The sequence below is a fragment of the Pseudomonas sp. E141 genome (genome assembly GCF_052659885.1).
The window spans coordinates 115344-173014 of record NZ_CP084024.1 but is presented as its reverse complement, the minus strand read 5'-3'; the positions used below and the strand labels follow the sequence as shown (position 1 = coordinate 173014).

47 protein-coding genes and 1 pseudogene (2 of these 48 cut by a window edge) are annotated in these 57671 nt (G+C 61.6%); 28 read left to right on the top strand and 20 right to left on the bottom strand.

Annotation, left to right across the window (positions count from 1 at the left end):
• The 13 genes from GKKCFE_RS00745 to GKKCFE_RS00685 form a co-directional block, all read left to right on the top strand.
• A protein-coding gene (locus GKKCFE_RS00745) for an HAL/PAL/TAL family ammonia-lyase (protein ID WP_445577375.1) crosses the window boundary here: on the top strand, nt 1–90 show its 3' portion. The gene continues 1455 nt to the left of window position 1, outside the view; 90 of the gene's 1545 nt are visible here — the last part of the coding sequence; its start codon lies off the left edge, out of view; its stop codon occupies nt 88–90.
• Nucleotides 83–508, top strand: coding sequence for an acyl-CoA thioesterase (locus GKKCFE_RS00740; protein WP_188252181.1), 426 nt, complete (start codon nt 83–85; stop codon nt 506–508). Before GKKCFE_RS00745 ends, GKKCFE_RS00740 begins: the two co-directional genes overlap by 8 nt.
• Complete coding sequence (locus GKKCFE_RS00735; RefSeq protein ID WP_139048617.1) at nt 505–1098, top strand: outer membrane lipoprotein carrier protein LolA; 594 nt, start codon at nt 505–507, stop codon at nt 1096–1098. The genes GKKCFE_RS00740 and GKKCFE_RS00735 overlap by 4 nt, the downstream gene beginning before the upstream one ends.
• Nucleotides 1082–3421, top strand: coding sequence for an MMPL family transporter (locus GKKCFE_RS00730; RefSeq protein ID WP_188252180.1), 2340 nt, complete (start codon nt 1082–1084; stop codon nt 3419–3421). Before GKKCFE_RS00735 ends, GKKCFE_RS00730 begins: the two co-directional genes overlap by 17 nt.
• A complete protein-coding gene (locus GKKCFE_RS00725; protein WP_445577374.1) occupies nt 3418–4575 on the top strand; it encodes a sodium:proton antiporter in 1158 nt (385 codons plus the stop codon). The genes GKKCFE_RS00730 and GKKCFE_RS00725 overlap by 4 nt, the downstream gene beginning before the upstream one ends.
• Entirely contained in the window at nt 4562–5809 is a 1248-nt protein-coding gene (locus GKKCFE_RS00720) for an NAD(P)/FAD-dependent oxidoreductase (RefSeq protein WP_188252178.1), read from the top strand. The genes GKKCFE_RS00725 and GKKCFE_RS00720 overlap by 14 nt, the downstream gene beginning before the upstream one ends.
• A gap of 10 nt (nt 5810–5819) precedes the next feature.
• Nucleotides 5820–6548, top strand: a complete 729-nt coding sequence (locus GKKCFE_RS00715) for a class I SAM-dependent methyltransferase (RefSeq protein ID WP_445577373.1) — start codon at nt 5820–5822, stop codon at nt 6546–6548.
• Entirely contained in the window at nt 6545–7027 is a 483-nt protein-coding gene (locus tag GKKCFE_RS00710) for a DUF3261 domain-containing protein (protein WP_445577372.1), read from the top strand. Before GKKCFE_RS00715 ends, GKKCFE_RS00710 begins: the two co-directional genes overlap by 4 nt.
• Nucleotides 7024–8220, top strand: a complete 1197-nt coding sequence (locus tag GKKCFE_RS00705; RefSeq protein WP_445577371.1) for a beta-ketoacyl-[acyl-carrier-protein] synthase family protein — start codon at nt 7024–7026, stop codon at nt 8218–8220. The genes GKKCFE_RS00710 and GKKCFE_RS00705 overlap by 4 nt, the downstream gene beginning before the upstream one ends.
• Nucleotides 8217–8684, top strand: a complete 468-nt coding sequence (locus GKKCFE_RS00700) for a hotdog family protein (RefSeq protein ID WP_047225951.1) — start codon at nt 8217–8219, stop codon at nt 8682–8684. Before GKKCFE_RS00705 ends, GKKCFE_RS00700 begins: the two co-directional genes overlap by 4 nt.
• Nucleotides 8681–9409, top strand: coding sequence for a 3-ketoacyl-ACP reductase FabG2 (locus GKKCFE_RS00695; RefSeq protein WP_092452529.1), 729 nt, complete (start codon nt 8681–8683; stop codon nt 9407–9409). Before GKKCFE_RS00700 ends, GKKCFE_RS00695 begins: the two co-directional genes overlap by 4 nt.
• Nucleotides 9409–10635, top strand: a complete 1227-nt coding sequence (locus GKKCFE_RS00690) for a beta-ketoacyl-ACP synthase (protein ID WP_047225953.1) — start codon at nt 9409–9411, stop codon at nt 10633–10635. Before GKKCFE_RS00695 ends, GKKCFE_RS00690 begins: the two co-directional genes overlap by 1 nt.
• A 239-nt stretch (nt 10636–10874) precedes the next feature.
• The gene (locus GKKCFE_RS00685) at nt 10875–14927 is read left to right on the top strand and encodes a dermonecrotic toxin domain-containing protein (protein WP_445577370.1); all 4053 of its coding nucleotides are present in this window, start codon (nt 10875–10877) and stop codon (nt 14925–14927) included.
• Between the two features lie 123 nt (nt 14928–15050).
• Here GKKCFE_RS00685 and GKKCFE_RS00680 read toward each other — a convergent pair whose 3' ends face one another.
• A complete protein-coding gene (locus tag GKKCFE_RS00680) occupies nt 15051–15494 on the bottom strand; it encodes a DUF2846 domain-containing protein (protein WP_047225955.1) in 444 nt (147 codons plus the stop codon).
• Between the two features lie 59 nt (nt 15495–15553).
• The gene (locus tag GKKCFE_RS00675) at nt 15554–16465 is read right to left on the bottom strand and encodes a LysR family transcriptional regulator (protein ID WP_274090500.1); all 912 of its coding nucleotides are present in this window, start codon (nt 16463–16465) and stop codon (nt 15554–15556) included.
• A gap of 140 nt (nt 16466–16605) precedes the next feature.
• On the opposite strand from GKKCFE_RS00675, the gene GKKCFE_RS00670 reads away from it, so the two are divergent.
• A complete protein-coding gene (locus GKKCFE_RS00670) occupies nt 16606–17859 on the top strand; it encodes an MFS transporter (RefSeq protein ID WP_316913210.1) in 1254 nt (417 codons plus the stop codon).
• A gap of 35 nt (nt 17860–17894) precedes the next feature.
• Here GKKCFE_RS00670 and gspM read toward each other — a convergent pair whose 3' ends face one another.
• The 12 genes from gspM to GKKCFE_RS00610 all read right to left on the bottom strand — a co-directional run bounded on the left by gspM (nt 17895) and on the right by GKKCFE_RS00610 (nt 34198).
• Nucleotides 17895–18251, bottom strand: coding sequence for a type II secretion system protein GspM (gene gspM / locus GKKCFE_RS00665; protein ID WP_305467163.1), 357 nt, complete (start codon nt 18249–18251; stop codon nt 17895–17897).
• 177 nt (nt 18252–18428) lie between these two features.
• The gene (gene hemE, locus GKKCFE_RS00660) at nt 18429–19496 is read right to left on the bottom strand and encodes a uroporphyrinogen decarboxylase (protein WP_047225959.1); all 1068 of its coding nucleotides are present in this window, start codon (nt 19494–19496) and stop codon (nt 18429–18431) included.
• A 240-nt stretch (nt 19497–19736) separates the two neighbouring features.
• A complete protein-coding gene (locus tag GKKCFE_RS00655; RefSeq protein WP_047225960.1) occupies nt 19737–21155 on the bottom strand; it encodes an FAD-dependent oxidoreductase in 1419 nt (472 codons plus the stop codon).
• Nucleotides 21156–21188: 33 nt separating this feature from the next.
• A complete protein-coding gene (gltB, locus tag GKKCFE_RS00650) occupies nt 21189–25637 on the bottom strand; it encodes a glutamate synthase large subunit (protein ID WP_445577369.1) in 4449 nt (1482 codons plus the stop codon).
• Between the two features lie 349 nt (nt 25638–25986).
• Nucleotides 25987–27555, bottom strand: a complete 1569-nt coding sequence (locus tag GKKCFE_RS00645) for an AAA family ATPase (RefSeq protein WP_445577368.1) — start codon at nt 27553–27555, stop codon at nt 25987–25989.
• Nucleotides 27556–27565: 10 nt separating this feature from the next.
• Entirely contained in the window at nt 27566–28666 is a 1101-nt protein-coding gene (gene aroB, locus GKKCFE_RS00640) for a 3-dehydroquinate synthase (protein ID WP_047225963.1), read from the bottom strand.
• 147 nt (nt 28667–28813) lie between these two features.
• On the bottom strand, nt 28814–29332 hold the full coding sequence (gene aroK / locus GKKCFE_RS00635) for a shikimate kinase AroK (RefSeq protein WP_003196983.1): 519 nt from the start codon (nt 29330–29332) through the stop codon (nt 28814–28816).
• A 4-nt stretch (nt 29333–29336) separates the two neighbouring features.
• A complete protein-coding gene (gene pilQ / locus GKKCFE_RS00630; protein ID WP_188252169.1) occupies nt 29337–31409 on the bottom strand; it encodes a type IV pilus secretin PilQ in 2073 nt (690 codons plus the stop codon).
• Nucleotides 31406–31951: a pilus assembly protein PilP gene (locus GKKCFE_RS00625; protein ID WP_139048630.1), complete on the bottom strand. Its 546-nt coding sequence runs from the start codon at nt 31949–31951 to the stop codon at nt 31406–31408. The genes pilQ and GKKCFE_RS00625 overlap by 4 nt, the downstream gene beginning before the upstream one ends.
• Nucleotides 31948–32571 (bottom strand): type 4a pilus biogenesis protein PilO, encoded by a 624-nt coding sequence (pilO, locus tag GKKCFE_RS00620; RefSeq protein WP_047225966.1) that lies wholly within the window; start codon nt 32569–32571, stop codon nt 31948–31950. Before pilO ends, GKKCFE_RS00625 begins: the two co-directional genes overlap by 4 nt.
• On the bottom strand, nt 32568–33134 hold the full coding sequence (locus tag GKKCFE_RS00615) for a PilN domain-containing protein (protein ID WP_047225967.1): 567 nt from the start codon (nt 33132–33134) through the stop codon (nt 32568–32570). Before GKKCFE_RS00615 ends, pilO begins: the two co-directional genes overlap by 4 nt.
• The gene (locus tag GKKCFE_RS00610) at nt 33134–34198 is read right to left on the bottom strand and encodes a pilus assembly protein PilM (RefSeq protein ID WP_047225968.1); all 1065 of its coding nucleotides are present in this window, start codon (nt 34196–34198) and stop codon (nt 33134–33136) included. Before GKKCFE_RS00610 ends, GKKCFE_RS00615 begins: the two co-directional genes overlap by 1 nt.
• Before the next feature lie 207 nt (nt 34199–34405).
• Between GKKCFE_RS00610 and GKKCFE_RS00605 the strand changes: the two genes are divergently transcribed.
• Nucleotides 34406–36850, top strand: coding sequence for a penicillin-binding protein 1A (locus tag GKKCFE_RS00605; protein ID WP_171061287.1), 2445 nt, complete (start codon nt 34406–34408; stop codon nt 36848–36850).
• Nucleotides 36851–37107: 257 nt separating this feature from the next.
• On the opposite strand, the gene GKKCFE_RS00600 is transcribed toward GKKCFE_RS00605, so the two are convergent.
• From GKKCFE_RS00600 to rpmE, 3 genes are all read right to left on the bottom strand, one after another.
• Entirely contained in the window at nt 37108–38376 is a 1269-nt protein-coding gene (locus GKKCFE_RS00600; protein ID WP_047225970.1) for a malic enzyme-like NAD(P)-binding protein, read from the bottom strand.
• A gap of 182 nt (nt 38377–38558) precedes the next feature.
• Nucleotides 38559–39344 carry a thermonuclease family protein gene (locus GKKCFE_RS00595; protein ID WP_445577367.1) on the bottom strand — a complete coding sequence of 262 codons (786 nt, stop codon included), beginning with the start codon at nt 39342–39344 and terminating at the stop codon, nt 38559–38561.
• Nucleotides 39345–39385: 41 nt separating this feature from the next.
• Nucleotides 39386–39607, bottom strand: coding sequence for a 50S ribosomal protein L31 (rpmE, locus tag GKKCFE_RS00590; protein ID WP_047225972.1), 222 nt, complete (start codon nt 39605–39607; stop codon nt 39386–39388).
• Between the two features lie 292 nt (nt 39608–39899).
• On the opposite strand from rpmE, the gene GKKCFE_RS00585 reads away from it, so the two are divergent.
• The 10 genes from GKKCFE_RS00585 (at nt 39900) to GKKCFE_RS00540 (ending at nt 53060) form a co-directional block, all read left to right on the top strand.
• The gene (locus GKKCFE_RS00585; protein ID WP_047225973.1) at nt 39900–42119 is read left to right on the top strand and encodes a primosomal protein N'; all 2220 of its coding nucleotides are present in this window, start codon (nt 39900–39902) and stop codon (nt 42117–42119) included.
• A 210-nt stretch (nt 42120–42329) separates the two neighbouring features.
• Nucleotides 42330–44066 (top strand): arginine--tRNA ligase, encoded by a 1737-nt coding sequence (gene argS / locus GKKCFE_RS00580; protein ID WP_445577366.1) that lies wholly within the window; start codon nt 42330–42332, stop codon nt 44064–44066.
• A 1-nt stretch (nt 44067) separates the two neighbouring features.
• Nucleotides 44068–44763: an SPOR domain-containing protein gene (locus GKKCFE_RS00575; protein WP_047225975.1), complete on the top strand. Its 696-nt coding sequence runs from the start codon at nt 44068–44070 to the stop codon at nt 44761–44763.
• Nucleotides 44764–45048: 285 nt separating this feature from the next.
• Nucleotides 45049–45579 (top strand): ATP-dependent protease subunit HslV, encoded by a 531-nt coding sequence (gene hslV / locus GKKCFE_RS00570; RefSeq protein WP_003186641.1) that lies wholly within the window; start codon nt 45049–45051, stop codon nt 45577–45579.
• 49 nt (nt 45580–45628) lie between these two features.
• Nucleotides 45629–46966: an ATP-dependent protease ATPase subunit HslU gene (gene hslU, locus GKKCFE_RS00565; RefSeq protein ID WP_047225976.1), complete on the top strand. Its 1338-nt coding sequence runs from the start codon at nt 45629–45631 to the stop codon at nt 46964–46966.
• A gap of 169 nt (nt 46967–47135) precedes the next feature.
• On the top strand, nt 47136–47513 hold the full coding sequence (locus GKKCFE_RS00560; protein WP_445577365.1) for a gamma-butyrobetaine hydroxylase-like domain-containing protein: 378 nt from the start codon (nt 47136–47138) through the stop codon (nt 47511–47513).
• Nucleotides 47514–47788: 275 nt separating this feature from the next.
• Entirely contained in the window at nt 47789–49468 is a 1680-nt protein-coding gene (gene phaC / locus GKKCFE_RS00555) for a class II poly(R)-hydroxyalkanoic acid synthase (RefSeq protein WP_047225978.1), read from the top strand.
• Nucleotides 49469–49726: 258 nt separating this feature from the next.
• Nucleotides 49727–50584 (top strand): poly(3-hydroxyalkanoate) depolymerase, encoded by an 858-nt coding sequence (gene phaZ, locus GKKCFE_RS00550; protein ID WP_047225979.1) that lies wholly within the window; start codon nt 49727–49729, stop codon nt 50582–50584.
• Between the two features lie 112 nt (nt 50585–50696).
• Entirely contained in the window at nt 50697–52379 is a 1683-nt protein-coding gene (gene phaC, locus GKKCFE_RS00545; protein ID WP_316912493.1) for a class II poly(R)-hydroxyalkanoic acid synthase, read from the top strand.
• A gap of 60 nt (nt 52380–52439) precedes the next feature.
• Nucleotides 52440–53060: a TetR/AcrR family transcriptional regulator gene (locus GKKCFE_RS00540; protein WP_047225981.1), complete on the top strand. Its 621-nt coding sequence runs from the start codon at nt 52440–52442 to the stop codon at nt 53058–53060.
• Nucleotides 53061–53309: 249 nt separating this feature from the next.
• Here GKKCFE_RS00540 and GKKCFE_RS00535 read toward each other — a convergent pair whose 3' ends face one another.
• From GKKCFE_RS00535 to GKKCFE_RS00525, 3 genes are all read right to left on the bottom strand, one after another.
• Nucleotides 53310–54182 (bottom strand): phasin family protein, encoded by an 873-nt coding sequence (locus tag GKKCFE_RS00535; RefSeq protein WP_445578077.1) that lies wholly within the window; start codon nt 54180–54182, stop codon nt 53310–53312.
• A 10-nt stretch (nt 54183–54192) separates the two neighbouring features.
• Nucleotides 54193–54615 (bottom strand): phasin family protein, encoded by a 423-nt coding sequence (locus GKKCFE_RS00530; protein WP_047225983.1) that lies wholly within the window; start codon nt 54613–54615, stop codon nt 54193–54195.
• Nucleotides 54616–54867: 252 nt separating this feature from the next.
• A complete protein-coding gene (locus tag GKKCFE_RS00525) occupies nt 54868–55143 on the bottom strand; it encodes a polyhydroxyalkanoic acid system family protein (protein ID WP_274090493.1) in 276 nt (91 codons plus the stop codon).
• Between the two features lie 155 nt (nt 55144–55298).
• Between GKKCFE_RS00525 and ubiE the strand changes: the two genes are divergently transcribed.
• From ubiE to ubiB, 3 genes and pseudogenes are all read left to right on the top strand, one after another.
• On the top strand, nt 55299–56069 hold the full coding sequence (ubiE, locus tag GKKCFE_RS00520) for a bifunctional demethylmenaquinone methyltransferase/2-methoxy-6-polyprenyl-1,4-benzoquinol methylase UbiE (RefSeq protein ID WP_047225985.1): 771 nt from the start codon (nt 55299–55301) through the stop codon (nt 56067–56069).
• Nucleotides 56069–56693, top strand: a pseudogene (locus GKKCFE_RS00515) (ubiquinone biosynthesis accessory factor UbiJ). The gene ubiE and the pseudogene GKKCFE_RS00515 overlap by 1 nt, the downstream one beginning before the upstream one ends.
• A protein-coding gene (gene ubiB, locus GKKCFE_RS00510; RefSeq protein ID WP_047225986.1) for a ubiquinone biosynthesis regulatory protein kinase UbiB crosses the window boundary here: on the top strand, nt 56690–57671 show its 5' portion. Its footprint extends 623 nt past the window's final position; the window shows 982 of its 1605 coding nt (coding positions 1–982); its start codon is at nt 56690–56692; the stop codon falls past the right edge of the window. The pseudogene GKKCFE_RS00515 and the gene ubiB overlap by 4 nt, the downstream one beginning before the upstream one ends.

Sequence of the window (57671 nt, the reverse complement as noted above, 5' to 3'; positions counted from 1 at the left end):
CCGCCGGTCATCGAGGATCGCGCCCTGGAAGGCGAATTGCGCCTGTGCCTGCAACGCATCGCCGAACAACACTGGAGGCTGCATGCGTAGCCAAGGGGTGTTGCACGTCGAAACGCAGATCGTGGTGCCGTTTTTCGATGTCGATTCGATGAACGTGGTCTGGCACGGTCATTACGTCAAGTACCTGGAAGTGGCCCGCTGCGCCTTGCTCGACCTGATCGGCCACAACTACAACGACATGCTCGCATCCGGCTATGCGTGGCCGGTGATCGACCTGCAACTGCGCTACGTGCGCAGCGCCGTGTTCGGTCAGACCCTGACCGTGCGCGCCAGCCTGGTGGAATGGGAGAGCCGCCTGAAGATCAATTACCTGATCAGCGACGCAGCCACGGGTGAGCGCCTGACCCGCGCCAGCTCGGTGCAAGTGGCGGTGGACGTCGCGAGTCGCGAAATGCTGTTGGCCTCGCCGCGGGTCTTTGTCCAAGCCGTTGAAAGGAAATTACCGTGAAGCGCCTGTTCATCTGGCTGCTGCTGTGGGGCCTGGCGCCCTTTGCCCAGGCGTTCGACTTGCAACAGTTGAGCGAACAACTGGCGCGCCCGGACGTGATCCACGGCCAGTTCATCCAGGAAAAACACCTGCGCGCCCTACCCCAGCCGCTCACCAGCAAGGGCCGTTTCGTATTGGCAAAAAACCATGGCCTGCTGTGGCTGCTGCAAACCCCGCTGCAGCAGGATTACCGCATCACCCCCCAGGGAATCGCCCGGCGCGATGGCGACACCTGGCAGACACTGCCGAACAAGAGTGCCGGCGCCGAGCAGAATCGGTTGTTCCTTGCGGTGTTACAGGGCGACAGCAGCGGCCTGCAACGAGACTTCGACCTCAGTCTGTCGGGCCAACCGCAGCAGTGGAAGCTCACCTTGACCCCGCGCTCGGTGCTGCTCAAACAAATCTTCAACCAGATCAACATCGATGGCGGCGAACTGGTGCAGCGTATCGAACTGCTGGAAACCCAGGGTGACCGTACCGTGCTGCGCATGCAGGACAGCACCAGCGCGAAAGCCTTGAGCGAAGCGGAGCAACATGACTTTGCCGAGTGAACACAAGCTGCCGCGACTGTTCCTGATTCTGCTGTTGGCGGTGCTGGCGCTGGCCGGTTGGCAGTGGCGCAATGGCGCGCCGCTGTCGGCCAACCTCATGGAGCTGGTGCCCGGTACCGCTCCTGATGCGCTTGAACTCATCGCCGAACAACGCATGCAAGAACCCCTCAACCGCGAGGTGCTGCTACTGGTCGGGCACACCGAGCGCCAACAGGCGATCGCCCTGGCGCAAACCCTTGGCGAGCAATGGCAGGCCAGCGGTTTGTTCGACAAGGTCCAGTGGACGTTGCAGACCGATCTGCCGGCATTGCGCATGCAATTGCTCAAGGGGCGACTGGCGATGCTCTCGGCCGCGGATCGGCAACAACTGATCGATCAGCCCCAGGCTTTCATTCAGCAACGGGTGCAGGCGCTCTTCGATCCGTTCAGCGGCTTCAGCCTGGTGCCGAGCCAGGACGACTGGCTGGGCCTGACCGGGCGCATCCAGAACAGCCAGCCCCAACGCGGTGCGATACAGCTGGATGTGGGCAGCGGCGCGCTGATCGCTGAAGCCGACGGCAAACACTGGGTGCTGTTGCGCGCCCGCACCCATGGCAACGCCTTCGACATGGACCTGCCGCTGCAAGTGGCCGATCTGCTGCAACGCAGCCGTGATCAGGCGGGCCAGACCCAAGGGCAATTGCTGGCGGCCAGCGGCCTGCTGTACGCCGCCAGTGGCCAACAACAGGCTTCGCGGGAAATCACCTGGGTGGGCGGCGGGGCGACAATCGGCATTTTGCTGTTGCTGTTGCTGGCCTTCCGACGCTTGCGAGCGTGGCTGGCATTCGTACCGGTACTGGTGGGTATCCTGTTCGGCGCGGTGGCCTGCGTGGCGCTGTTCGGTCGCATGCATGTCATGACCCTGGTGCTGGGTTCCAGCCTGATCGGTGTGGCGGTGGATTACCCGCTGCACTACCTGTCCAAAAGCTGGAGCCTCAAACCGTGGCGCAGTTGGTCGGCCCTACGCCTGACCCTGCCGGGACTGAGCCTGAGCCTGGCGACCACCTGCATCGGCTACCTGGCCCTGGCCTGGACGCCGTTCCCGGCCCTGACCCAGATCGCGATCTTTTCCGCCGCCGGTTTGATCGGTGCTTACCTGACAGCGGTTTGCCTCTTGCCGGCACTGCTCAAGGGCGTGGACTTACACCCGGCCCAGTGGCCGCTGCGGCTGTGCGAACACCTGCTCAGGGCGCGCGAAGCGCTGCTGGCGCGGGTGCGAACACCGGTCTTGTTGGGGCTCTTGCTGATCTTCTGCGCCGGCGGCCTCTGGCAACTGACCACGAAAAACGACATTCGCCAATGGATCGGCACGCCTGAGCAGTTGACCGACGAAGCCCAGGCCATCGCCCGTATCACCGGCTTCCAACCCACCAGCCAGTTCTTCCTGATCCGCGCCGATAACCAGTCACACCTGCTGGAACGTCAAACGGTGCTCAACGAGCGGCTGGAGCAGTTGATTGGCCTGGAGAAGCTTGAGGGCTACCTGTCGCTGAACCAACTGGTCAGCCCGCCCGCCGAACAGCAGAAAGTGCGTGACGCCCTGGCCCGGTTGCCGGCGTTCTGGCAACCGCTGCTGGACCTGGGAGTGCCGGTCGCCGCACTGCAAGCCGAACTGACGCAATTGCAGGCCTTGCCGGTGACCGACATCGATACCGCACTGGCCGGCCCCCTGGCCGAACCGTACCGCACACTCTGGCTCGGCCCGACGGCGGAGGGCGTGGCGGCGGTGGTCAGCCTGCAAGGCTTGAATGATGCAGCGCTGCTCAGGGTGCAGACGCTGGATCTGCCCGGCGTACAACTGGTCGATCGTCTGGGGGACCTGAACCGGGTCTTTGCCGCCACGCAAGTCAGCGCCGCCGAATTGAAACTGGCCTCCTGCGTGCTCATCTTGCTGTTATTGACCTGGCCGTTCGGTGTCGGCGGCGCCCTTCGCGTCGTCGCCCTGCCGTTGTTGGCGGCGCTGTGCAGCCTGGCGAGCCTCGGCTGGCTGGGCCAGCCACTGACCCTGTTCGGTCTGTTCGGTCTGTTGCTGGTCACCGCCATCGGTGTCGATTACGCGATCCTGATGCGCGAACAGATAGGCGGCGCCGCGGTGAGCCTGCTGGGCACCCTGCTGGCGGCAGTCACCACCTGGTTGTCGTTCGGCCTGTTGGCAGTTTCCAGCACGCCGGCGGTGAGCAACTTCGGCCTGGCGGTCAGCCTGGGGCTGGCCTTCAGTTTCATGCTAGCGCCGTGGGCCGGGCATCAGGCCCACGCGGCAGCGGTTACGGAGCCGGCCCAGTGATCATCCTGATGTTCTGGCTTATGGCCCTGGGGCTGTTCGCGGTGGCGACAGTCATCGGCCGTCGCGTCGGGCTGATCCCGATTGTCAGCCAATTGCTGTTGGCGACGCTTGGCCTGCCGTTGCTGATGTACTTCTGGATCGAACCAGGCTGGCAGCTCAACGGCGCGCAACTGGTGGCGCCGGTGTGGCTGAGCAATCTCTACAGCCTCGCCTTCGCCCTGTTGCTGGGGCACATCCTCAGCGACGTGATCGACCTGCGGCTGGACCGCCAGAGCGCGAAAGTCGCCCTGCCCAGCTTCGGCGTTCCATTCGCCTGCGGTTTGGCGACCGCGCTCTGGCTGCTGCCGCCCCAGCCCTGGATCAGTTCCCTGGCGGTGGGGCTGCTGTTTGCGATCACCGCCATTCCGGTGCTGTACCTGTACCTGCGTCACATCGACTACCCGCCCGCCGCCACACGGCGCCTGGTGCAAACCGCGATTCTGATCGACTTGATCTGCTGGAGCCTGTTCGCCCTGGCCCAAGGCAGCCTGCACCTGGCCAGCCTGTTGCTGCCGTTGGCCGGTGCCTGTGTGCCGCTGCTGTTGCGACTGCTTGGCCTGCGCCAGCCGCTGCTGCACAGCGGGATCTTTTTCGCCTTGCTGGTGGTGGCCGAACACTACCGGCTCAACGCGCTGATTGTCGGCATCGGCTATCTGCTGTGCATGGCCGCGCTCAAGGTGCCGCTGGTGTTACCGCTCAACACGAACTGGATGCAAGGTTTGCAGACCTACCTGGCGATCCCGCTGATCCTCACCTTCGGCATCGTGCAGATCAACGTCCACAGCGCCCTGAGTCGCCTCGACTGGCTCCAGATCGGCGCATTGCTGCTGTTACCCATCGCCAGCAAACTGCTGGGCAACTGGCTGGGATTGGGCTGGGCCGGGGCCTCGTTCCCTGGCGCCAGTCGCTGGCGCGAAAGTGTCTTGCTGAACATTCGCGGCTTGAGTGAAATCGTGTTCCTCAACCTGCTGCTACAACAACAGCTCATCAGCCCGGCGGTGTACTTTGCGCTGATGCTGATGGGCCTGATCGCGACATTGCTGCCGGCCCTGGCCGGCTTCCACCGTATTCCCTCGATTGCCGTCCCGGCCAGGAGCTCCAGTGCCAACAGTTGAAATGGAACGTCGACAGGTCGTCGTCATCGGCGCAGGTCCCTCTGGCGCTATCGCCGCCGCGCTGCTCAAGCGCAAGGGCCACGATGTGCTAGTCATCGAGCGCCAGCATTTCCCACGGTTTTCCATCGGCGAAAGCCTGTTGTCCCATTGCCTGGACTTCGTCGAAGAGGCCGGCATGCTCGAGGCGGTGAATGCCGCCGGGTTTCAGCGCAAGAATGGCGCGGCGTTCGCCTGGGGCGAGCGCTACAGCGCCTTCGATTTCGGCGATACCTTCAGCAAAGGCAAGCCCACCACCTTCCAGGTGCAGCGCGCCGACTTCGACAAGCTGCTGGCCGATCAGGCGGCGTTGCAAGGTGTCGAGATCCGTTATGGACAGGCCATCACCGGCGCCGACTTCTCACTTGCCAAACCACAACTGGGCGTCCAGCGTGAAGACGGCAGCGCGTACCTCGTCGAAGCCGATTTCGTCCTCGACGCCAGCGGCTATGGCCGGGTCTTGCCACGCCTGCTGGACCTTGAGGCACCCTCGAACTTTCCGCTGCGCCAGGCGGTGTTCACCCACATCGAAGACTGCATCGATGCCCCGACCTTCGACCGCGAAAAAATCCTTATCACCACGCACCCGACCCAACGCGATGTGTGGTTCTGGACCATCCCGTTCAGCGACGGGCGCTGTTCAGTCGGCGTGGTCGCGGCGGCGGAGCATTTCGCCGGTCGCACTGACGATCTTGACGCTTGCCTGCGCGGCTTCATCGACGAAACACCAAGCCTGGCCGGTGTACTCAGCAACGCGATATGGGACACCCCGGCGCGAACCATCGGCGGCTACTCGGCCAATGTCAAAACGCTGCATGGCCCAGGCTTCGCCCTGCTGGGCAACGCCGCGGAGTTCCTCGACCCGGTGTTCTCTTCCGGCGTGACCATCGCCATGCGCTCGGCCAGCATGGCCGCTGGGGTGCTGCATCGGCAGTTGCAAGGAGAAAGCGTGGACTGGCAAAGCGAATTCGCCGAGCCACTCAAACGTGGCGTCGACACCTTCCGCTGCTACGTCGAGGGCTGGTACGCCGGCACCTTCCAGGACGTGATTTTCTACACCGACGGCTCGCCAGACATTCGCCGCATGATCAGCGCGATCCTGGCCGGTTACGCCTGGGATGAGCGCAATCCGTTCGTCAGCGAACCCAAGCGGCGCCTGCGCATGCTGTCGCAAATCTGTGCGAGCCCGGCACCATGAGAAAGCAGCCATGAGCTACCTGAGCGACAACTACGTCGAAGAGACTCGCTTCGGCTTCTGGTTCCTGCGCAGCCACACCTGGCAGCACCATGTCTTGCGGGTGGCGATCAATGACCTGCGCAACCTTTTCAGCGGCCCGTTGCCGGTGGCTCCGGTGCTGCTCGATGCCGGTTGCGGCCAGGGCAAGTCGTTCCAATACTTGCGCCAGGTGTTCGCGCCACAACGCCTGATCGGCGTCGACGCCGACCCTCACAGCCTGGACCTGAGTCTTGCGGAAGCTGCACGCCATGGCATGGCCGTGGAACTGGTCGGCAGCGATTGCGCGACGTTGACGGTGCCTGATGACAGCGTCGACCTGCTGTTCTGCCATCAAACCTTTCATCACCTGGTGGAGCAGGAAAAAGCCCTCGCCGAGTTCTATCGCGTGCTCAAGCCCGGCGGCTATCTGATGTTCGCGGAGTCCACGGCGGCCTACATCGATACCTGGGTGATCCGCTGGCTGTTCCGTCATCCCATGCACGTGCAAAAAAGTGCCGCGCAGTACCTGGAGATGATCCGCGATCAGGGTTTCCAGTTCGAAGCCGCCAACGTCTCGTATCCCTATCTGTGGTGGAGCCGCGCCAGGGATTTCGGCCTTCTCGAACGCTTCGGCCTGCGCCGCCCGCGGCCCTTTGGCGAGCGGGAGGAAACCCTGATCAATGTAGTGGCCCGTAAACCCGTAGAAGGGACTGTCGAATGATTCGTGCGCTGCTTTTTGGCTGCTTGCTGTTGCTCGGTGCCTGCGCCAGTCAGGCGCCGTTGCCGGAACGCACACCAACCCTGGCACTGCCGCTGCAGTTGCATATCGAGCGGCAACTGGCCGGACAGCGCCAGGATTGGCTGCTGGTGATCCAGCGCGAAGGCGCCGGTATCCGCTGGTCGATGATGGACCCGCTGGGCATTCCACTGGCCCGCCAACGCCTGGTGGACGGCCAGTGGCAAGCCGACGGACTGCTGCCACCCAATGCCGAAGCCCGTGAGCTTTTCGCCGCGCTGTTGTTTGCCCTGACGCCTGAAACCGAGCTGCCGGGCAACTACCCCACCGCCCGGCAAGAGGTTCGGCAACGAACCCTGGGCCAACGCTGGCAAGTGCGCTACAAGCAACCGCTGGATTTTGAACTGGGCCTGCACGAAGGCCCGCACTACCGCATCATGCCGTTGACCGAGAGTACCCCATGACCGCTTATTTGAATGCCCTGGGGGTAATTTGCGCCCTGGGCCGGGGTAAAGATGAAGTGGCGCGCAACCTGTTTGCCGGCGACTGCGGCGGCGTGCGCGTGCAGGATGGCTGGGTGGCCGAACGTAAATTGCCGGTGGCCTCGGTGCCCGGTGAACTCGCTTGCATACCGCAATCCTTGATCGCGCACCGCAGCCGCAACAATCAGTTGCTGCTCGAAGCGGGGCTGCAGATTCGCGATGAGATCGATCAGGCCATCCAGACCTACGGTCGCGCTCGCATCGGTGTCGTGCTGGGCACCAGTACCTCGGGCATCGAAGAAGCCAGTCAGGGCATTGCCCATTACCTGCGTGAGCAGCACTTCCCCGACGGCTACGACTACCAGCAACAGGAGCTGAGCGCACCGGCCAACTTCCTTTGCGACTGGCTGGAGCTGAGCGGCCCGTCCTATGTGATATCCACCGCCTGCACATCCAGCGCCCGGGCCTTGATGAGCGCCCGACGCCTGCTCGACCTGGGCCTGTGCGATGCGGTGCTCTGCGGCGGCGTGGACAGCCTGTGCAAACTGACCCTCAACGGCTTTTCGGCCCTGGAAGCGGTATCGGGGGAGCGCTGTAATCCGTTTTCGGTCAACCGCAGCGGCATCAACATCGGCGAGGCCGCGGTGCTGTTTCTCATGAGCAGGACGCCGGAACATCCGGCACCGATCGCCTTGCTGGGTGACGGCGCCAGCTCCGATGCCCACCATATTTCAGCGCCGGAGCCCAGTGGTCGCGGCGCTCGCCAGGCCATGGAAAAAGCCTTGCGTCGCGCCGGCCTGCAACCCGGCCAGATCGATTACCTGAACCTGCACGGCACCGCCACGCAACACAACGACGCCATGGAAAGCCAGGCAGTGGCCGGGCTGTTTCCAGCGGGCGTGCCCTGTTCGTCGACCAAGCCCATGACCGGCCATACCCTCGGGGCCGCCGGGGCGCTGGAAGCGGCGTTCTGCTGGTTGAGCCTGAGTACGCAAAACACCGCCCAGGCCTTGCCGCCGCATGTCTGGGACGGCCAGGCCGATCCTGCACTGCCGGCATTGAAGTGGGTCACTACCGACACCCGCCTGAACCCGACATCACCGCGCCGCCTGATGAGCAACTCGTTCGCCTTCGGCGGCAACAACGTCAGCCTGATTATCGGAGACGCCCCATGATTGACTGGCCGCTCGCCGAACTGCTGCCCCACGCCGGCGATATGATTCTCATCGACCGCGTCCTGGCGTTCGATGATGAGCAGATCCACACCCTCGCCACCGTCAAGCCCGGCGGGTTGTTCAGCCGCGACGACGGCGGGCTGCCGGCCTGGGTCGGCATTGAATTGATGGCCCAGAGCGTCGCCGCGTTTGCCGGTTGTCATGCACGCCGCCGCGGCGACGCCGTGGAGCTGGGTTTTTTGCTCGGCACCCGCAAGTTCGAATGCAATGTCGAATTTTTCCCGGCCGGGACCGAATTGACCATCCACGGTTTGCGCTCGCTGGAAGACGACAACGGCATGGGCGTGTTCGAATGCCACATCAACGCCCCGGGCATTCATGCCATGGCCCGGTTGAATGTGTTCCGGCCACCTCAGCCAGCCCACTACCTTCATGAACCGTCCGCAACAGGAAATACGCCATGACTGAATCCGTACTGGTCACCGGCTCCAGCCGTGGCATCGGCCGTGCCATCGCCCTGCGCCTGGCCCAGGCCGGGCACGACATCGTGCTGCATTGCCGCAGCGGGCGCGCCGAGGCTGAGGCCGTCCAGGTCGAAATCCAGGCGCTGGGCCGCAATGCCCGGGTGCTGCAATTCGACGTGTCGGACCGCAGCGCGTGCAAAACCATTCTCGAGGCGGATGTTGAAACCCACGGCGCCTATTACGGCGTGGTGCTCAACGCCGGCCTGACCCGCGACGGCGCATTCCCGGCCTTGAGCGAGGACGACTGGGATGTGGTGATGCGGACCAACCTGGACGGTTTCTACAACGTCCTGCACCCGGTGATGATGCCGATGATCCGTCGGCGCGCCGCTGGACGAATTGTTTGCATCACCTCCGTTTCGGGGCTGATCGGCAATCGCGGCCAGGTCAATTACAGCGCGTCGAAAGCCGGCCTGATCGGCGCGGCAAAGGCGTTGGCAATCGAGTTGGGCAAGCGCAAGATCACTGTCAATTGCGTCGCGCCCGGACTGATCGATACCGCCATGCTCGATGAAAACGTGCCCGTGGAAGAACTGATGAAAATGATCCCCGCCCAGCGCATGGGTACCCCGGAAGAAGTCGCGAGCGCGGTGAATTTCCTGATGTCCGCCGAGGCCGGCTACATCACCCGGCAGGTCCTGGCCGTCAACGGAGGCCTGTGCTGATGAAGCGCGTCGTCGTTACCGGCATGGCCGGCATCACCTCTCTGGGCAGCGACTGGGAAACCATCGCCGCCAACTTCGCCGCCAACCGCAGCGGCATACGACGCATGGATGAATGGGACCGCTTCACCGAGCTGAACACACGCCTGGCCGGGCCTGTCGATGATTTCCAGGTTCCGACCCACTGGACGCGCAAGCAACTGCGCAGCATGGGCCGGGTATCGCGCCTGGCCGTCGGCGCCGCCGAACAGGCCCTGGCCGATGCGGGACTGTTGGGCGATGAGTCGATCAAGGACGGGCGCATGGGCGTCTCCTGTGGTTCGTCAACCGGCAGTACCGACGAGATCAAGGCGTTCGGCAACATGCTGCTCAACAGCGTGGCCGAAGGGTTGAACGCCAACTCCTATGTACGGATGATGCCCCACACCACGGCGGCCAATATCAGTATCTTCTTCGGGCTTACCGGACGGCTGATCCCCACCTCCAGCGCCTGCACCAGCGGCAGCCATGGCATCGGCTATGCCTATGAGGCAATCAAGTTCGGTCGCCTACCGCTGATGCTCGCCGGCGGCGCGGAAGAGCTCTGCCCGACCGAAGCGATGGTCTTCGATGCGCTGTACGCCACCAGCCTGAAAAACGACGCCCCGCAGACCAGCCCACGGCCCTATGACAAGGACCGCGATGGCCTGGTGATCGGTGAAGGCGCCGGCATGCTGGTACTCGAAGAACTGGAGCACGCCCTGGCCCGAGGAGCGCGAATCCATGCCGAAATCGTCGGCTTCGGCAGCAACGCCGACGGTCAGCACGCTACCCGTCCCGAACTGAGCACCATGCGCCGGGCCATGGAACTGGCCCTGGAAGATGCGGGCCTGGAACCTGCCGCCATCGGCTACGTCAACGGCCACGGCACCGCCACCGAACAGGGCGACATCGCCGAAACCCTGGCCACCAGCAGCCTGTTTGGCGAGCACATGCCCATCAGTTCGCAGAAAAGCTTTCTCGGTCATACCCTCGGCGCCTGCGGTGCGCTGGAATCGTGGTTCAGCATCGAAATGATGAACCGCGATCTCTACGTGCACACCTTCAACCTCGATGAGGTCGATCCCCAGTGCGGCAAGCTCGACTACCTGTGCAATGAGTTCAGGTCGATGAGCAACGAGTACGTGATGAACAACAACTTCGCTTTTGGTGGGGTCAACACCTCGTTGATTTTCCGCCGCTGGCGCTGAGTTGGATTGATATCCCTGTTGCCCGTGGTCAAGGAATGAGGGGCTGCGGCCAGCACTGATCGGCTTGCACCAGGCAGCCAAACAATCTGTGGGAGCAAAACTTGCCCCCACAGATGCAGTGGCTTCGACCGTTTCTTTCGTACACCGCCTGACACCGCTGCATGCGGTATCTATCTACCACCCTGCCTGCGTTCTTCTCCCATAGGTTGCTCCTTCCGAAAATTTCTCAGGAAGAGAACATGCTGGAAGACAACCCGTTACAGGCCGACAGTGCCACGGCCACAAGCGCTGCGCTGATAAACCGGCTCAATGCCTCGCAGCAGCAGATGATCCACCTGAACGGCGCCGTTCCGCGTGCGTCGAAGGTGACAGCCCAACATATGGAGTACTGGCTGGCGAAAGCCTTTCCCAGCCTGGCGAACACTCTGGTAGCCAAAGACATACTGGTGTGCCGGCGGCAGGACGAGCCGACTTCAAAACGAACGGTGGTGCAGACTGTTCCCCTCGATACGCTTTTCTGGCGCGCGATTGCCGGCGAGATCAACGCGCGCGAGTTCTTCCTCGAATTGGACAACATCGACATCGTCACGGGTAAGGACGATGCCACGCAAATGCCGGCAGTCCTCAATAGGCGTGACGCAAAGGAAGAGATCAGGCGGCGGATAAGCGTCACGCCCGCGTCTCATGCACGACTGCTGGAGCGGGCGCTGGAGCATTTTTGGGATAAACCTGCCGAGTTCAGCCAAGGCCGCAGTGTCAGCGACTGGCTGGCCGATGAGTTCGGCAGGCAACTCAAGGCACAGGCGGATCTCCACCGGCTGGACGCTGTGTTGAGCCTGCCGATGCACAAAGCGGTGGCGGACTTCGCCCTGTCGGCGCCGGACGGCGCGTCCCGTGCCCAGCTGGCGGAGCGTGTCCGGCCCGGGGTCTACGGTTTGAATCTGACCCCCGAAGGGTGGGGGTTCAGCGTACCGATGCCGGGGGCGGTTGCGCTGACGCAGCACGATAATGCCGATCATCCGGGGGGCGCGGTGCTATGCAGCCCGGGTAGCCCACTGGAGGTTTACGCTGACTTGACGGCGTTGAAGGCCAGCCTGGTGGAAGACGGCACTCAGGATACGGTGAGCACGGCGTCAATGGCGCAGAACTTTCTCGCTCGCCTGGTCACTGACCTGCGAGCGGCGCAGAAAACCGCCGTGAGCGAGGTTCTATCCAGCGGCCCGGCAGAGGGAGAAAGTCTCACCACCTGGATGGCCAGGATAGATGCGGCGGCGGACCTCAGGCACAAGCTGGATCTGGCCGGCGCCATGGACGAGCGCGAGTTACGGCTGAACCGGAAAAAACTGCACGACTGGCTGCACCGCGACCCTAACGTTATCGGCAGCGACCGTCTGGCCTGGTGGAAGGCCGTGCAGGACTTGCAGCAAACCCTGACAGATTCGCCACCACCGCCGGACCCGGTCACCCTGGCAACCCCTGACGCCCTTCATGACCGGACTCGCACCCTGCTTGCCAGGTTCATCAAGGAGAAGTACCCACCGGTCGATCCTGACCAGGTCTCTCTGAGTATCCGCAAGCATCTGCTCGATCCGCACGCCCCGACAGGCGAGTCGCCATTCGGCTCCGGGCTCTCGTCGGGCAAGGTGAAGGGCCTATTTGATGACCGCCGCTCCCTGACGCAGTGGGCAATGTCCAACCTGACGCCGGAGGAACGCACGGCCAGCGACACCACGGTGGAAGGTCCGCTGAGTTTTGCGCAGATTGTAGAAGTCATTGAACGGGCAAACATCGGTGCCCGGCTCTCGCCCGCGTTGCAGCTCGCAGCCCGGGAGCAGCAAGCACAGTGGATGTCCCTGAAGGCCAAACAGATGCGGGCGCAGGCGTGGGCCGCCCATATCTCGGGCGACTTTACCCACGACAAGGACAATACCGGGCTGAACCTGGTGCTGGCGGCGCTGGACAGCCCGACGCCGCAGGGGCGCAGCAAGGTCAACGGACATGAGGTGGTGGTCCGCCAGATCCAGTGGGGTGACAGCGTACTCAAGGAGCTGCTGGCCTTTGGGGTGAAGACCCTTGGCAGCCGGCCTTCGTTGACCCTGTACACACCAGAAGCACCGGACGGCAAGCAGTTCAGGGACGTCGATGCCGGAAGCGACCGGGAGCTGGAGGCGGCCCTGGTGCGGACGCTCACCGCCACGCCGGAAATGACCCACTGGCTGATTTCGCACCTGCCGCTGCTCAAGCAAGCCGATCAGCTTGCCAGCCTGGTGCCGTCCGCGGAAAACCTGACCCTCAACGAGAAGATCAAGAAAGTGACGCAACCCACCTTTTCCTGGATCAAGCACAGGGTTCAGGATGACTTCGCATTGAAAGTCTATTCGCCCGTGGTTAAAGGCAACCTTTTCAAAGCGCTGCATGAGACGCAGATCACCCACGCGATCCAGACGGCGGACCTGCTGACCGTGACCAACGCCGAGCGCGACAGCACAGCGGCACAAGATGGGCGCAGGACTGCAGTCATGCTACTGACGGGGGCGATGTCAATGTTCTATGCAGGCCGGCTGGGTGGGGTACTGGGCCGCGCGATTCTGCCCGTGATGACCGGCGGTGCTGCGGTGTCGGCGATAAAGGATGAAGGGGGCAGCTTCAGCCAGTGGACGAGTGATCTTATCAGCGGGCTCGGTGAGGTACTGGCAGAGGGCGGTCAGGACCTGATCATGTCCCGCGCGGCACGGCGCCGGGGTAAGCCTCGCCCGGCGCTCTCAGCCTTGCCCCGCATGCCGGACCCGGAGCTCGAACCGTTTATCCTCAGAGGGTTCGACGGCAAGGGACTGGTGCCCGAGGGGCGCAATCGGTACAGGGACGCCGGTGGGCAGGGTTATCTGAAGCTGGGGAAGGACTACTGCAAAACCGCCATACAAGCAGGCGAACGAATTATCTATGGGCCGAACAACCGTACCGACCAGCGGACGGTAACCTGGGAAAATGGCCGCTGGCAGATCGAAGAGCCAAAACGGCTGCTTGGTGGTGGAGTCATACAAAGCCTGTTCGGTCGGCCCCCGGAAACCCCGCAACAGAAAACCTATAACGCGTTGGTAGAGGGCGTCCTCGTCGACCATCAGTGGCCGTCTCGGGCAGTGGTGAATACGGCAAAAAAAGTCATCTACTCGATGCCCGAGGAACTGGCAGAGCGTATCGTGCGCGAGAGCATGAATGACATCCACGTACGCGACATAGACACTTATCGCTCACGAATAAACTGGATAAACAAAGGACACCAGGACCTCACGCAACATAAAAAGGCCCACGACAGCCTGCTGTATAAATACAACGTATGGCAGGCCGTCGACTACTGCACCAGAGACATCGACTCCCAGGCAAGAGGGATCCAGCTGACGTCCGCTCAAAAGATAAAAGTATTCGACATGACCCTGCCGCTGAAAAGGGAGCTTTTCGACAGCGAAGGCAACTTCAAGATGATGATGTCCTCCTTGCCCGACAATCTCACCGGCGCGTCATTCATTACCATCATCCCTGAACAGGGGAAAAAGAAAGCCGCCATGACTAAAATCCAGGACGATATTCATGACGTGGTCGAGGCAGCGGAAAAGCGCGTCTGGGTCGATCTGGGCGAACGGTACTCAGGGACGGGACCCGAGGTGGAAGCGGCCAGGGAACAATATAAACAGAACCCTGAAAATTTCCGGGCGTATAAAAGTAACAAACTCAGCGCGTTCAGGGACGAGATGAAAAAAAGACACAAGCCCGGCCTCCTGACCGAAATCCGCAACCATAAGATTCCTTATGTCATCGTCAACAAGGGCAAGTCGCAGCGGAAAACGTTATTGGTCACCGGCGAGGACATCACGAACTTCAGTAAAAACCTCTCGAACTACGACACGTTTGATATCGAGGTCGTGACCCAAGTCCCGACGAAGAAAGTCACCGGCAAACCTGCGGCCGCGACCGCCCCCCTCGCTGTTGCGGAAGGCCCGGTTGTCGCAGACAAATTTTCGACAAGCACCAGCCTGCTGGCCGAGTCACAGATGTCATATGACACTTTTACTGAGGCAGCCAAAACGAAAATAACGGAAATCATGGCTGACATTCGTGCAGGCCGGGTCACCACCAAGCGCATCAACCGGTATTACTGGTACGACATGGCGCAACTGTCACCCGGAAGTGGCAGAGGCGCATGGCGCGCTGCCTTTGAACGCAAGGGCGAAACCTGGACCCTCCAGGGGTTTTATGACTATCACGTCAATAGGCCGGCGACGGTTTGGGAGGGTTAAGTAAAAAGTCGTTCATCGCAGACGGTTTTCCCGCTGGGTTTGCACAGACCGATGATGCGGCCATGAACGACGAAGGGCGCCTTTGGGCGCCCTTCAATGAATAGCTCGGTGCAAGCAGTCGAGTTATTGGGCCTGAATCAATTTGCTTTCAGCCACTCCGGCGCGGCCGGTTTTTTCATCGACAACCTGCAGGTTGTTCCGCGCTTTGATGAAGCCCACTTTCACTTCCTGCCAGACGAAATAGTTTTTCCCGGCTTCTGTGCTGAGCTTGAGCTCTGAGTCGTTCTCCGCTGATGACACCAGGGTCTGCTGGCCAGCCGGTACTGACAGCATCAAGTACGACTTAGCGACAGTCTGGCCTACAGCTTTACCGTTGAGCGTCACCGGCATTTTTACGCCAGCGCCCATGCTCTCGTTGCGATAAAGGTAGATGTTGGCTTTGTCGGGGACAGTCTGGAATGTTTTTGCCTGAGCATCCTGAGTGTCATCCGCCATTTTTACCGAAGCGCAGCCCGTGGTCAGCGCGGCGACTGCCAGCAAAGCGGTGAAGGTCAACTGCTTGAACATCCTGTTTCTCCATGGTTTGTGGGTCGAACAACGGGTTATCGGCTGACACATGCAAATATTCAGGCTTCTTCCGGCATAAGTTGTTGTCCCCTATTGGTCAACAACTCCACAAACGCCCTTGCCATCGGCGAGCACTGATCCTTGCGTTGCACCAGCCACACCGCCGACATTGCCGCCGGATCGAGCAGTGGCCGGTAGACCACGCCGTCAATACGCATGCGCTGGTAGGACGCCGGCAGGACCGAGACGCCCAGCCCCGCCGCCACCAGGCCGATGATGGTCATGGCCTCACCGGCCTCCTGGGCGAAGTTCGGGCTGAAGCCGGCGTCGCGGGCCAGGCTCAGGAGCTGTGCATAGAGGCCGCTGCCGTAGCTGCGGGGGAAGAACACGAACGGTTCCTGGGCCAGTGCAGAGAGGAACAGGCCCCCTTCGCTGCCCTGGGCCAGTGGATGCTTGGAACTGAGCACGGCCACCAGCGGCTCGCGGCTCAATTCGATCTCCCGCAGGGAGTCGGGCAGCGGCAAGGGCCGCATGATGCCCACCTCGATTGCCTCGTCCACCAGGGCGTCAGCCACTTGGGTGCTGCTCATTTCCCGAAGGTTCAGGTGTACAGCGGGAAAGCGCTGGCGAAACGTGAAAATCGCCTGGGGGATGGTGGAGTTGAAAGGCGCCGATGATGTGAAGCCGATTTTCAGCTCGCCCAGTTCGCCCAACTCTGCGCGGCGGGCGACATCGGCGGCCTTGTCGACCTGAGCCAGCACCTGTCGGGCCTCTTCGAGAAACAAACGTCCGGCTTCACTCAGTTCGACGCGACGATTGGTGCGATTGAACAGCCGCGCGCCGATCTCTTGCTCCAGTGCCTGGATCTGCTGGCTAAGGGGCGGCTGGGAGATGCCCAGCGCCAGCGCGGCGCGACCAAAATGCAGTTCTTCGGCAACGGCTATGAAGTAACGCAGATGACGCAGTTCCATAAGCAATCCAATAGGTCGTAGAACGTCTTAAACAGGTCGAACAATATATTGGATAGAAACATTAACCGGCTATATGCTTTTTCCATTGCCTGCCTGGCCGTGCTCCTGCGAGGTTCACCGTGAAAACTGCTGTCGCTCCACTGGCCCATGAGATCCCTCCGCCTGCCGATGATGGCGTCACCGGACGCAAAGACATCTACATCGAAAAAGGCACACCGTTGTTCATGCGTACGGTGCTGGCGTTGTTTTGTGGCGGTTTTGCGACCTTCGCCCTGTTGTATTGCGTGCAACCGATGATGCCGCTGCTCTCCGAAGAGTTTTCCATCAATGCCGCCCAGAGCAGTTTGATCCTGTCGGTGGCGACCGGCCTGCTCGCCGTCGGGCTGCTGATCACCGGCCCTATTTCCGATCGCATCGGCCGCAAGTCAGTGATGGTCGCGGCGCTGTTTGCCGCGGCGTTGTGCACCATTGCCAGCGCGATGATGCCGACCTGGCAGGGTGTACTGGTACTGCGCGCCCTGGTGGGGCTGTCGCTGAGCGGCGTGGCGGCGGTCGCGATGACTTACCTGGGTGAAGAAATCCATCCCAAGCACATTGGCCTGGCGATGGGCTTGTACATCGCCGGCAACGCCATCGGAGGCATGAGCGGCCGCTTGATCGCCGGGGTGCTGATTGACTTCGTCAGCTGGCACACCGCGATGCTGGTGGTCGGTGGCCTGGCCTTGATCGCGGCGGCGGTGTTCTGGAGGATTCTTCCCGAGTCACGCAATTTCCGCCCCCGCTCGCTGCATCCGCGCAGCTTGCTGGACGGTTTCACCATGCACTTTCGCGATGCCGGGTTGCCGCTGTTGTTTCTCGAAGCCTTCGTATTGATGGGTGCATTCGTGACGCTGTTCAACTACATCGGCTATCGCCTGCTGGCCGGGCCTTATCACTTGGACCAGGCCTTTGTCGGGTTGCTCTCGGTGGTCTACCTGTCGGGTATCTACAGCTCGGCGAAAGTCGGCGCACTGGCCGACAAACACGGCCGGCGCAAAATGCTCTGGGCGACCATCGCGCTGATGCTGGCCGGTCTTGCGCTGACCATGACCACGCCGCTGTGGCTGGTGATCCTGGGCATGCTGGTGTTCACCTTCGGCTTCTTCGGCGCTCACTCGGTCGCCAGCAGCTGGATCGGCCGCCGCGCAACCAAAGCCAAGGGACAGGCCTCGTCGTTGTACCTGTTCAGCTACTACGCCGGCTCCAGCGTCGCAGGTACGGCTGGCGGGGTAGCCTGGCATCTGGGCGGATGGAACGGTGTCAGCCTGTTCATCGGCGGCTTGCTGGTGGTGGCGTTGCTGGTGGCGGTGAAACTGGCGAAGTTGCCGGTGTTGCCGGGCAACGCTCAGGTTTGAGCGGACACTGTTCAGGCGCTGACCCGCCGCTCAAGTCATTGCCCCAACACCATCCGCGCGTCCAGGACACCGTTGCGCACTTCCAGGCTCAGCACCTGCAAGGAGGCGCCGTCCCGCTCGTGTCGGTCCAGCCAGTCGAGCAGTCGATTGGCATCGCCACTGACGGCAAGCCGTAACGAATCACCGTCGATCTCCAGCTCCGCCAGCTCCAGCCCCGCGGCCGTCGCACTGTCGTTGATCCTGACGGACAAAGAGCTCGTGGCGGTCGTAGCGCCGGTGGGCTCCAGGCGCTGGATCCGGGCAGCGAGTTCGGCCTGCTGCCAATACTGACGCTCGGCCAGGTCGAGCCGATGTCGGGTGGGCTGCCAGATCGAGGTAAATAGAAGGAACAATCCCTGAATCTATTTTTCCGAGTCCAGAAGAAAAACTTCTTACAGGTAAAGTTAGTTACTAAACAAAAGAAAACAGATAAACCGCCAAAGATAGCCAACTTGTTTCATTGAATAATTAACAGGCAAAAAAAAGCCTGCCTGGAACGAATCCCGGCAGGCTGGATGAGCGAGCTACGATCAGTCGTGGTATTGCGCCGACAACTCATGCACCGCGCGCAGGAAAGCACCGGCGTGTTCCGGATCGACTTCCGGCGTAATGCCATGGCCAAGGTTGAACACATGACCGCTGCCCTTGCCATAGCTGGCGAGGATGCGCCCGACTTCGGTGCGGATGGCTTGCGGTTTGGCGTAAAGCACAGTCGGATCCATGTTGCCTTGCAGAGCGACTTTGCTGCCGACACGCTCGCGGGCGTTGCCAATGTCGCAGGTCCAGTCCAGGCCCAGGGCGTCGGCACCGGCATCGGCGATGCTTTCCAGCCACAGGCCGCCGTTCTTGGTGAACAGGATCACCGGTACTTTACGACCTTCATGTTCGCGGATCAGGCCGCTGACGATCTTGCGCATGTAGGCCAGGGAAAACTCCTGGTACGCCGCCGCCGACAGGTTGCCGCCCCAGGTGTCGAAGATCTGCACCGCTTGCGCACCGGCCAGGATCTGCCCGTTGAGGTAGGACGTCACCGACTGCGCCAACTTATCCAGCAGCAGGTGCATGGCTTGCGGGTTGTCGTAGAGCATCGCCTTGGTCTTGCGGAAGTCTTTCGACGAGCCGCCTTCAACCATGTAGGTGGCCAGGGTCCAGGGGCTGCCGGAGAAGCCGATCAGCGGCACGCGACCGTTGAGTTCTCGACGGATGGTGCTGACCGCATCCATGACATAACCCAGGTCCTTCTGCGGATCGGGAATCGGCAGGGCTTCGATGTCGGCCAGGGTGCTGACGACTTTCTTGAAGCGCGGGCCTTCGCCGGTCTCGAAGTACAGACCCTGGCCCATGGCGTCGGGAATGGTGAGAATGTCGGAAAACAGAATCGCCGCGTCCAACTGCGGGTAACGATCCAGCGGCTGCATCGTGACTTCGCAGGCGAACTGGGGATTCATGCACAGGCTCATGAAGTCGCCGGCCTTGGCCCGACTGGCGCGGTATTCCGGCAAGTAGCGACCGGCCTGACGCATCATCCACACGGGGGTGACGTCTACGGGTTGCTTGAGCAGGGCACGGAGGAAACGGTCGTTCTTCAGGGCAGTCATGTCGGCATCCGGAAAAAAAGTGCGGGCATTTTCTCAGAGCGCGACGCAAAAGGCACGGCAAGAGCCGTGCCTTTTATCTATCGGGGCAATTTGTCGCGGTATCAGGCAACACCTAAAACCACTGTGGGAGCGAGCTTGCTCGCGATGAGGGCATCACATTCAACATTTTCGTCGACTGATTCGCCGCTATCGCGAGCAAGCTCGCTCCCACATTTGATCGCATTCCCATTCAGGAAATGATCAGACCCCCAAGTAATCCAGAATCCCTTCCGCCGCATTGCGGCCTTCGAAGATCGCCGTCACCACCAGATCGGAACCCCGAACCATGTCGCCGCCGGCGAAGATCTTCGGGTTGCTGGTCTGGTGCTTGTACTGGCCCTGTTCCGGGGCCACGACGCGGCCCTGGCTGTCGGTCTGGATGCTGAACTGCTCAAACCACGGCGCCGGGCTTGGGCGGAAGCCGAAGGCGATGACCACGGCATCGGCCGGGATGATCTCTTCGGAACCGGGGATCGGCTCAGGGCTGCGGCGGCCACGGGCGTCCGGTTCGCCGAGACGGGTCTCGACCACCTTCACGCCCTCGACCTTGTCTTCACCGACAATGGCGATCGGCTGGCGGTTGTAGAGGAACTTCACGCCCTCTTCCTTGGCGTTCTTCACTTCTTTGCGCGAGCCGGGCATGTTCGCTTCGTCACGACGATAGGCGCAGGTCACCGACTTGGCGCCCTGGCGAATCGAAGTGCGGTTGCAGTCCATCGCCGTGTCACCGCCGCCCAGCACCACGACCTTCTTGCCTTTCATGTCGACGAAATCTTCCGGCGACTTTTCAAAGCCCAGGTTGCGGTTGACGTTGGCGATCAGGAAGTCCAGCGCGTCGTAAACGCCCGGCAGGTCCTCGCCGGCAAAGCCGCCCTTCATGTAGGTGTAGGTGCCCATGCCCATGAATACGGCATCGTACTCTTCGAGCAGTTGCTCCATGGTCACGTCCTTGCCTACTTCGGTGTTCAGGCGAAACTCGATGCCCATGCCGGTGAAGACTTCGCGACGATTGCTCAGCACGGTCTTTTCCAGCTTGAACTCGGGGATGCCGAAGGTCAGCAGGCCGCCGATTTCCGGGTTCTTGTCGAACACCACCGGGGTCACGCCACCGCGCACCAGCACATCGGCGCAACCCAGACCCGCCGGGCCGGCCCCAATGATCGCCACGCGCTTGCCGGTCGGCTTGACCTTGGACATGTCCGGGCGCCAGCCCATGGCGAACGCGGTGTCGGTGATGTACTTCTCCACCGAACCGATGGTCACCGCGCCAAAACCGTCGTTGAGGGTGCATGCACCCTCACACAGGCGGTCCTGCGGACACACCCGGCCGCAGACTTCCGGCAGGGTGTTGGTCTGGTGGGACAACTCGGCGGCCTGGAGGATGTTGCCCTCGGCCACCAGCTTGAGCCAGTTGGGAATGAAGTTGTGCACCGGGCACTTCCATTCGCAGTACGGGTTACCGCAGCCCAGGCAGCGGTGGGCCTGGTCGGCCGACTGCTGGGGTTTGAAAGGCTCGTAGATTTCCACGAACTCTTTCTTGCGTTGACGCAACAGTTTCTTCTTCGGATCCTTGCGCCCGACATCGATGAACTGGAAGTCATTACTCAGACGTTCAGCCATTGTTAAAACCTCATCAAACTCTTCAGGCGCATATCACTGCGGGTTGGCACGGGTGCTGGAAAGCAACGATTTCAGGTTGGCAGCCTTGGGCTTGACCAGCCAGAAACGACGCAGATAGTCATCGAGGTTTTCGGCGAGTTCACGACCCCACTCGCTGTCGGTTTCCTCGACGTATTCGTCCAGCACGCGCTGCAAGTGGCTGCGGTAGGCTTCCATCGCCTCGCCGCTGATCCGCTGGATTTCCACCAGTTCGTGATTGACCCGGTCAACGAAGGTGTTGTCCTGGTCGAGCACGTAGGCGAAACCGCCGGTCATGCCAGAGCCGAAGTTGTAACCGGTCTTGCCCAGGACACAGACGAAACCACCGGTCATGTACTCGCAGCAATGATCACCGGTGCCTTCCACCACAGTGTGGGCCCCGGAGTTACGCACGGCGAAACGCTCGCCCGCGGTGCCGGCGGCGAACAGCTTGCCGCCGGTAGCGCCGTACAGGCAGGTGTTGCCGATGATGGCACTGTCCTGAGTCTTGTAGACGCTGGCCTTGGGCGGAACGATGACCAGTTTGCCGCCGGTCATGCCCTTGCCCACGTAATCGTTGGCATCGCCTTCCAGATACATATCCAGGCCACCGGCGTTCCAGACGCCGAAGCTCTGGCCTGCAGTGCCCTTGAAGCGGAAGGTGATCGGCGCCTTGGCCATGCCCTGGTTGCCGTGCTTGCGCGCGATTTCGCCGGAGATCCGCGCGCCGATGGAACGGTCGCAGTTGCAGATATCCAGGTCGAACTCGGCACCACTGAGGTCGTTGATCGCCGAAGCGGCCATGTCGACCATCTTCTCGGCCAACTCACCCTTGTCGAACGGCGGGTTGCGATCAACCTGGCAGAACTGTGGCTTGTCCGCCGGGATGAGATCGCTGCCCAGCAACGGCGTCAGGTCCAGGTGATGCTGCTTGGCGGTCTGGCCCTCGAGCACTTCCAGCAGGTCGGTACGGCCGATCAGCTCTTCGAGCGAGCGCACGCCCAGCTTCGCCAGCCACTCGCGGGTTTCCTCGGCGACGTAGGTGAAGAAGTTCACCACCATGTCGACGGTGCCGATGTAGTGGTCCTTGCGCAGCTTTTCGTTCTGGGTCGCCACACCGGTAGCGCAGTTGTTCAGGTGGCAGATGCGCAGGTACTTGCAACCCAGGGCGATCATCGGCGCGGTGCCGAAGCCGAAGCTCTCGGCGCCGAGGATGGCCGCCTTGATCACGTCCAGGCCGGTTTTCAGGCCGCCGTCGGTCTGCACCCGGACCTTGCCGCGCAGGTCGTTGCCGCGCAGGGTCTGGTGGGTCTCGGCCAGGCCCAGTTCCCACGGCGCGCCGGCATATTTGATCGAGGTCAGCGGCGATGCGCCGGTGCCGCCGTCATAGCCGGAGATGGTGATCAGGTCGGCATAGGCCTTGGCCACACCGGCGGCGATGGTGCCAACGCCGGCTTCTGCCACCAGCTTCACCGAGACCAGCGCCTTCGGGTTCACCTGCTTGAGGTCGAAGATCAGTTGCGACAAGTCTTCGATCGAATAGATGTCGTGATGCGGCGGCGGCGAGATCAGGGTCACGCCGGGTACTGCGTAACGCAGCTTGGCGATCAGGCCGTTGACCTTGCCGCCGGGCAGTTGGCCGCCTTCGCCGGGCTTGGCGCCCTGGGCAACCTTGATCTGCAGCACTTCAGCGTTGACCAGGTACTCCGGTGTCACACCGAAGCGGCCGGTGGCCACCTGCTTGATTTTCGAACTCTTGATGGTGCCGTAGCGCGCCGGGTCTTCACCGCCTTCGCCGGAGTTGGAACGCGCGCCGAGGCGGTTCATGGCTTCAGCCAGGGCTTCATGAGCTTCCGGAGACAAGGCCCCCAAGGAGATACCGGCGGAATCGAAGCGCTTGAGCACCGATTCCAGCGGCTCGATTTCGCTGATGTCCAGCGGTGTGTCCAGGGTCTTGACCTTGAGCAGGTCGCGAATCATCGACACCGGACGGTTGTCCACCAGCGAGGTGTATTCCTTGAACTTGCCGTAGTCGCCCTGCTGCACAGCGGCTTGCAAGGTGTTGACCACGTCCGGGTTGTAGGCGTGGTATTCGCCACCGTGGACGAACTTCAGCAGGCCGCCTTGCTGGATCGGCTTGCGCGGGCTCCAGGCTTCGGCCGCCAGGGCTTTCTGTTCGGCTTCGATGTCGACGAAACGCGCACCCTTGATGCGACTCGGCACGCCACGGAAGCTCAGTTCGCAGACTTCTTCGGACAGGCCGATGGCCTCGAACAGTTGCGCACCGCGGTACGAAGCGATGGTCGAGATTCCCATCTTCGAGAGGATCTTGAGCAGGCCCTTGGTGATGCCTTTGCGGTAGTTCTTGAACACCTCATAGAGGTCGCCCAGCACTTCACCGGTACGGATCAGGTCACCCAGCACTTCATAGGCCAGGAACGGATACACCGCCGAGGCACCGAAACCGATCAGCACCGCAAAGTGATGCGGATCGCGAGCGGTGGCGGTTTCCACCAGGATGTTGGAATCGCAACGCAGGCCTTTTTCGGTCAGGCGATGGTGCACCGCACCGGTGGCCAACGACGCGTGGATCGGCAACTTGCCCGGGGCGATGTGACGGTCGGTCAGCACGATCTGGGTGCGACCGGCGCGCGCGGCTTCTTCAGCCTGATCGGCAACGTTGCGGATCGCCGCTTCAAGGCCGACGCTTTCGTCGTAGTTCAGGTCGATGACCTGACGCTGGAAACCCGGGCGGTCGAGGTTGGTCAGCGAGCGCCATTTGGCCGGGGAAATGACCGGCGAACTGAGGATCACACGCGAGGCGTGTTCCGGCGACTCCTGGAAGATGTTGCGCTCGGCACCGAGACAGATTTCCAGGGACATCACGATCGCTTCGCGCAGCGGGTCGATCGGTGGGTTGGTCACCTGAGCGAACTGCTGGCGGAAATAATCGTACGGCGTACGCACGCGCTGGGACAGCACGGCCATCGGCGTGTCGTCGCCCATGGAACCGACCGCTTCGTAGCCCTGCTCACCCAACGGACGCAGCACCTGGTCACGCTCTTCGAACGTCACCTGGTACATCTTCATGTACTGCTTGAGCTGATCGACGTCGTAAAAAGCCGAACCGTGGTCGTTGTCCTCCATGGTCGCCTGAATGCGCAGGGCGTTCTTGCGCAACCATTGCTTGTACGGATGACGGGACTTGAGACGGTTGTCGATGGCGTCGGTGTCGAGGATCTGGCCGGTTTCGGTGTCCACGGCGAAAATCTGGCCCGGGCCCACACGGCCCTTGGCGATGACGTCTTCGGGCTGGTAGTTCCAGACACCGATTTCCGAAGCCAGGGTGATGAACCCGTTGGTGGTGGTGACCCAGCGCGCCGGACGCAGACCATTACGGTCGAGCAGGCACACGGCGTAACGGCCGTCGGTCATGACGATACCGGCCGGGCCGTCCCACGGTTCCATGTGCATGGAGTTGTATTCGTAAAACGCACGCAGGTCCGGGTCCATGGTCTCGACGTTCTGCCAGGCCGGCGGCACCAGCATGCGCACGCCACGGAACAGGTCGATGCCGCCGGTGACCATCAGTTCCAGCATGTTGTCCATGCTCGAGGAGTCCGAGCCCACACGGTTGACCAGCGGGCCGAGCTCTTCCAGATCCGGCATCAGATCGTTGGCGAACTTGGTGCGACGGGCCAGCGCCCAGTTGCGGTTGCCGGTGATGGTGTTGATCTCGCCGTTGTGGGCGAGGAAGCGGAATGGCTGGGCCAGCGGCCATTTCGGCAGGGTGTTGGTGGAGAAGCGTTGGTGGAACACGCAGATCGCGGTTTTCAGGCGCTCATCGCTCAGGTCCGGATAGAAGGCGGTCAGGTCCGCCGGCATCATCAGGCCTTTATAGATGATGGTCTTGTGGGAAAAGCTGCAGATGTAGTGATCGGTGTCGGCGGCGTTGGCCACGGACGAACGACGACGGGAGCTGAACAGCTTGATCGACATGTCCTGGTCGCTCAGGCCTTCGCCCGCGATGAACACTTGTTCGATCTGCGGCAGACGCTCAAGGGCCAGGCGGCCGAGGACGCTGGTGTCGATCGGCACCTTGCGCCAGCCCACCAATTGCAGGCCGGCGGCCAGGATCTCGCGATTCATGTTTTCGCGAGCCGCTTGGGCCTTCACCGGGTCCTGATTGAAGAACACCATGCCCACCGCGTACTGCTTGGGCAGGGTCACGCCAAACGTTTCCTGGGCAATGGCACGCAGGAACTCGTCAGGCTTTTGAATCAGCAAGCCACAACCGTCACCGGTCTTGCCGTCGGCGTTGATCCCACCGCGGTGGGTCATGCAGGTCAGGGCCTCAATGGCCGTTTGTAAAAGGGTATGGCTGGGTTCGCCCTGCATATGAGCAATCAGGCCGAAACCGCAGTTATCCTTGAATTCATCTGGTTGGTACAGACCTGCTTTCATAGACACTTTCTCACCAGGCTGCCTCTTATCGAGGCAAATTTCTTTTCAATTCAGCCAGTTGCGTGCCGCGCCGAACGTACGCCAGCTTTGCGGGGGCAAAAGGGAGGTCATTGTACACACCGACACAAGGGCTCACAAATTTGACGACGAAACGTCGCAAATCCATGTCGCATTTGTGAAAGGTTTAAAGCTATACGCTGTGCTAGTCAAAACTTTTTTGGGTTCGACCGCTGCGACTCAAACGCTACTGTGACGCAGACACCACAAGGCGCGCGGCCTGAAAGGTCGCTCGCCCTTGCGGAAATTTTGAGGTGCCGGGAGAGGCGGCCTGGGTAAGGCCGCCGAATCTTCAGCGAGTTGCTGCCAGTTCCTGTTGGACGCTGGCGACAGTGCGAGGCCAAGGTTTACCAGCCTGAACCTTCGCTGGCAAGGCCTTGATGGCGGAAACGGCTGCATCACGGTTGGCGAAATTGCCGTAGGTGATGACATAAAGCGGTTTGCCGTTGAGCATTTTCTTGAAATAACGGTACTCGCCGCCCTGTTCCTTGACGAACTTTTGCGCAGACGCTTCGGAGCTGGTGCCGAGGATCTGTACCACGTAGCTGCCTGGAGCCTGACCGGCGTACCAGTTACCGCCAGCGGCCTGAGTGGCCGGCTTGGTGGCCGGGGCTGGAGCAGGTTTGGCGGTGGCCACCTGGGCGGGAGCCGGCGCAGGCTTGGCAGCCGGAGCGGGCGCCGGGGCTGGGGCTGGGGCTGGAGTTGGCGCTGGTGCCGGGCCAGCCGGCACACCCGCCGGTGGGGCGCTGGTGGTCACGGTTGGCGGCGTATCGCTGGTGTCATCGATCGGTGGTGGCGCGCCGTCGTCACCCTCGGTGATACCGCCAGCGGCCTCAGCCAAGGGACTGCGCATGACCGGTTGCGACTGGCCGACCAGCGGCAGCGGCATCGGCTGGGTGTTACCGGCGAACTCCACCTCCGGAGCACCGCCATTGGGCTGCGCGGCGTCCTGGCCCAGAGGCAGTTGTGCCTGCTCGTTGGCGGGTGCGCCGGTGGTCGGTGCCTTGCTGCGACCCGGCATCAGCCAGGCGGCGGCGATCGCGACCACGACGACGGCGGAAATCGCCAATACGTGTTTCTTCGGCATGTTGAACCCCATACTTGGACGCTTTACCGCTGAGCGGCTGGCAATCATGACTTCGATGAGAGCATCGCGGGCCACCTGGTTAATATTTCCAGGCCAGCCATCGGAGCTTTCGTGAATCTCAGAGATCTGATCCGCGGTGAAAAGTTCGATGCCCCGACCGGCACCTTCAAGGCGTTGGGCCAGGTATTCACGGGTTTCTTCTTCGGTGTAGGGCGCCAGCTCAATGACGTGGAAGCGCTCTTGCTCAAGATTCAGCTGCTCCAGATCGGCGATCAGCGACGACTCACCAAACAGGAAGACGTGGGGACGGCCTTCTGGCGCACCGGCAGCCAGGGCCAGCAAGGCTTCCAGGGCCGACTCGTCGAGTTGCTCGGCGTCGTCCACCAGCAGATAGACTTCCTGCCCGGTCAGCGCCAGTTGCACGATCTGATCCAGAATCGCACCGACTTCAGCCTGGGCGACATTCAGCGCCTGGGCCACCTGACGCAACACACCGGCTGCATCACCGGCGCCGCGGGCCGACACCACCACGCTTTGCACCGACTGCTTGTTGGTGCTGGCCACCAGGGCCTGGCGCAGCAAGGTCTTGCCGCTGCCTTGAGGGCCGGTGACCACCAGCAACAGCTGGCTGTAACGCGCCAGGTGATGCAACTGGCCCAGAACCGGTTTGCGTTGGGCGGGGAAAAACTTGAAGCCTGGAACCCGTGGCGCGAAAGGGTCATGACTCAACTGGAAATGGCCGAGGAAAGCCTCGTCGGCATGCAAACTAGTCATCGGAATCTTATTAACCTTTAAGCTGAGCCAGGGCGCGATAATCCGCTCCCAGCGTGGCCTGTAGAACCTCTTTCGGATAATCGTCGGTCACCACAGCTTCGCCCATGTGGCGCAGCAGCACCAGACGCAGGCGACCGTCGATCACTTTTTTGTCGATTGCCATGTGTTCGAGAAAATCGGCTTCGGTCATTTCTTCGGGCGGGATCACCGGCAACCCGGCGCGCTGGAACAGAGCAATACCGCGATCGCGCTCCTGTTCACTGATCCAGCCTAAACGCGCGGACATCTCCAGGGCCATGACCGTACCGGCCGCAACCGCTTCGCCATGGAGCCAGACACCATAGCCCATGTGGGTTTCGATGGCGTGGCCAAAGGTATGCCCCAGGTTGAGCGTGGCGCGCACGCCCGACTCGCGCTCATCGGCACCGACCACCGCAGCCTTGGCCGCACAGGAACGTTCGATAGCGTAGGTCAGCGCAGCCTGATCCAGCGCACGCAGGCGGTCGACGTTTTCTTCCAGCCAGCCCAGGAACGGTTCGTCGCAGATCAGCCCGTACTTGATGACTTCAGCCAGCCCCGCAGACAGCTCGCGGGCGGGCAATGTATTGAGAGTCGCGGTGTCGATCAGCACCACGTTGGGCTGGTAGAAAGCACCCACCATGTTTTTGCCCAGCGGATGGTTGATCCCGGTCTTGCCGCCCACCGACGAGTCCACCTGGGACAACAGGGTCGTGGGGATCTGGATGAAATCAACACCGCGCTGATAGCAAGCGGCGGCGAAACCGGCCATGTCGCCGATCACGCCGCCGCCCAAGGCCACCACCGTGGTGCGGCGGTCATGCCGCGCGGTCAGCAGGCCATCGAAAATAAGCTGCAGGGTTTCCCAATTCTTGAAGGCTTCGCCGTCAGGCAGCACCACGGAAATGACCGAGAAAGCCGACAGGCTGCGGGTCAGACGCTCCAGATACAAAGGTGCGACGGTTTCGTTGGAGATAATCGCCACTTGCCGTCCGGCGATATGCGGCGCCAGCAAGTCGGGCCGGTCCAGCAAACCTTCGCCAATGTGAATCGGGTAGCTGCGCTCGCCCAGGTCGACCTTAAGTGTCTGCATGTGTCCCCACAGTGAAGATGGAATCAGGCGTCCTGCCTGCAATTAACGAAAGTCCACGGTGCCTGTTGTGATGTCAATCGATGGCCATCGGCCACGTCCCGGCGGGCCATGACGGGACGCCGAGGATAGCGCATTTCCCGCGACGCATTAACGGGGTGGCAGTTGCTGCAGGCGATCAAGAATGTCCAGCACCACCATCCGCGGCGGCCGCTCGTCGGTTTCCACCACCAGATCAGCAATCTCCCGGTACAGCGGATCACGCAGCTCCAGCAGGTCGCGCAAGGTCTTGGCCGGGTCGGCGGTGCGCAACAGCGGACGGTTACGATCCCGAGCGGTGCGACCCACCTGCTGCTCGACGGAGGCGTGCAGATAGACCACTCGTCCGCCGGCATGCAATGCCCGACGATTGGCCTCGCGCATCACCGCGCCGCCACCGGTGGCCAGTACCACGCCGTCGAACGCGCACAGTTCGGCGATCATCGCCTGCTCACGGTCACGAAAGCCGGGCTCGCCTTCCTTATCGAAGATCCATGGGATATTGGCACCCGTGCGCAATTCAATTTCCTTGTCGGAATCTTTGAATGGCAGGCGCAGCTCTTTGGCCAGCAAACGGCCGATGGTGCTTTTTCCAGCGCCCATCGGCCCAACAAGAATCAAATTTCGCACAGAATCAACGACTCACAGCAATCGCCTGGTTATTCATGATACGCGGAGTGAGGAACACCAGCAGCTCGGATTTTTGCTCCGAAACCACATCACGCCGGAAAAGGCGGCCAAGATACGGCACATCGCCAAGAAATGGCACCTTATCTACGACCTTGCTCTGAGTATTTGAGAAAACCCCGCCAATCACAATGGTCTCGCCGTCATTGACCAGCACCTTGGCGTTGACTTCGTTTTTCTTGATTGGCGGCACATCATTCACCTTGTTCAGGTAATCCGGCTCATCCTTGGTGACCTTGACCTCCATGATGATGCGGTTGTCCGGGGTGATCTGCGGGGTCACCTCCAGGGACAGCGAGGCCTCCTTGAACGACACCGAGGTGGCACCACTGGAACTGGCTTCCTGATAGGGAATCTCCGTGCCCTTGAGGATTTTTGCCGTCTCTTTGTCGGACGTCACCACCTTGGGCTGAGAGACGATTTCCCCGTTGCCGGTTTTCTCCATGGCCGTCAATTCCAGGTCCAGCAGTACATTGTCGGTGATGAAGGCGATGCCGATGCCGGAGGTATTGCCCGACGCGCCCAGATCGACAAACGGCTGGTTGGTGCTGGTGCTGCCCGGCGTGCCGATGGTGGTGGAGTCGCCGGTGGTGACCCCTGAAGTGTTCCAGTTGCCTTTGTTCTGGATCGATCCACCCCAGCGCACGCCCAGGCTCTTGTCGTAGTCAACGTTGGCCTCGACAATCCGCGCCTCGATCATCACCTGGCGCACCGGGATATCCAGCTGCGCCACAATCCGGCGCAGTTCGTCGAGCCGGTCCTGGGTCTGGTAGGCAATGATGTTGTTGGTTCGCTCATCGACCGTGATCGTACCGCGCTCATCGGCCTTGGCTTCGGCACTGGTCACCGACTGGAACAGCTTGGCGATGTCCGCAGCCTTCGCATAGTTGACCTGCAACAGCTCACGCCGTAGCGGCGCCAGGTCGGCAATCTGCTTCTGGGATTCGAGTTCCTGGCGCTCACGGGCCGCGATTTCGTCGGCGGGGGCGACCAGCAGCACATTGCCGACCTTGCGCTTGTCCAGCCCTTTGGTCTTGAGCACCAGGTCCAGCGCCTGGTCCCAAGGCACATTTTGCAGGCGCAGGGTAATGCCGCCCTGCACCGTGTCACTGGCCACCAGGTTGAGGTTGGTGAAATCGGCAATCAGTTGCAGGACCGAGCGCACCTCGATGTCCTGAAAGTTGAGGGACAGCTTTTCACCGCTGTAGGCCTCGCGACTGGCATCGCGTTTTTGCAGATCCTCGACAGTCATGGGTCGGACACTGACGGTCAGTTTGTTGTCCGTCTGGTAGGTGGAGTAATCGAAAGTACCGCTGGGTTCGATGCTGATGGTGGCCCGGTCGGCGCCGGCACTGGCATTGACGAACTGCACCGGGGTGGCGAAGTCCTTGACGTCCAGGCGCACGCGCAGCGGTTCGGGTAACCGGGTCTTGGCGAAGTTGAGGATGATCTTGCCTTCACGCTCCTGGATGTCCGGGGCGATCGAGGGGTCCGACAGATCGATCACCACATTGCCTTCGCCCTGGGTACCGCGCTGGAAATCTACCCCTCGGATCGCCTTGCCCACCGGCGCACTGGCTCTGGCGGGCACCGCGCTGGGAGCCGCCGGGCGTGGCGCCTGGGCGGCAGCGCTGGCAACCGCTCCCTTGCCGACCACCACGAGCAGGCTGTTGCCCTCCACCCGCGCGGTATAGGGCGCAAGCTGGGTAAGGCCAATGATCAGACGGGTACGATCAGCCGCCTCGACCACCGTGGCGCTTCGCGCATTGCCAGCACCAAGATCATGCCTCTTGTGGGCCAACTGGCTGGTCACCCCCGGCAGATCCAGAGCGATCCGGGCCGGTTGCTCGGTGGTGTAGCCCCGAGGCGCGGGGGGCGGCCCGTCGAAGGTGAGTTTCAACTCGATGCGGTCCCCCGGCAGCGCCGCGACATCCAGCGTTTTCAGATTGACCGCATGAACCATCGGCGACAACAGCGCTATCCATAGCGAAATACCGAGGGCTGCAAAAATCCTGTTCATTGTTCGAGTTCCACTATTGAGTGCTCTTTCAGAGGAATGGTCCGTGGCCGTTCCAGCCAGGCGCCCTCGCCATCAGGAACGATTTCGACCACCTCGACCTGGGTGGCGCTAATGCCGACGATCCGCCCGTCGTTGCGTCCCAGATAGTCACCGACCTTGAGCCGGTGCACCCCGCCCGCGCCGCGCAGGAGCGCGAAGGAGCCGCTGACGTTGGAAATCGTCCCGACCATTTCAAACTGCTCGATGTTGAAGCCTTCCAGGTATTGCTTGACCCGAGTCGGGTCGGGCCGGACGTTGCGTGCACCCTTCTGGCGACCGGCCTGATCCACCCTGACCTGCCGTGAAAACGGGCTGCGCAGGTCGGCGGCGCTGTAAGTGAAGGTTTCGTAAGGCCTGAACGTCGGCGTTGGCTCGATCTTGCCGGGCGGGCGCAGCCGCACTTCGTTCATGTAGGCGTCCAGGTCGCTGAAGCCGTTATCGTTGTTGCAGCCCGTCAGCACGACCAGCCCCGCCAGCAGGATAATGCGCCAAGCCGGCTTCATGGCTGCACCTCCTGCTCGTTGTACCGGTAGGTCTTGGCCTGGATGCTCATGCGCAGTTTCGCTCCTGCGTCGGGCTCCATCGGGGCGATGTCGAAATCGTGCAGCGTGACGATCCGTGGCAGTCCGGCAACGCCGCTGACGAAGGTTGCCAAGTCATGATAGTCGCCGGTCACCGTAATCTGGATCGGCAGTTCGATGTAAAACGGCTGGGTGACCTCCGGTAACAGCTTGATCTCCTCGAACTCCAGACCACTGCCCAGACCGGTACGGGTGATGTCCTCCAGCAGGCCTGGCACTTCGGTGTCACTGGGCAATTGCCGCAACAGCACGCCGAAGGAGGCTTCCATCTGCTTCATCTGTTCGGTGTAGCGCTCCAGGTTCGCGGCCATGTGAGCTTTGCCCGCAAACTGTGCCTTGAGGGTGTTTTCTTCCCCGCGCACTTGCTGCAGTTGGTTCTCCAGGTCACTCAAGGCAAAGTTATAGCCCAACCCCAGCACCAGGATGACCAGCAGGATGCCGCTCAACCATTTGACCGGCATCGGCCAGGAGCCAATGTTGTTGGTATCCAGCTCACTGATGTCGATCTTGCGCAGCGCTTCGAACCACTCTCCCGGCTTCATTGGGCGTCCTCGACAATGGCCGGACGGGTCTGGCGAACCGTCAGCTGGAAGACGTTGGCCTGATCGAGCTGACCGGCCGTGGTGGCCTTGACTTCCGTCAGGCTGGGCGCATCGAACAGGTCCGATGAGTCCAGGTTACGCATCAGGTCCGAGACCCGGTTGTTCGATTCCGCCGCGCCCTTGATGGAGAGGGTCTTGTCTTCCATCTTCACTTCGGTGAAATACACCCCGTCAGGCAGGGTGCGCGCCAGTTGATCGAAGATGCGCCCGCTCACCGGCCGGTTACCCTGCAAGTCCTGGATGATGCGCATGCGCTCCAGCAGTTGCTGGCGGCGGGCCTTGAGTTCGCTGATCTGCTTGATGCGCTCGTCCAGCACGGCTATCTGCTCGCTGATATGACTGTTGCGAGCCATCTGGTGGTCAATGGCACTGTCCAGGTAGCGGACCGCAATCAGCGTCAGGCCCACCGCACCGACCAATGCACCCACCAATGCCAGCAAAAAGCGTTTGCGACGCTCCTCACGCAGCTCCTCTCGCCAGGGAAGAAGGTTGATCCGCGCCATCAGTCAAAGCTCCTGAGGGCCAGCCCGCAGGCAATCATCAAGGCCGGTGCGTCACTGGCCAGGGCACCGGCGTTGACCTTGCTGCCCAGGGCCATGTTGGAAAACGGGTTGGCCACCTGGGTCGGCGTGCCCAGGCGCTGTTCGATCAGCCGGTCCAGGCCCGCGACCGAGGCGGTGCCTCCAGCCAAGAGGATGTGGTCCACCGCACTGTACTGGCCCGAGGCGAAGAAAAACTGCAAGGACCTCGATACCTGTTGCACCAGGGCCTCGCGAAAAGGTTGCAGGACCTCACCGAGGTAATCGTCCGGCAGGCCACCCTGCTTCTTTGCCTGCCCGGCCTGCTCGGGTGACAGGCCGTAGCGGCGCTGGATTTCTTCGGTGAGCTGGCGACCGCCGAACAATTGTTCGCGGGTATAGATGATGCGCCCGTTATGCAGCACGCTCAGGGTGGTCATGGTGGCGCCGATGTCGATCACCGCCACCGTCAGCCGCTCCTGGGACGCGGCCAGTTGCGTGGCAAGCAGCCCGAAGGCGCGCTCCAGCGCGTAGGCCTCCACATCGACCACCTTGGCCGTAAGCCCGGCGAGCGCCAGCGCAGCCTCGCGAACTTCGACGTTTTCCTTGCGACAGGCGGCCAACAGCACCTCGACCCGCTCGGCGCTGCGCGGTGAAACGCCCAGGACTTCGAAGTCGATGGCCACCTCGTCCAGCGGATAAGGAATGTATTGATCGGCTTCGATCTTGAGCTGGTTTTCCATGTCGTCGTCGGAAAGTCCGGCGTCCATCTCGATGGTCTTGGTGATCACCGCCGACCCCGCTACAGCCACCGCCACGTTACGCAAGGGTGTTCTGGCCTTGGCGAGCACCCGTGACAATGCCTGGCCCACGCCCTCGAGCTCGGCGATGTTCTTTTCGACCACGGCGTTGGCCGGCAACGGCTCGACCGCGTAAGACTCGACACGGTAGCGGTCACCCTGGCGGCTCAACTCGAGCAGCTTCACCGACGTGGAACTGATGTCTATCCCCAAAAGCGTATGGGCTTTTTTATTGAAGAGTCGTAGCACTACCAATTCCCTATGACTATCCGTGAGTTACGGACTCTCTAATATGCGTTGCGTTCAATCACTCCGGCCCGACGGACGTCCGGGTGGCGTTACCGACGAAAAAAAATGCTTATAATGCCCAGCGTTTTTTTTCGCTTTGTTGCAAGCACGGGTCCTTCCCTGCACCTGGCGCCTTTTCATTCTTTGCCTGGATATCCAAAAGCCTTGATTCGTCTGCTGAAATTTTTCGGATGGTCCATCCTCGCCGTTTTCTGCGGACTGCTCCTGGGTCTGAGCGGTGCGTTTCTTTACCTTAGTCCGGGATTGCCGTCCGTGGAGGCGCTGAGAAGTATTCAGTTGCAGATTCCGTTGCGGGTGTACAGCAGCGACGACAAGTTGATCGCAGAGTTTGGCGAAATGCGCCGCACGCCGATCCGTTTCGCCGACATTCCCCCCAATTTCATCAATGCGTTACTAAGTGCTGAAGACGACAACTTCGCCAACCACTACGGCGTCGATCCGGGCAGCCTGATGCGGGCGGCCAGCCAATTGATCAAAAGCGGCCATATCCAGTCCGGTGGCAGCACCATCACCATGCAGGTGGCGAAAAACTTCTTCCTGACCAGTGAGCGCAGCTTCTCGCGCAAGACCACCGAGATCCTCCTGGCCCTGCAAATCGAGCGACAGCTGACCAAGGACGAGATCCTGGAGCTGTATGTCAACAAGATCTACCTGGGCAACCGCGCCTACGGTATCGAGGCGGCGGCGCAGGTGTATTACGGCAAGTCGATTCGTGATGTGAGCCTGGCGCAGATGGCGATGATCGCCGGCCTGCCCAAGGCACCGTCGCGCTTCAATCCACTGGCCAACCCGGCGCGCAGCAAGGAACGTCGCGACTGGATCCTGGGGCGCATGTACAAGCTGGGCAAGATCAGCGAGGCCGAATACACCGCCGCGGTCAACGAGCCTCTGAACGCCAGCTACCACGTGCCGACCCCCGAGGTGAACGCGCCGTACATCGCCGAAATGGCCCGTGCCGAGATGGTCGGGCGTTATGGCAGCGACGCCTACACCGAGGGTTTCCGCGTGGTCACCACGGTGCCGAGCAATCTGCAGGAGATGGCCAACACCGCGCTGCACGAGGGTCTGATCACCTACGATCAGCGCCACGGCTACCGCGGGCCTGAATCGCGCCTGCCAGGCAAGACCAAAGAAGCCTGGGCCGAGGAATTGACCAAGCAGCGCACCATCAGCAGCCTGGAACCGGCGATCGTCACCCAGGTGGACAAGGACGGCATCATGGTGCTGACCCGCAATGGCGAGCTGGAAGAGCACGTGAGCTGGGAGACCATGAAATGGGCCCGCCCATTCCTCAACACCAACAGCATGGGCGCCAACCCCCGCCAACCGTCGGACGTCGCCCAGGTGGGTGATCTGATCCGGGTACAGCGCCAGCCGGACAACACCCTCAAGTTCAGCCAGATCCCGGCCGCCCAAGGCGCCCTGGTGTCGCTTGACCCGCAGGACGGCGCCATCCGGTCGCTGGTCGGTGGCTTCGCCTTCGAGCAGAGCAATTACAATCGCGCGATGCAGGCCAAGCGCCAGCCGGGTTCAAGCTTCAAACCGTTCGTGTACAGCGCCGCCCTGGATAACGGCTACACCGCCGCCAGCCTGGTGAACGACGCACCGATCGTGTTTGTCGACGAATACCTGGACAAGGTCTGGCGCCCGAAGAACGACACCAATACCTTCCTGGGTCCGATCCGCATGCGCGAAGCGCTGTACAAGTCGCGTAACCTGGTATCGATCCGTTTGCTGCAGGCGCTGGGTGTGGACCGTACCATCGACTACATCAGCAAGTTCGGCTTCAACAAGCAGGACTTGCCGCGCAACCTGTCCCTGGCCCTGGGCACCGCAACCCTGACCCCGATGGAAATCGCCACGGGCTGGAGCACGTTCGCCAATGGCGGATACAAAGTCACCCCGTACCTCATCGACAAGATCGAAAGCCGCAACGGCGACACGTTGTTCCTCGCCAACCCACCACGGGTGCCTTCAGGCGAACAGGCCAGCGACGGCGTCGCCGCACCGGCCAGCGAGACGTTCACGGTAGAGGCAACACCAGGTGAAGCCACGACAGCGCCAGCCGTACCGCAAGCGCCGGTCATCGCCGAGCGCATCATCGATGGCCGCACCACCTACATTCTCAACAGTATGCTGCAGGACGTGATCAAGCTCGGCACCGGCCGCCGCGCCCTGGCCCTGGGCCGTACCGACCTGGCCGGCAAGACCGGCACCACGAACGAATCCAAGGACGCCTGGTTCTCGGGCTACAACGGCGATTACGTCACCACCGTCTGGACCGGGTTCGACCAGCCTGAAAGCCTCGGTCGGCGCGAATACGGCGGCACCGTGGCGCTGCCGATCTGGATGAGTTACATGGGCGCTGCCCTCAAGGACAAACCGCCACACACCCAACCGGAACCCGAAGGCATCCTCAGCCTGCGGGTTGACCCGGTCAGCGGCCGAGCTGCCACCCCAGGCACTCCGGGAGCGTACTTCGAGCTGTTCAAGAGCGAAGACACCCCACCGTCAGTCAACGAGCTGGGCAACGGCGTAGCGCCAGGCAGCCCGCTACCGGCGGATGAGGCGGCGCCGATCGATTTGTTCTGATCGGGCCTCTCGCAAAAAGCCCCGCCTTCGAAAGAAGCGCGGGGCTTTTTTCAGGCCCTCAAATTACACACTCCCCTGTAGGAGCCGAGCTTGCTCGCGATGGCGGCGGGTCAGCTTGCATCCATGTTGAATACCAGACTGCAATCGCGAGCAAGCTCGGCTCCCACAGGATTTGCGGTGGTCACACAAAATCGGCAGGTACAAAAAAGCCCCGACTCAAAGAAGAGCCGGGGCTTTTTATTGAACGCTACAACGGCTTAGCCGTTGAACACGTCATCCACGCTCTTGAGCGGGTAGTTCTTCGGATACGGCAGGGTAGCCACGCCGGTCTCGATCGCGGCCTTGGCCACGGCGTCGGAGATCAGGGTGATCAGGCGGGCATCCATTGGCTTGGGAATGATGTACTCACGACCAAATTCCAGCTTGATGCCGCCGTAGGCATCGCACACTTCCTGAGGCACTGGCAGCTTGGCCAGTTCGCGCAGGGCGTTGGCGGCCGCGACTTTCATTTCTTCGTTGATGCGCTTGGCGCGAACGTCCAGGGCACCACGGAAAATGAACGGGAAGCCCAGTACGTTGTTGACCTGGTTCGGGTAGTCCGAACGGCCGGTGGCCATGATCACGTCGCTGCGGGTAGCGTGAGCCAGTTCCGGGGAAATTTCCGGATCCGGGTTCGAGCAGGCGAACACGATCGGGTTCGGCGCCATGCGCAGCAGGTTTTCCGGGCTCAGCAGGTTCGGACCCGACAGGCCAACGAATACGTCGGCACCGTCCAGCGCGTCGGCCAGGGAGCGCTTGTCAGTGGCGTGGGCAAACACGGCCTTGTACTGGTTCAGGTCGTCACGGCCGGAATGGATCACGCCGGTACGGTCAACCATGAAAATGTTTTCGATCTTGGCGCCCATGCTCACCAGCAACTTCATGCAGGAGATGGCCGCAGCGCCGGCACCCAGGCAGACGATCTTGGCTTGTGGCAGGGTTTTGCCAGCGATTTCCAGGGCATTGATCATGCCGGCCGCGGTCACGATCGCGGTGCCGTGCTGGTCATCGTGGAACACTGGAATGTCGCACTGCTCGATCAGGGCACGTTCGATCTCAAAGCACTCAGGCGCCTTGATGTCTTCCAGGTTGATGCCACCGAAGGTAATGGAGATACGCTTGACGGTGTCGATGAAGGCTTGCGGGCTTTCGGAGTCGACTTCGATGTCGAACACGTCAATACCGGCGAAACGCTTGAACAAAACGCCCTTGCCTTCCATGACCGGCTTGGAGGCCAATGGGCCGAGGTTACCCAGGCCGAGAATCGCGGTGCCGTCGGAAATGACTGCCACCAGGTTGCCCTTGCCGGTGTATTTGTAGGCCAGCTCAGGGTCGCGAGCGATTTCGCGTACTGGTTCGGCTACGCCGGGGCTGTAGGCCAGCGACAGATCGCGGGCAGTAGCGGTGGCCTTGGTGAGCTCGACACTCAGCTTCCCTGGACGAGGATTAGCGTGATATTCGAGAGCGGCAGTTTTCAGATCAGACATGTGGGCATTCCGCTTTTTACTGTGTTGGACAGACGGACCGCCGAGGATACGCGCCTCGCAAAGTCCCTACAAGACTGACCAGTCACCCCTGTCAAGCGCGCCGCCCTACGACTTTGGGCCAAGAGCCGCAGAACACAAGGTCTACATGCATACAATTCGAACCGTAAATGTCTACAATTTTTTTATCGAGACACGCGACTCAACATCCCTGGATCGGTCAACGGCAATAACCAACGCCCCTGCCCCGGCTCAAGCCCGCCGCGACGCGAACGGTCGACCACCCAGCCACGCGCCTCGATCCGCTTGCCTTTGAGTCGCTCGAGCGACGCCATATCGAAGCGACTCACCAGATTGGGGGCAACGCGCAATACAACCGGCCCCTCCAACTGGAGCCAAATACCGCCGCGATTGCGCGAGACGTCAATCACGCGGCCAGTGAGCACGGCAAAGCCTGATGCCTTGATATTGTGCGCCTCAAGCACAGGCGAACGCTTCCACACCCCGACGCCCGCTTCCCGCGCTTGGCGTTCGGCAGCGCGCTGACAATGCGCCAGATCGACATTCGGCGCGACCACTACGTGAAATCCCAAGCCCTCGGCGAGTAGCTGCGCTTCCAGGTTCTGACCGTCGGCGCTGTAGACATGGGCCAGCGTGCGACCGTAGCGATCCTTGCCTTCCTTGCCGGGCAGCAACCCCACGCGTCCCGCACTGGCGCCCACCAATGCCTCAAGGCGCCGGCGTGCAGCGACGGCGAACGGCTCATCGGAACGCCCTCGACGCCCCAGTTCAGGACTGTTGAGACCGATCATGCGCACGCTGCGGCCATCAGCCAGGCGCAGGGTATCGCCGTCCACCACCTTCTGGACCGTCACATGGGCCAGGCCAGGTGGCGCCGGACAGAAGGCCTGCGCGCTGCTCAGCCAAATCGCGGACACAAAAAAGGCGCCCGCAAGGGACGCCTTTTTCATCAGTCTGGAGCAGCCGAAACGACCATCCAAAATGATTAGCCTCAGGCTTTTTTGGTAGCGCCAAAAGCACCGAAACGATCGGCGAACTTCTGAACGCGGCCGCCGGTATCCAGAGTCTTTTGCTTACCGGTGTAGAACGGGTGGCATTCGTTGCAAACGTCGATCGACAGGGCTTTGCCGTAGGTCGAACGAGTTTCGAACTTATTGCCGCAGCTGCAGGTCACGGCAATTTCTGGGTATTCCGGATGGATATCGGTTTTCATGGGGTTTTCCTCAGGCTAGCGTGCCGCCACCCAACACTATTGTTGAATACCGCACGTAATTAGGCCGCGGATTCTACCAGACAACATCAATCACGCAAGCTATGACTTGTACCAACCGTCTGCTAGGCTCCCCGCCTCATGCGCAAGCTCTTCTGTGGGAGCGAGCCTGCTCGCGATGGCGGTGGATCAGCCGCATGGGTATTGGTTGACACTCCGCCATCGCGAGCAGGCTCGCTCCCACAAGGGTTGTGCCAAGCCTTCTGAATTTGTCTGTATATCGAGACCCTCCCGCGTGCCCGACGCCATCCTGCGCCTCGCCCTGCCTTCGCCTCTGCGCCGCCTGTTCGACTACCGGGCCCCGGCCGGAGTCCTGCGTGAGCAGTTGCATCCGGGCATGCGCCTGCGGGTGCCGTTCGGCCGACGGGAGATGATCGGGATTCTGGTCGAGGTCGCCGACCACAGCGAAGTCCCGGCCGACAAACTGAAGCCGGCCCTGGCCTTGCTCGATGCGACGCCGCCGCTGCCCGCCTCGCTGTTCAAGCTGTGCCTGTGGACCTCCCAGTACTATCAACACAGCCTCGGCGACACCCTGAGCTGGGCGCTGCCGGTATTGTTGCGCCAGGGCGAACCGGCCGAGGCACGCCAGGAGCGGTTCTGGTCGGTGGCACCGGGCGCCTCGCTGGACGACCCGCGCATCGCCCGCGCCCCGCGTCAGCGTGAGGCCCTGGCGACCCTGGCCCAGCATCCCCACGGCGTGGCCCATCAGCTATTGAGCAAACTGATGCTCAGCAAGGACAGCCTCGACCTGCTGCTAGCCAAGGACCTGGTCCAGGTAGACATCCGCCGGCACGCTCCGGGTGTTCGCCATGAGCATTGGCTGGCCCAGCCGGAACTGCCGCTCAATGCTGAACAGCGGGCCGCCTGCGAGGCGATTCGCGCCGGTTTCGACAGCTATCACGCCTTCTTGCTGGCCGGCGTCACCGGCAGCGGCAAGACCGAGGTCTATCTGCAACTGATCCGCCAGACCCTGGAAGCCGGCAAGCAGGCCCTGGTGCTGATTCCGGAAATCAACCTTGGGCCACAGACCCTGGCGCGCTTCGAACAACGGTTCAACGCGCGGATCGCGCTGGTGCATTCGGCGGTCAACGACCGTGAACGGCTGGAAGCCTGGCTCGCCGCCCGGGACGGTGAGGCCGACATCATCATCGGCACCCGCTCGGCCCTGTTCACACCGATGAAAAACCCCGGTCTGATCATCATCGACGAAGAACATGACGGCTCTTATAAGCAGCAGGAAGGCCTGCGCTACCACGCCCGTGACTTGGCACTGGTGCGGGCGCGCCAGGAAAACATTCCCATTGTTCTCGGTTCAGCCACGCCGTCCCTGGAAAGCCTGCACAACGCCTACACCGGACGTTACGGACTCCTGCGCCTGAACGAACGGGCCGGCGGCGCCAAGCAGCCACGGTTTCTGCGCCTGGATGTAAAGAGTCGTCCGCTGGACAGCGGCATTTCCGGGCCGATGCAACAAGCCATCGGCCAGACCCTGGCCGCCGGGCAACAGGTCTTGGTGTTCCTCAACCGCCGGGGTTTCGCCCCGACCCTGCTGTGCCATGACTGCGGTTGGATGTCGGGCTGCGAACGCTGCGACGCACGCATGACCGTGCACCAACGCCACGGCGAGCTGCGCTGCCATCATTGCGGCCACGCCGAACGAGTGCCGAGGCACTGCCCGCAGTGCGGCAAAGTGGACCTGCGCCCGGTGGGGGCCGGCACCGAACGCGCTGAAGAACGGCTGGGCATCCTGTTTCCCGATTACCCGGTACTGCGGGTCGATCGCGACAGCACTTCGCGCAAGGACGCCATGAATCAGTTGTTCGCTACCATTCAGAAAGGCCAGCCGTGCATCCTGGTGGGCACGCAGATGCTCGCCAAGGGGCATCACTTTCCTCGGGTCACGCTGGTGTCGATCCTTGACGCCGACGGCGGACTGTTCTCCGGCGACTTCCGTGCCAGCGAGCGCATGGCGCAGTTGATCGTTCAGGTCGCAGGCCGGGCCGGACGGGCCGAGGAGCCGGGCAAGGTAATTATCCAGACCCACCTGGCCGACCATCCGCTGCTGATACAACTGACCGAACAAGGCTACTTCGCCTTCGCCGAGCAGGCCTTGAGCGAACGTCGCGGCGCCGGCCTGCCGCCGTTTGCTCACCTGGCATTGTTGCGGGCCGAAGCCCATAAGCCCGGGCAGGCCGAAGCGTTCCTTGACGAAGCCTGCAGCGAGGCCGAACGCTTGCTGGGGCAACAGAACCTCACCGGCATCGAACTATTGGGCCCGGTACCGGCTCCGATGGAACGACGGGCCGGGCGTTACAGGGCTCAACTTCTACTACAGGCCAATGCCCGGGCCCCTTTGCATCGGCTATTAAGTACCTGGCTGCTGGCGCTGGAGCAGATGCCCAGCGGGCGGGCGGTGCGCTGGTCGCTGGATGTGGATCCGGTGGATTTGTATTGACCCAGGCATCCTCATCGCGAGCAGGCTCGCTCCCACATTGGAATGCAATTTCCTGTGGGAGCGAGCCTGCTCGCGATGAGGCCCGAATAGCCACCACACATCCCCACCCGACCCGCTACAGTTGGCAAGCTTGCCTTCGCCACGGATAATGCCCAGTTTTTCCACCAGCGCATCGAAGCGCCGCCGCGCCTGCGGTTGAAAGAGAAGACCATGAAAGACACCATTCGCCAGCTCATCCAGCAAGCCATCGCCCAACTCGTCGCTGAAGGTGTGCTGCCAGAAGGCCTGTCGCCGGCGATTCAGGTCGAAAACACCCGTGACAAGACCCACGGCGACTTCGCCAGCAACATCGCGATGATGCTCGCCAAACCGGCCGGCATGAAACCGCGGGACCTGGCCGAAAAGATCATCGCCGCGCTGCCGGCTGACGAAAACGTCAGCAAGGCTGACATTGCCGGCCCAGGCTTCATCAATTTCTTCCAGAACACCCAGGCCCTGGCCTCACGCCTGGACGCGGCCCTGGCCGACGAACGCATCGGCGTGCGCAAGGCCGGTCCGCTGCAACGCACCGTGGTCGACCTTTCGGCCCCCAACCTCGCCAAGGAAATGCATGTCGGCCATCTGCGCTCGACCATCATTGGTGACGGCGTGGCCCGGGTACTGGAGTTTCTCGGAGACACGGTGATCCGCCAGAACCACGTCGGCGACTGGGGCACCCAGTTCGGCATGCTGATGGCCTACCTGCAGGAAAACCCGATCACCAGCGATGAGCTGTCGGACCTGGAGAACTTCTACCGCGCCGCCAAGCAACGCTTCGACGAGTCGCCCGAATTTGCTGACCGCGCCCGTGGCCTGGTGGTCAAGCTGCAGGCCGGCGATGCCGAGTGCCTGGCGCTGTGGACCAAGTTCAAGGACATCTCCCTGTCCCACTGCCAGAAAATCTACGAACTGCTGAACGTCAAATTGACCATGGCTGACGTGATGGGCGAAAGCGCCTACAACGACGACCTGATCAACGTGGTCAACGACCTGAAAGCCAAGGGCCTGCTGGTGGAAAGCAACGGCGCCCAGTGCGTATTCCTCGAGCAGTTCAAGACCGCTGACGGTGAGCCACTGCCGGTGATCATCGTCAAGGCTGACGGCGGCTACCTCTACGCCACCACTGATCTGGCGGCCGTGCGCTACCGCAACAGCGTGCTCAAGGCCGATCGAGTGCTGTACTTCGTCGACCAGCGCCAGGCCCTGCACTTCCAGCAAGTGTTCGAAGTGGCGCGCCTGGCCGGTTTCGTGAGCCATCCGATGGAAATGGAACACATGGGCTTCGGCACCATGAACGGCGCCGACGGCCGTCCGTTCAAGACCCGCGACGGCGGCACGGTGAAACTGATCGACCTGCTGACCGAAGCCCAGGATCGCGCCTACACCCTGGTCAAGGGCAAGAACCCGGACCTGGCCGAGGACGAACTGCGCAAGATCGCCAAGGTGGTGGGCATCGACGCGGTGAAATACGCCGACCTGTCCAAGCACCGCACCAGCGACTACAGCTTCAACTTCGACCTGATGCTCAACTTCGAAGGCAACACCGCGCCCTACCTGCTGTACGCCTACACCCGTGTGGCCGGGGTGTTCCGCAAGCTCGGCAAGGGCTTCAATGAAGTGGACGGGCAGATCGTGCTTGTAGCCGCTCAAGAACAGGAGCTGGCGGCGAAACTGGCGCAGTTCGGTGAAGTGCTGAACAACGTCGCAGACAAAGGCACCCCACACACCCTGTGCGCGTACCTGTACGATGTGGCCGGTCTGTTCTCCAGCTTCTACGAGAACTGCCCGATCCTCAACGCCGAAACGCCAGAGCAAATGCAGAGTCGCCTGCGCCTCGCCGCACTGACCGGGCGCACCCTCAAGCAAGGCCTGGAACTGCTGGGCCTGGAAACGCTGGAGCGCATGTAAGTTGGCCGCCAAGAAAAAACCTGCACCCAAACGCGGCGCCAGTCGTTACCAGCCCCCAGCCAAACAGCCGATTCCCGGCTGGTTGTGGATGGCTATCGGCCTGACCGTCGGCGCTTTCATTGTGTTTCTGATGAAATTGGAGCCGGGCCAGGGCGATGACGTCAAGCGCGTGCGCCAAGAGCAACAGAAAGCCACGCGCATCGCCGAGGCCAACAAGACCCCGCCGAGCCCGACGCAACCGGTCAAGCCCAAGTACGACTTCTACACCCTGCTGCCGGAATCGGAAGTCATCGTGCCGCCCGATGCCGTGCCGGAGAAAACCCTGCCGACGCCACAGGTGCCCACCACGCCGGTAACTCCGGCCGAAGCGGCGAAGATCGACACCGCTCGCGCTCAGGCAGCCCTGGCCGGCATCACGCCGCCGCCGGCTCCGCCCGTGCAGAAAGCCGCTCCGGTGACGAAGTTCTTCCTGCAGGCCGGCTCGTTCCGCAAGGAAGCCGACGCCGACAAGGTACGCGCGCAGATCATTCTGCTGGGCCAGTCCGTGGCGGTGGAGTCCGGCACGGTGAAGGAAGAAACCTGGTATCGGGTGCTGGTCGGTCCGTTCAGCAACCGCGAAGAACTGACAAAAGCCCAAAAACAATTGGCCGGCAGCGGTTTCAGCAACCTGTTGTTACAACAGCGCCAGAGCCGCTGACTTCTGCTGAAAACACCCGGTGCGGCGGGGCTTTTGTGGCGAGGGAGCTTGCTCCCGCTGGGCTGCGTAGCAGCCCCAAAAGCTTGGGACCGCTGCGCGCTGGAGCGCCAGCCCGGTCCAGCGGGAGCAAGCTCCCTCGCCACAGTGAATGCCTTTGCCACAAACTTGATTGCCCCCCCAGGACGCCACTCGTCCCCTCTCCCACCCCACAGTTGAAAAAACCCACGCCACCCCCATATGAGTTCCATCCGGGCATTTTCGCCCCGCTGCGTGGAGACTCTTCCCTTGACCACCATCGTTTCAGTCCGCCGTCATGGCAAAGTCGTCATGGGCGGCGACGGCCAGGTTTCACTAGGCAACACCGTGATGAAAGGCAATGCGAAGAAAGTCCGCCGCCTGTACCACGGCCAGGTCATCGCCGGCTTCGCCGGGGCCACCGCCGATGCTTTCACCCTGTTCGAGCGTTTCGAAGGTCAGCTTGAGAAACATCAGGGCCACCTGGTGCGTGCCGCCGTGGAACTGGCCAAGGAATGGCGTACCGACCGCTCCCTGAGCCGCCTCGAAGCCATGCTCGCGGTCGCCAACAAGGACGCCTCGCTGATCATTACCGGTAACGGTGACGTTGTTGAACCCGAGGATGGCCTGATCGCCATGGGTTCCGGCGGCGCCTACGCCCAGGCCGCAGCCAGCGCCCTGTTGAAAAAGACCGATCTGTCGGCCCGCGAAATCGTCGAGACTGCCTTGGGCATCGCCGGCGACATCTGCGTCTTCACCAACCACACCCAGACCATTGAGGAGCAGGATCTCGCGGAATAAGCCTGGCCCTGTGCCACAGCTCATTCCTGCTTGAGGACCGCCAAATACTATGTCCATGACTCCCCGCGAAATCGTCCACGAACTCAACCGCCACATCATCGGCCAGGACGATGCCAAGCGCGCCGTCGCCATCGCCCTGCGTAACCGCTGGCGTCGGATGCAGCTGCCTGAAGAACTGCGCGTCGAAGTGACCCCCAAGAACATCCTGATGATCGGCCCGACCGGTGTCGGTAAAACCGAAATCGCCCGTCGCCTGGCCAAACTGGCCAACGCGCCGTTCATCAAGGTCGAAGCCACCAAGTTCACCGAAGTCGGTTATGTCGGTCGCGACGTCGAATCGATCATCCGCGACCTGGCCGATGCCGCCATCAAGTTGCTGCGCGAACAGGAAATCACCAAGGTTCGTCACCGTGCCGAAGATGCTGCCGAAGAGCGCATCCTCGACGCGCTGCTGCCGCCAGCGCGCATGGGCTTCAACGCCGAATCCGCTGCGACCCAGGATTCCAACACTCGCCAGCTGTTCCGCAAGCGCCTGCGCGAAGGCCAGCTCGACGACAAGGAAATCGAGATCGAAGTGGCCGAAATGGCCGGCGTCGACATCTCCGCGCCGCCCGGCATGGAGGAAATGACCAATCAATTGCAAAGCCTGTTCGCCAACATGGGCAAGGGCAAGCGCAAGAACCGCAAGCTCAAGGTCAAGGAAGCGCTGAAACTGGTTCGCGATGAAGAAGCCAGCCGCCTGGTCAACGAAGAAGAGTTGAAGGCCAAGGCCCTGGAGGCCGTCGAGCAGCACGGCATTGTGTTCATCGACGAAATCGACAAGGTCGCCAAGCGCGGCAATGTCGGCGGCGCCGACGTGTCCCGCGAAGGCGTGCAACGCGACCTGCTGCCGCTGATCGAAGGCTGCACGGTCAACACCAAGCTGGGCATGGTCAAGACCGACCACATCCTGTTCATCGCCTCCGGTGCGTTCCACCTGAGCAAGCCCAGCGACCTGGTGCCCGAGCTGCAAGGTCGCTTGCCGATCCGCGTCGAGCTCAAGGCCCTGACGCCGGAAGACTTCGAACGCATCCTGAGCGAACCCCACGCGTCCCTGACCGAACAGTATTGCGCCCTGCTCAAGACCGAAGGCCTGAACATCGAGTTCGCGCCGGAAGGCATCAAGCGCCTGGCGCAGATCGCCTGGCAGGTCAACGAGAAGACCGAGAACATCGGTGCCCGGCGCCTGCATACCCTGCTCGAACGCCTGCTCGAGGAAGTCTCGTTCAGTGCCGGCGACCTGGCTAGCGCCCATAACGAAGCGCCGATCCTCATCGATGCCGAGTACGTCAACAGCCACCTGGGTGAATTGGCAGAGAACGAAGACCTGTCGCGGTATATCCTGTAAGTCACCGACAGGTTTCCTCGGACCTGTGGGAGCGAGCTTGCTCGCGATGGCGGCGTATCATTCAACCAATGCGTTGACTGTCAAACCGCTATCGCGAGCAAGCTCGCTCCCACATGGACCTTTGTCGTTTTTGCAGATCAAGGCTCCCTTCAGAAACGGATCAGAGGCCATGACCAAACTCCCCAGCGCCATCAACCTGCACAAAGCCTCCAAGATCCTGACGCTCAAATACGCGCCGGACGAGGAGTATCACCTGCCCGCCGAATTCCTGCGGGTGCACTCGCCTTCCGCCGAGGTCCAGGGCCACGGCAAACCGATCCTGCAATACGGAAAAATCGGCGTCGGCCTGACCAAGGTCGAACCGGCCGGCCAGTACGCACTGAAATTGACCTTCGACGACGGTCACGACAGCGGACTGTTCACCTGGGACTACCTGTACCAGTTGGCGGTACGCCAGGAGGACCTGTGGAACGATTATCTTGCCGAACTCAAGGCGGCCGGAAAAACCCGCGACCCGAACGAGTCGGTCGTCAAGCTGATGCTCTAACTCAAGGGCTGGCGCTTTAGGGCGAATTTTCTAGACTCATCTGCTTGAATGCCCCCGCGGCAACGTCAATGACTGGCCTGCTTGCGAAAAAAATTAAACTCGGGTAACCAATGGAGCTGGCAAGTTCCCTGCAAAGGAATCGGCGAATTCCTTGCACACGTTTCCTCATTGCCTCGATGCGGAATTAACGGTCACCCGAGCAGCGTACCTGGCATTGGCTGTGGGCTTTCTGGCATGGCCCAGGTACTCGTCTGAAGGACAATGGAGCGTCGTAGATGAGCAACAAGAACAACGATGACCTGAAGTACCAAGCCTCGGAAAATACCCTGGGGTTGAATCCTGTCGTCGGCTTGCGCAGAAAAGATCTGCTGGCCTCTGCCCGAATGGTGCTGACCCAGGCCATCAAACAACCGCTGCACAGCGTCAAGCACGTCGCCCATTTCGGCGTCGAACTCAAGAACGTCCTGTTCGGCAGATCCGAGCTGCAACCTGCGGGCGATGACCGTCGCTTCAACGACCCGGCCTGGAGCCAGAACCCGCTCTACAAACGCTATCTGCAAACCTACCTGGCGTGGCGCAAGGAGCTGCACGCCTGGATCGACGAGAGCAACCTTTCGCCCCAGGACATCAGCCGCGGGCACTTCGTGATCAACCTGATGACCGAGGCCATGGCCCCGACCAATTCGGCAGCCAACCCGGCGGCGGTCAAACGCTTTTTCGAAACCGGCGGCAAGAGCCTGCTGGACGGCCTTTCGCACCTGGCCAAGGACCTGGTGCACAACGGCGGGATGCCGAGCCAGGTCGACATGGGCGCATTCGAAGTCGGCAAGAGCCTGGGTGTGACGGAAGGCGCCGTGGTGTTTCGCAACGACGTGCTGGAGTTGATCCAGTACCGCCCCATCACCGAACAGGTCCACGAGCGCCCACTGCTGGTGGTGCCGCCGCAGATCAACAAGTTCTACGTCTTCGACCTGAGCCCGGACAAGAGCCTGGCGCGCTTCTGCCTGCGCAGCAATGTGCAGACGTTCATTGTCAGCTGGCGCAACCCCACCAAGGAGCAGCGCGAGTGGGGCCTGTCGACCTACATCGAGGCGCTCAAGGAAGCGGTGGACGTGGTCACGGCCATCACCGGCAGCAAGGATGTGAACATGCTCGGAGCCTGCTCGGGCGGCATCACTTGCACCGCGCTGCTGGGGCATTACGCCGCCCTGGGCGAGAAGAAGGTCAACGCCCTGACCCTGCTGGTGAGCGTACTCGACACCACCCTGGACACCGACGTGGCGCTGTTCGTCGACGAGCAGACCCTGGAGGCGGCCAAGCGTCACTCCTATCAAGCCGGCGTGCTTGAAGGTCGCGACATGGCCAAGGTCTTCGCCTGGATGCGTCCCAACGATCTGATCTGGAACTACTGGGTCAACAACTATCTGCTGGGCAACGAGCCGCCGGTGTTCGACATTCTGTTCTGGAACAACGACACCACCCGGCTGCCGGCGGCGTTCCATGGCGACCTCATCGAGATGTTCAAGAACAACCCGCTGATCCGGCCCAATGCACTGGAAGTGTGCGGCACACCGATCGACCTCAAGCAGGTCACCGCCGACATCTTCTCCCTGGCCGGCACCAACGACCACATCACCCCTTGGAAGTCCTGCTACAAATCCGCACAGCTATTTGGCGGCAAGGTGGAATTCGTGCTGTCGAGCAGCGGTCACATCCAAAGCATCCTCAACCCACCAGGTAACCCCAAGTCGCGCTACATGACCAGCGAGGACATGCCGGCCAAGGCCGAGGACTGGCAGGAGAACTCCACCAAGCACACCGACTCCTGGTGGCTGCATTGGCAGGCCTGGCAGGCAGAACGCTCGGGCAAACTGAAAAAGGCACCCACGGTGCTGGGCAACAAGACTTATCCGGCGGGAGAAGCGGCGCCGGGCACGTATGTGCATGAGCGGTAACTGGTGCAACTCGTCTGTTGCGGCCGTGAGGTTACTCACGAAAGCATGTCAACAGCCGACATTAATGCAAGGCCCACGCCGCTGGTGAACGCAAACTTGCGTTAACAGCAGATCCAATGTGGGAGCGAGCCCGCTCGCGATAGCGGTGCGTCAGGCAACAGTGATGTTGAATGCAACGGCCTCATCGCGAGCAGGCTCGCTCCCACAGGGATCGGGGGAAAAATGAAAGACAGCGACCCAACCCACAGGGCTTGAAGCATGCCGCAACCGTACATCTTCCGTACCGTCGATCTGGATGGCCAGACCTTGCGCACCGCGGTACGCCCCGGCAAGCCTCATTTGACGCCCCTGCTGATTTTCAACGGCATCGGCGCCAACCTTGAGCTGGTGTTCCCGTTCATCCAGGCCCTGGACCCGGACCTGGAAGTCATCGCCTTTGACGTTCCCGGCGTCGGCGGCTCGTCGACGCCCAGCCGGCCATATCGCTTTCCCGGCCTGGCAAAACTCACCGCGCGGATGCTCGATTACCTCGATTACGGACAGGTCAACGTGATCGGCGTGTCCTGGGGCGGCGCCCTGGCCCAGCAATTTGCCCATGACTACCCTGAGCGCTGCAAAAAGCTGGTGCTGGCGGCCACCGCCGCTGGCGCGGTAATGGTGCCGGGCAAACCGAAAGTGCTGTGGATGATGGCCAGCCCCCGGCGCTACGTGCAGCCGTCCCACGTCATGCGTATCGCCCCACTGATCTACGGCGGCTCGTTCCGCCGCGACCCCAGCCTGGCGGCCAGTCATGCGGCCAAGGTCCGTTCGGCCGGCAAGCTGGGTTATTACTGGCAACTGTTCGCCGGCCTGGGCTGGACCAGCATCCACTGGCTGCACAAGATCCACCAGCCGACCCTGGTGCTGGCCGGCGACGACGACCCACTGATCCCGTTGATCAACATGCGCATGCTGGCCTGGCGCATCCCCAACGCCCAGCTGCACATCATCGACGACGGCCATCTGTTCCTGATTACCCGGGCCGAGGCTGTGGCGCCGATCATCATGAAGTTTCTGGAGGAAGAACGTCAGCGCGCGGTCATGCACCCGCATCCCGCGCCACTGGGTGGCGGCTGACACCGCCCAAAAGCGCCTGGCAGGACGCCGGATCGCGCAACTGCCCGGAACAGCGACTATGTTGTCTGGTTCGGTGTGTTTGTTTTTAGCCTGATGACGAAGGAGTTGACTCATGCGCGACAAACCGGCGAAGGGTTCCATGCCCGCCCCTGCCAACTTCATCAACGCACAAAGTGCGGTCACCGGCCTGCGGGGCCGGGACCTGCTTTCCACCCTGCGCAGTGTTGCCGTACACGGCTTGCGCAACCCAGTGCACAGCGCCCGGCATGCGTTGAAGTTGGGCAGCCAGTTGGGCCGCGTGCTGCTAGGGGAAACCCTGCACCCCACCAACCCCAACGACAAGCGCTTCGCCGATCCCACCTGGGAGCTCAATCCGTTCTATCGTCGAAGCCTGCAGGCCTACCTGAGCTGGCAGAAACAGATGAAGAGCTGGATCGACGAATGCGACATGAGCCCCGATGACCGTGCCCGGGCTCACTTCGCTTTCGCCCTGCTCAATGATGCCGTATCGCCTTCCAATACCTTGCTCAACCCGCTGGCGGTCAAGGAGCTGTTCAATTCCGGCGGTACCAGCCTGATTCGTGGCATCAGCCACTTGGTGGACGACCTGCTGCACAATGACGGGCTGCCGCGGCAAGTCACACCTCATGCCTTCGAAGTCGGCAAGACCCTGGCGACCACACCGGGGGCGGTGGTGTTTCGCAACGAAATGCTCGAGCTGATCCAGTACAAGTCCATGAGCGAAAAGCAATACGCCAAGCCGTTGCTGATCGTGCCGCCGCAGATCAACAAGTTCTACATCTTCGACCTGAGCCCTTCCAACAGCTTCGTCCAGTACGCCCTGAAAAACGGTTTGCAGGTGTTCATCATCAGTTGGCGCAACCCCGATGTACGTCACCGCGAATGGGGCCTGTCCAGCTATGTCGAGGCGACGGAAGAAGCCATGAATGTCTGCCGGGCGATCACCGGCGCCCGTGAGGTCAACCTGATGGGCGCCTGCGCGGGCGGCATGACCATCGCTGCCCTGCAAGGCCATCTGCAAGCCAAGCGCCAACTGCGCCGGGTCGCCAGCGCCACTTACCTGGTGAGCCTGCTGGACAGCCAGATGGAGAGCCCGGCCACGCTATTCACTGACGAGCAGACCCTGGAAGCCGCCAAGCGCCGCTCCTACCAGAAAGGCATCCTCGATGGCCGCGACATGGCCCGGGTGTTTGCCTGGATGCGCCCCAATGACCTGATCTGGACTTATTTCATCAACAACTACCTCCTGGGCAAGGAGCCGCCAGCGTTCGACATCCTCTACTGGAACAACGACTGCACCCGACTGCCGGCGGCCTACCATGGCGACCTGCTGGACTTCTTCAAGCACAATCCCTTGACCCACCCCGGCGGCCTGGAAGTGTGCGGCACACCGATCGACCTGCAAAAAGTGACGGTGGACAGCTTCAGCGTGGCGGGCATCAATGACCACATCACGCCATGGGACGCGGTCTATCGCTCAACGCTGTTGCTCGGTGGCGAGCGACGCTTCGTGCTGTCCAACAGCGGTCACGTCCAAAGCATTCTCAACCCGCCGGGCAACCCCAAGGCCAACTACGTCGAAAACCCGAAACTGAGCAGCGACCCGCGAGCCTGGTATTACGACGCCAAGCACGTCGAGGGCAGTTGGTGGACCCAGTGGCTGGGTTGGGTCCAGGAACGCTCCGGTGCCCAACGCGAAACACAGATGACCCTGGGCAACGCGAACTACCCGCCCCTGGAAGCGGCGCCGGGAACCTATGTGCGCGTGCGCTAAGGGCTCACTCCACGGCCAGACACTGGGCCGTGGCACGATTTCCATCACTAAGAAGACCGGATGAAAACCCGCGACCGCATTCTTGAATGCGCCCTGCAGTTGTTCAATGAGAAGGGCGAACCGAACGTTTCCACCATGGAAGTCGCCAACGAAATAGGCATCAGCCCAGGCAATCTCTATTACCACTTTCATGGCAAGGAGCCCCTGATCCTCGGGTTGTTCGAGCGCTTCCAGGGCGAACTGGCACCGCTGCTGGACCCACCGGCAGATGTACAACTGGCGCCGGAAGATTATTGGCTGTTCCTGCACCTGATCGTCGAACGGCTGGCTCAATACCGGTTTCTGTTCCAGGACCTGTCGAACCTGGCCGGACGCCTGCCAAAACTGGCCAAGGGCATCCGCCAGTTGCTCAACGCCCTGAAACGCACCCTGGCCTCGCTGCTGGCGCAACTCAAGGCCCAGGGGATGCTGGTCAGCGATACCCAGGCATTGGGGCAACTGGTGGAACAGATCACCATGACCTTACTGTTCTCGCTGGACTATCAGCGAATCCTCGACCGCGAGGGTGAAGTTCGACTGGTGGTCTATCAGGTCATGATGCTGGTAGCTCCGCATCTGCCGCCGGCGGCAAAGGTTGCCACCGAGCAACTGGCGTTGCGGTACCTGGAAGAGCACGACTAACGATCAGCAGAGAAAGATCCCTTGTGGGAGCGAGCCTGCTCGCGATGGCGGACGCACATCCAACATCAATGTGGCTGACACACCGCTATCGCGAGCAGGCTCGCTCCCACATTGTTTTCTGGGTGATTTCAATACTTGCATCACCACCAGCCCCCTCTGGGAGCAAGCCCGCTTCTGCGGTGCATTCAAATGCATACGCATAAAAAAACCCGACCTTCACAGGCCGGGCGTTTTTGTTTGCCCTGGATATCAGGACTGGGTGGTAGGCGTCGATGGAGCCGGCGCAGCGGTCGGGGTAACCGCCGGAGTCGGAGCCGAAGCGGAGTTCGCGGGGCTCGTCGGGGCGGCCGGTTTGGCGGCAGCAGTCGGCGCCTTCGGTGCGGCAGCTTTTGGCGCGGCCGGTTTTTTCACCGCAGGCTTTTTCGCCGCAGCGGGTTTGGCCGCCGCTTTTGCCGCAGGCTTGGCAGCAGGTTTGGCGGCCGCGGTTTTGGCAGCAGGTTTGGCCGCTGCTTTGGTCGCGGGTTTGGCTGCTACCGGCTTGGCCGCTGCCTTGGCGGCAGGTTTGGCGGCTGCGGTTTTCGCCGCCGGCTTGGCCGCTGCTTTTGCCGCAGGCTTAGCGACGGCTTTCGCCGCGGCCTTGACCAATGGCTTGGCTGCCGTCTTGGTGGCAGGTTTGGCTGCCGCAGCCTTGGCCGCCACTGGCGCGACCTTGGCGCCGGTGAGTTTTTCGATCTGCTTGGTCAGGGTGTCGACCTTGCTGTGCAGCGCCTTGACTTCATTGCGGCTCGGCACGCCCAGCCGAGAGATCGCGCTGTTCAGGCGCTTGTCGAAAGCCCCTTCCAGTTCGTCCCACTTGCCCAGTGCGCGATCCTTCACACCGCCGATTCGCGACTTGGCGGACTCGACGGAGTCCTTGGTGGCATCGACTTGTTTGCCGACCGCCGTCTTGGTGAGTTTTTCGGCCTTCTCGCCGTCCTTAACCAGGGACTCGAAGAGTTTGCTGCCGTCAGTGTCAATCTTCGAGTACACGCCTAAACCAGCAAGCCAGATTTTGCGGGAGTATTTTTCAATCTTCCCGGCCCACGAGCTGCCTTCTTTTTCGGTGATTTTTTTGCCAGCCATCCCGTTCTCCTTAATGTTTACGCGCGACACGTTCAAGCAATGCCGTCAGCTCATCGAGCTTAGCAGAGAGTGTCTCAACGTCATGTTTAGACGGAATGCCGATACGATTCAAGGCACTTGCAACACGGGCGTCGAATACCTTCTCGACTTTATCGAGTTGTACTTCAACCCGGGCCTTGAACGTGTTGACGTCAGTCTTGGCTTCAATCAGTTCGCTGTTAGCCGCTTCGAGTTTTCCGGCAATGTTCTTTTTGCCTTTGGTTTCAATAACTTCACCGGCTTTTACCAACTCCTGGAAGTACTCGCTGCCTTCCTGGCCGACCTTGGTGTAGGCGCCCAGGCCCGCCAGCCAGATCTTGCGCGCGTACGTTTTCACGTCGCTGAGCGTGGAAGATTCAACGTCGGTTTTTTTCTTCAAAATAACTTTGGCCATGGTGCACCTCACTCGATAACAGGTTTGAGGAACTGCCCGTACACGGTCGGGCTCAGGCACAAAGTAGTGACAATAATTAGAAACGGCACCCTAACTACTGCCACAGAATCCGAGGTGATGACTTCCCCTGTGGGAGCGAGCCTGCTCGCGATGGCGATAGACCGGCAACATTGATGTTGAATGACACGCCGCTATCGCGAGCAGGCTCGCTCCCACAGGTGAATGAGTGATGAACTTGAGTCATCTCTTCAATCAAGCCAATGCTTTATCCAACGCCTTTTCAATTTCCGTCTTGATCGTGCCGCTCATGGCCGACATCAACATGCCCAGTTCGACATCGACGCGGATCGAGTCCTCGCCCACATGCACCTCGCCTTTGACCCCGGAGCGCTTGAGCTTCAGCGTGTCGCCCGACCACTGCGGCTCCAGGCCATAGCTGTCGGACAGTTTCTGCGCCAACTGGTCGGCTCTCGCGCGGGCCGCTTCCTTGCCCAGGCCGTGGGCACGCTCAACTGTTATACGGGCCATCTGATGACTCCTGTTTTATCGGGACTTGCCTGCACGTTTCTGACCCTGGCTGCGTCAAAACGTCCCGGCGGTCGCTCATCTTACCTTCAGGCTTGCCAAGACAAAGCCCTCCACCGGGATTAGAATGTCCCGCATTCTTTTTTGGTGACAGCGATATGACTGATCAGCGCAAAGGCAGCGATGCCGAACCCACCACTCACTTCGGCTTCAAGAACGTGCCGGAAAGCCAGAAGGCGGAAAAAGTCGCTGAGGTTTTCCACTCGGTAGCCGCCAAATATGACTTGATGAACGATCTACTCTCGGGTGGCATGCACCGTCTGTGGAAGCGTTTCGCGATCGAACTGTCGGGTGTGCGCAGCGGCAATCGGGTGCTGGACATCGCCGGCGGCACCGGCGACCTGACGAAGAAGTTTTCTCACATTGTCGGGCCGACCGGTCAGGTGGTGCTCGCCGACATCAACGAGTCCATGCTCAAGGTCGGTCGTGACCGCCTGCTGGACCTGGGTGTGGCCGGCAATGTCGAGTTCGTCCAGGCCGACGCCGAGAAGCTGCCCTTCCCTGACAACCATTTCGATTGCGTCACCATCGCCTTCGGCCTGCGCAACGTCACCCACAAGGAAGACGCCCTGCGCTCGATGCTACGAGTCCTCAAACCCGGCGGCCGTCTGCTGGTGCTGGAATTCTCCAAGCCGACCAACGCGCTGATGTCCAAGGCCTACGACGCCTACTCGTTCGCCTTCATGCCACTGATGGGCAAGCTGATCACCAACGACTCGGAAAGCTATCGCTACCTGGCCGAATCGATCCGCATGCACCCGGATCAGGAAACCCTGAAGTCGATGATGGTCGAGGCCGGTTTCGACCGCGTGACCTACCACAACATGACCTCGGGCATCGTGGCCCTGCACCGCGGTATCAAGCCCTGATGCTGCTCACCGGCCTGCTCGCCAGCGTCGAACTCGGCGTCAATCGCGTCCTGCGCCTGGACAGTACGGCGCTGGCGCGCCTGGCGCACTTGAGCGGCAAGGTGGTTGCGGTGGATTGCCGCAGCCCCGCATTGCGGCTGTTCATCCTGCCCAGCGACGAAGGCCTGATGCTCGCCGCACACTGGGAAGCCGAGGCCCACTGCACCCTGCGCGCCCCGGCATCGAGCCTGGTGAACCTGGCCCTGAGCAAGGACAAGACCGCCGTGCTGCATGGCCCTGAGGTGGAACTGGACGGCGACAGCGGCGTGCTGCTGGAGCTGGCGGCGATTCTCCAGGACCTGGAGCTGGACTGGGAATATGAAGTATCCCGCTGGCTCGGGCCGGTGGCCACTCAGCTACTCAGTGGCCATCTGCGCAGCCGCACGCGCTGGTATCGCCAAGGCTTCGCCAGCCTGGGGCAGAATCTGAGTGAATACCTGGCTGAGGAATCGCGTACTCTCGTAGGCCAACGCGAAGCCGACGCCCGCTTTAATGAACTGGACCAGATCAAACTTGACCTGGAACGTCTCGAGGCGCGTTTCGAGCGCCTTTCCCGCTCCCTTGAAACCAAGCGATAACGCATGAAGCTGCTTGCCGTCCGCCGTTTGTTGCGCATCCAGCGCGTCGTGATCCGCTATCGCCTCGATGACCTGCTGTTCGCCCTGCCGCTGCCCTGGTTTTTGCTGGCGCTGCGCTTCGTGCTGCCGTGGCGCTGGTTTCCCCGGCGAACGCTGGACCTGAGTCGCGGCGCACGCCTGCGCCTGGCCTTGCAGGACCTGGGACCGATCTTCATCAAGTTCGGGCAGATCCTCTCGACTCGTCGCGACCTGTTGCCCGAAGACATCGCCGATGAATTGATGATGCTTCAAGACCGCGTGCCGCCGTTCGATTCAAAGGTGTCGGTGGCCCTGATCGAAGAACAACTGGGCAAGAAGATCAGCGAAGTGTTCAGCCGTTTCGACGTCGAGCCGTTGGCCTCGGCCTCCGTGGCCCAGGTTCACGCTGCGCAGCTCAAGAGCGGCGAAGAAGTGGTGGTGAAGGTTATCCGCCCGGGTCTCAAGCCGATCATTGCCCAGGACCTGGCGTGGCTGTTCATTCTCGCCCGGGCCGCCGAGCGACTATCGGCCGATGCGCGCCTGTTGCATCCGGTTGACGTGGTCCTGGACTACGAAAAAACCATCTACGACGAACTCGATCTGCTGCGCGAAGCCGCCAACGCCAGCCAACTGCGGCGTAACTTCGAAGGCTCGCCGCTGCTCTATGTGCCGCAAGTCTATTGGGACTGGTGCCGTCCGAAAGTGTTGGTGATGGAGCGTATCTACGGCATCCAGGTCACCGACCTGGCGACCCTGGCCGACCAGCGCACCGACATGAAACTGCTGGCCGAGCGCGGCGTGGAAATCTTCTTCACCCAGGTGTTCCGCGACAGCTTCTTCCACGCCGACATGCACCCGGGGAATATCTTTGTCAGCACCGTGCAACCGTGGAGCCCGCAATACATTGCCATCGACTGCGGCATCGTCGGCAGCCTGACTCCCGAAGACCAGGACTATCTGGCCCGCA

What these genes read in the sequence shown, in the direction of transcription:
- GKKCFE_RS00675 (WP_274090500.1), bottom strand. Translation starts at nt 16,465, where the DNA reads ATGGAACTGCGTCATCTGCGTTACTTCATAGCCGTTGCCGAAGAACTG.
- GKKCFE_RS00540 (WP_047225981.1), top strand. Translation starts at nt 52,440, where the DNA reads ATGAAAACCCGCGACCGCATTCTTGAATGCGCCCTGCAGTTGTTCAAT.
- GKKCFE_RS00655 (WP_047225960.1), bottom strand. Translation starts at nt 21,155, where the DNA reads ATGGCTGAACGTCTGAGTAATGACTTCCAGTTCATCGATGTCGGGCGC.
- hemE (WP_047225959.1), bottom strand. Translation starts at nt 19,496, where the DNA reads ATGACTGCCCTGAAGAACGACCGTTTCCTCCGTGCCCTGCTCAAGCAA.
- GKKCFE_RS00615 (WP_047225967.1), bottom strand. Translation starts at nt 33,134, where the DNA reads ATGGCGCGGATCAACCTTCTTCCCTGGCGAGAGGAGCTGCGTGAGGAG.
- GKKCFE_RS00645 (WP_445577368.1), bottom strand. Translation starts at nt 27,555, where the DNA reads ATGACTAGTTTGCATGCCGACGAGGCTTTCCTCGGCCATTTCCAGTTG.
- GKKCFE_RS00530 (WP_047225983.1), bottom strand. Translation starts at nt 54,615, where the DNA reads ATGGCCAAAGTTATTTTGAAGAAAAAAACCGACGTTGAATCTTCCACG.
- GKKCFE_RS00535 (WP_445578077.1), bottom strand. Translation starts at nt 54,182, where the DNA reads ATGGCTGGCAAAAAAATCACCGAAAAAGAAGGCAGCTCGTGGGCCGGG.
- GKKCFE_RS00600 (WP_047225970.1), bottom strand. Translation starts at nt 38,376, where the DNA reads ATGTCTGATCTGAAAACTGCCGCTCTCGAATATCACGCTAATCCTCGT.
- GKKCFE_RS00715 (WP_445577373.1), top strand. Translation starts at nt 5,820, where the DNA reads ATGAGCTACCTGAGCGACAACTACGTCGAAGAGACTCGCTTCGGCTTC.
- phaZ (WP_047225979.1), top strand. Translation starts at nt 49,727, where the DNA reads ATGCCGCAACCGTACATCTTCCGTACCGTCGATCTGGATGGCCAGACC.
- hslU (WP_047225976.1), top strand. Translation starts at nt 45,629, where the DNA reads ATGTCCATGACTCCCCGCGAAATCGTCCACGAACTCAACCGCCACATC.
- ubiE (WP_047225985.1), top strand. Translation starts at nt 55,299, where the DNA reads ATGACTGATCAGCGCAAAGGCAGCGATGCCGAACCCACCACTCACTTC.
- GKKCFE_RS00625 (WP_139048630.1), bottom strand. Translation starts at nt 31,951, where the DNA reads ATGAAGCCGGCTTGGCGCATTATCCTGCTGGCGGGGCTGGTCGTGCTG.
- GKKCFE_RS00685 (WP_445577370.1), top strand. Translation starts at nt 10,875, where the DNA reads ATGCTGGAAGACAACCCGTTACAGGCCGACAGTGCCACGGCCACAAGC.
- phaC (WP_316912493.1), top strand. Translation starts at nt 50,697, where the DNA reads ATGCGCGACAAACCGGCGAAGGGTTCCATGCCCGCCCCTGCCAACTTC.
- GKKCFE_RS00700 (WP_047225951.1), top strand. Translation starts at nt 8,217, where the DNA reads ATGATTGACTGGCCGCTCGCCGAACTGCTGCCCCACGCCGGCGATATG.
- GKKCFE_RS00680 (WP_047225955.1), bottom strand. Translation starts at nt 15,494, where the DNA reads ATGTTCAAGCAGTTGACCTTCACCGCTTTGCTGGCAGTCGCCGCGCTG.
- pilO (WP_047225966.1), bottom strand. Translation starts at nt 32,571, where the DNA reads ATGAAGCCGGGAGAGTGGTTCGAAGCGCTGCGCAAGATCGACATCAGT.
- GKKCFE_RS00595 (WP_445577367.1), bottom strand. Translation starts at nt 39,344, where the DNA reads ATGAAAAAGGCGTCCCTTGCGGGCGCCTTTTTTGTGTCCGCGATTTGG.
- GKKCFE_RS00690 (WP_047225953.1), top strand. Translation starts at nt 9,409, where the DNA reads ATGAAGCGCGTCGTCGTTACCGGCATGGCCGGCATCACCTCTCTGGGC.
- GKKCFE_RS00695 (WP_092452529.1), top strand. Translation starts at nt 8,681, where the DNA reads ATGACTGAATCCGTACTGGTCACCGGCTCCAGCCGTGGCATCGGCCGT.
- gltB (WP_445577369.1), bottom strand. Translation starts at nt 25,637, where the DNA reads ATGAAAGCAGGTCTGTACCAACCAGATGAATTCAAGGATAACTGCGGT.
- argS (WP_445577366.1), top strand. Translation starts at nt 42,330, where the DNA reads ATGAAAGACACCATTCGCCAGCTCATCCAGCAAGCCATCGCCCAACTC.
- phaC (WP_047225978.1), top strand. Translation starts at nt 47,789, where the DNA reads ATGAGCAACAAGAACAACGATGACCTGAAGTACCAAGCCTCGGAAAAT.
- aroB (WP_047225963.1), bottom strand. Translation starts at nt 28,666, where the DNA reads ATGCAGACACTTAAGGTCGACCTGGGCGAGCGCAGCTACCCGATTCAC.
- pilQ (WP_188252169.1), bottom strand. Translation starts at nt 31,409, where the DNA reads ATGAACAGGATTTTTGCAGCCCTCGGTATTTCGCTATGGATAGCGCTG.
- GKKCFE_RS00525 (WP_274090493.1), bottom strand. Translation starts at nt 55,143, where the DNA reads ATGGCCCGTATAACAGTTGAGCGTGCCCACGGCCTGGGCAAGGAAGCG.
- GKKCFE_RS00740 (WP_188252181.1), top strand. Translation starts at nt 83, where the DNA reads ATGCGTAGCCAAGGGGTGTTGCACGTCGAAACGCAGATCGTGGTGCCG.
- GKKCFE_RS00730 (WP_188252180.1), top strand. Translation starts at nt 1,082, where the DNA reads ATGACTTTGCCGAGTGAACACAAGCTGCCGCGACTGTTCCTGATTCTG.
- rpmE (WP_047225972.1), bottom strand. Translation starts at nt 39,607, where the DNA reads ATGAAAACCGATATCCATCCGGAATACCCAGAAATTGCCGTGACCTGC.
- GKKCFE_RS00705 (WP_445577371.1), top strand. Translation starts at nt 7,024, where the DNA reads ATGACCGCTTATTTGAATGCCCTGGGGGTAATTTGCGCCCTGGGCCGG.
- GKKCFE_RS00560 (WP_445577365.1), top strand. Translation starts at nt 47,136, where the DNA reads ATGACCAAACTCCCCAGCGCCATCAACCTGCACAAAGCCTCCAAGATC.
- GKKCFE_RS00710 (WP_445577372.1), top strand. Translation starts at nt 6,545, where the DNA reads ATGATTCGTGCGCTGCTTTTTGGCTGCTTGCTGTTGCTCGGTGCCTGC.